General features: G+C 37.0%; 37 protein-coding genes. 28 read left to right on the forward strand and 9 right to left on the reverse strand.

What is annotated here, in order from left to right:
- Positions 1 to 158 precede the first annotated feature (158 nt).
- Positions 159 to 449, reverse strand: coding sequence for a helix-turn-helix domain-containing protein (locus B0E34_RS19225; protein WP_087712096.1), 291 nt, complete (start codon positions 447 to 449; stop codon positions 159 to 161).
- A gap of 336 nt (positions 450 to 785) precedes the next feature.
- On the opposite strand from B0E34_RS19225, the gene B0E34_RS19230 reads away from it, so the two are divergent.
- From B0E34_RS19230 to B0E34_RS19255, 6 genes are all read left to right on the forward strand, one after another.
- The gene (locus tag B0E34_RS19230) at positions 786 to 1,604 is read left to right on the forward strand and encodes a hypothetical protein (protein WP_087712098.1); all 819 of its coding nucleotides are present in this window, start codon (positions 786 to 788) and stop codon (positions 1,602 to 1,604) included.
- Between the two features lie 171 nt (positions 1,605 to 1,775).
- Positions 1,776 to 2,171 carry a hypothetical protein gene (locus B0E34_RS19235; RefSeq protein WP_228423113.1) on the forward strand — a complete coding sequence of 132 codons (396 nt, stop codon included), beginning with the start codon at positions 1,776 to 1,778 and terminating at the stop codon, positions 2,169 to 2,171.
- A gap of 10 nt (positions 2,172 to 2,181) precedes the next feature.
- A complete protein-coding gene (locus B0E34_RS19240; protein ID WP_087712165.1) occupies positions 2,182 to 2,913 on the forward strand; it encodes a CsgE family curli-type amyloid fiber assembly protein in 732 nt (243 codons plus the stop codon).
- 11 nt (positions 2,914 to 2,924) lie between these two features.
- Positions 2,925 to 3,332 (forward strand): curli production assembly/transport component CsgF, encoded by a 408-nt coding sequence (locus tag B0E34_RS19245; RefSeq protein WP_087712102.1) that lies wholly within the window; start codon positions 2,925 to 2,927, stop codon positions 3,330 to 3,332.
- 31 nt (positions 3,333 to 3,363) lie between these two features.
- Positions 3,364 to 4,728: a CsgG/HfaB family protein gene (locus tag B0E34_RS19250; protein WP_087712103.1), complete on the forward strand. Its 1,365-nt coding sequence runs from the start codon at positions 3,364 to 3,366 to the stop codon at positions 4,726 to 4,728.
- A gap of 10 nt (positions 4,729 to 4,738) precedes the next feature.
- Positions 4,739 to 6,250 (forward strand): carboxypeptidase-like regulatory domain-containing protein, encoded by a 1,512-nt coding sequence (locus tag B0E34_RS19255; RefSeq protein WP_087712105.1) that lies wholly within the window; start codon positions 4,739 to 4,741, stop codon positions 6,248 to 6,250.
- Positions 6,251 to 6,463: 213 nt separating this feature from the next.
- On the opposite strand, the gene B0E34_RS19260 is transcribed toward B0E34_RS19255, so the two are convergent.
- The 7 genes from B0E34_RS19260 to B0E34_RS19290 all read right to left on the reverse strand — a co-directional run bounded on the left by B0E34_RS19260 (position 6,464) and on the right by B0E34_RS19290 (position 13,341).
- A complete protein-coding gene (locus B0E34_RS19260; protein WP_087712167.1) occupies positions 6,464 to 7,111 on the reverse strand; it encodes a response regulator transcription factor in 648 nt (215 codons plus the stop codon).
- Positions 7,112 to 7,340: 229 nt separating this feature from the next.
- Positions 7,341 to 7,808: an OsmC family protein gene (locus B0E34_RS19265; RefSeq protein ID WP_087712107.1), complete on the reverse strand. Its 468-nt coding sequence runs from the start codon at positions 7,806 to 7,808 to the stop codon at positions 7,341 to 7,343.
- A 1-nt stretch (position 7,809) separates the two neighbouring features.
- Positions 7,810 to 8,715 (reverse strand): hypothetical protein, encoded by a 906-nt coding sequence (locus B0E34_RS19270; RefSeq protein WP_087712109.1) that lies wholly within the window; start codon positions 8,713 to 8,715, stop codon positions 7,810 to 7,812.
- Between the two features lie 98 nt (positions 8,716 to 8,813).
- Positions 8,814 to 10,232 (reverse strand): T9SS type A sorting domain-containing protein, encoded by a 1,419-nt coding sequence (locus B0E34_RS19275; protein ID WP_087712121.1) that lies wholly within the window; start codon positions 10,230 to 10,232, stop codon positions 8,814 to 8,816.
- An 80-nt stretch (positions 10,233 to 10,312) separates the two neighbouring features.
- Positions 10,313 to 11,872, reverse strand: coding sequence for an Rne/Rng family ribonuclease (locus B0E34_RS19280; RefSeq protein ID WP_087712123.1), 1,560 nt, complete (start codon positions 11,870 to 11,872; stop codon positions 10,313 to 10,315).
- A 366-nt stretch (positions 11,873 to 12,238) separates the two neighbouring features.
- A complete protein-coding gene (locus tag B0E34_RS19285; RefSeq protein ID WP_027388329.1) occupies positions 12,239 to 12,529 on the reverse strand; it encodes an HU family DNA-binding protein in 291 nt (96 codons plus the stop codon).
- A gap of 140 nt (positions 12,530 to 12,669) precedes the next feature.
- The gene (locus B0E34_RS19290; protein WP_076392021.1) at positions 12,670 to 13,341 is read right to left on the reverse strand and encodes a LuxR C-terminal-related transcriptional regulator; all 672 of its coding nucleotides are present in this window, start codon (positions 13,339 to 13,341) and stop codon (positions 12,670 to 12,672) included.
- Between the two features lie 180 nt (positions 13,342 to 13,521).
- Between B0E34_RS19290 and tssO the strand changes: the two genes are divergently transcribed.
- The 22 genes from tssO (at position 13,522) to polA (ending at position 43,378) form a co-directional block, all read left to right on the forward strand.
- Positions 13,522 to 14,058: a type VI secretion system TssO gene (gene tssO / locus B0E34_RS19295; protein ID WP_087712125.1), complete on the forward strand. Its 537-nt coding sequence runs from the start codon at positions 13,522 to 13,524 to the stop codon at positions 14,056 to 14,058.
- 11 nt (positions 14,059 to 14,069) lie between these two features.
- Entirely contained in the window at positions 14,070 to 14,597 is a 528-nt protein-coding gene (locus tag B0E34_RS19300; protein ID WP_087712127.1) for a type VI secretion system transmembrane protein TssO, read from the forward strand.
- A 61-nt stretch (positions 14,598 to 14,658) separates the two neighbouring features.
- Complete coding sequence (locus B0E34_RS19305) at positions 14,659 to 15,567, forward strand: PKD domain-containing protein (protein WP_076392027.1); 909 nt, start codon at positions 14,659 to 14,661, stop codon at positions 15,565 to 15,567.
- A 53-nt stretch (positions 15,568 to 15,620) separates the two neighbouring features.
- Positions 15,621 to 18,020 (forward strand): type VI secretion system protein TssR domain-containing protein, encoded by a 2,400-nt coding sequence (gene tssR, locus B0E34_RS19310; RefSeq protein ID WP_087712129.1) that lies wholly within the window; start codon positions 15,621 to 15,623, stop codon positions 18,018 to 18,020.
- A 94-nt stretch (positions 18,021 to 18,114) separates the two neighbouring features.
- The gene (locus tag B0E34_RS19315; RefSeq protein ID WP_087712131.1) at positions 18,115 to 18,618 is read left to right on the forward strand and encodes a DUF4280 domain-containing protein; all 504 of its coding nucleotides are present in this window, start codon (positions 18,115 to 18,117) and stop codon (positions 18,616 to 18,618) included.
- A 20-nt stretch (positions 18,619 to 18,638) separates the two neighbouring features.
- Positions 18,639 to 20,774 carry a DUF5675 family protein gene (locus B0E34_RS19320; protein WP_087712133.1) on the forward strand — a complete coding sequence of 712 codons (2,136 nt, stop codon included), beginning with the start codon at positions 18,639 to 18,641 and terminating at the stop codon, positions 20,772 to 20,774.
- The gene (locus B0E34_RS19325; RefSeq protein ID WP_165763029.1) at positions 20,767 to 22,026 is read left to right on the forward strand and encodes an SH3 domain-containing protein; all 1,260 of its coding nucleotides are present in this window, start codon (positions 20,767 to 20,769) and stop codon (positions 22,024 to 22,026) included. Before B0E34_RS19320 ends, B0E34_RS19325 begins: the two co-directional genes overlap by 8 nt.
- A gap of 152 nt (positions 22,027 to 22,178) precedes the next feature.
- Positions 22,179 to 22,706, forward strand: coding sequence for a hypothetical protein (locus B0E34_RS19330; protein WP_087712136.1), 528 nt, complete (start codon positions 22,179 to 22,181; stop codon positions 22,704 to 22,706).
- A 249-nt stretch (positions 22,707 to 22,955) separates the two neighbouring features.
- Positions 22,956 to 23,918, forward strand: a complete 963-nt coding sequence (locus tag B0E34_RS19335) for a hypothetical protein (RefSeq protein ID WP_087712138.1) — start codon at positions 22,956 to 22,958, stop codon at positions 23,916 to 23,918.
- A 189-nt stretch (positions 23,919 to 24,107) separates the two neighbouring features.
- Positions 24,108 to 24,512, forward strand: a complete 405-nt coding sequence (gene tssD, locus B0E34_RS19340; protein WP_076392041.1) for a type VI secretion system tube protein TssD — start codon at positions 24,108 to 24,110, stop codon at positions 24,510 to 24,512.
- A gap of 258 nt (positions 24,513 to 24,770) precedes the next feature.
- Complete coding sequence (locus B0E34_RS19345; protein WP_087712142.1) at positions 24,771 to 27,266, forward strand: ATP-dependent Clp protease ATP-binding subunit; 2,496 nt, start codon at positions 24,771 to 24,773, stop codon at positions 27,264 to 27,266.
- A 55-nt stretch (positions 27,267 to 27,321) separates the two neighbouring features.
- Positions 27,322 to 28,194, forward strand: a complete 873-nt coding sequence (locus B0E34_RS19350) for a lytic transglycosylase domain-containing protein (RefSeq protein ID WP_087712143.1) — start codon at positions 27,322 to 27,324, stop codon at positions 28,192 to 28,194.
- Positions 28,195 to 28,236: 42 nt separating this feature from the next.
- Positions 28,237 to 30,174, forward strand: coding sequence for a type VI secretion system Vgr family protein (locus tag B0E34_RS19355; protein WP_087712145.1), 1,938 nt, complete (start codon positions 28,237 to 28,239; stop codon positions 30,172 to 30,174).
- Positions 30,175 to 30,177: 3 nt separating this feature from the next.
- The gene (locus B0E34_RS19360; protein WP_087712147.1) at positions 30,178 to 31,857 is read left to right on the forward strand and encodes a T6SS phospholipase effector Tle1-like catalytic domain-containing protein; all 1,680 of its coding nucleotides are present in this window, start codon (positions 30,178 to 30,180) and stop codon (positions 31,855 to 31,857) included.
- Positions 31,858 to 31,915: 58 nt separating this feature from the next.
- Complete coding sequence (locus tag B0E34_RS19365; protein ID WP_228423114.1) at positions 31,916 to 32,908, forward strand: DUF2931 family protein; 993 nt, start codon at positions 31,916 to 31,918, stop codon at positions 32,906 to 32,908.
- 369 nt (positions 32,909 to 33,277) lie between these two features.
- Positions 33,278 to 33,685: a type VI secretion system tube protein TssD gene (gene tssD / locus B0E34_RS19370; protein ID WP_084196398.1), complete on the forward strand. Its 408-nt coding sequence runs from the start codon at positions 33,278 to 33,280 to the stop codon at positions 33,683 to 33,685.
- 232 nt (positions 33,686 to 33,917) lie between these two features.
- The gene (locus tag B0E34_RS19375; protein WP_087712151.1) at positions 33,918 to 35,957 is read left to right on the forward strand and encodes a type VI secretion system Vgr family protein; all 2,040 of its coding nucleotides are present in this window, start codon (positions 33,918 to 33,920) and stop codon (positions 35,955 to 35,957) included.
- A 6-nt stretch (positions 35,958 to 35,963) separates the two neighbouring features.
- A complete protein-coding gene (locus B0E34_RS19380) occupies positions 35,964 to 36,854 on the forward strand; it encodes a hypothetical protein (protein WP_087712153.1) in 891 nt (296 codons plus the stop codon).
- 233 nt (positions 36,855 to 37,087) lie between these two features.
- The gene (locus B0E34_RS19390; RefSeq protein ID WP_087712157.1) at positions 37,088 to 38,707 is read left to right on the forward strand and encodes a hypothetical protein; all 1,620 of its coding nucleotides are present in this window, start codon (positions 37,088 to 37,090) and stop codon (positions 38,705 to 38,707) included.
- A gap of 6 nt (positions 38,708 to 38,713) precedes the next feature.
- Complete coding sequence (locus tag B0E34_RS19395; protein ID WP_087712159.1) at positions 38,714 to 39,214, forward strand: toxin-antitoxin system YwqK family antitoxin; 501 nt, start codon at positions 38,714 to 38,716, stop codon at positions 39,212 to 39,214.
- 170 nt (positions 39,215 to 39,384) lie between these two features.
- On the forward strand, positions 39,385 to 39,735 hold the full coding sequence (locus B0E34_RS19400) for an immunity 51 family protein (protein ID WP_076392061.1): 351 nt from the start codon (positions 39,385 to 39,387) through the stop codon (positions 39,733 to 39,735).
- Positions 39,736 to 40,540: 805 nt separating this feature from the next.
- Complete coding sequence (gene polA / locus B0E34_RS19410) at positions 40,541 to 43,378, forward strand: DNA polymerase I (protein WP_087712169.1); 2,838 nt, start codon at positions 40,541 to 40,543, stop codon at positions 43,376 to 43,378.
- Between the two features lie 116 nt (positions 43,379 to 43,494).
- Here polA and B0E34_RS19415 read toward each other — a convergent pair whose 3' ends face one another.
- Entirely contained in the window at positions 43,495 to 43,908 is a 414-nt protein-coding gene (locus B0E34_RS19415; protein ID WP_087712163.1) for a hypothetical protein, read from the reverse strand.
- Positions 43,909 to 43,995 lie beyond the last annotated feature (87 nt).

Consider the following 43,995-nt stretch of genomic DNA (forward strand, 5'->3'; position numbering starts at 1 on the left):
ACACCGGATCACAGGATTATACTTCCGCTCTGCATTGTATGATGATCCTTCGTTGGACGGCTCAATAGCGAAACATTTTTACCTGAAGAACCCCGCTCTCGCGGATTTGTAATCCGTGAGCAATAATAAAGAACCCACCGCAATTGCGGTGGGTTTTGTTATTTAGTGAACGCCTGTTTCGTTTTAAAATTTTGGATAATGTTATCCACGAGAAAGAACAGATGTTCTTTAGTTTCAGGATCAAGCTTGTCAATATCTTCAATGCGCTTCATTACTTCTTTATCATAAGAAGAAATCTCGCCTTCCCCAATTAAATAATCTACCGTTACATTAAAGGTTCTTGCCATTTTTATCAGTACTTCAATAGAAGGAGTATTTGCATTCCGTTCGTAGTTCCCGAAGATGGTTCTGGAAACTTCAATCCTTTTGGCAAGATCTTCCTGCGAAATATTAAAAAAGAAATGTCATAAATCTTTACAGAATATTGGTTTTATAGTCTAAGAATACAACATCCAAATTAAGAATTATTTGAATTTAATCGAATTCTAACAAAGTTCTTATAAATTCGTTCCCCCAAAATATTAGAAATAAATAACGATAAAACCTCTATTCTTTAGCCAACCCGTATTTTCCCCTAATCAGAACCCGTGATGCAATAAAAACAGCAAACGGTGATAAAACCGTACTGTAATTGGTGATTTTTAAAATTTACCATTTTATTGTGGTTCGCGGAGTTGCTGTAGAGTCTACCTTTGTCTTACTATTAACCAATTAATTTTTATAATATGAAAAACTTAGTTACAGGCGTATTTACATTAATGGCCATGGGATTCACATTTGCACAGGCAAATATGGATATGAGTACTCAAAACGGAAACATGAACGTTGCTACAGTAGACCAGACAGGTCTGATGAACGTAAATCAATTGAATCAGGATGGTAACAGAAACACTGCGGATATTGATCAGGTGGGAATTTTAAACACCAATGAGGCAGAAAGCTTAGGAAACCGAAATGCTGTAGACGTAGAGCAGACTGGTGTCGGAAATTCAAATCTTACAAGCCAGACCGGAAATCGTAACGAAGCTACAACTTGGCAGATAGGTATGCTGAATTCTACACAGCAGACACAGCTCGGAACAAGAAACGAAACATCTTCTACACAGTGGGGAAATATGAATACCGCTGTTCAGTATCAGGACGGAGAAAGGAATGATGCTTCCTCTTTCCAGTGGGGAAATAGCAATGCTGCTACCCAGATCCAGTTAGGACAGAGAAACGAAGCTTCTTCCACTCAGGTAGGTGATGAGAACACTTTGTTGCAATATCAGCAGGGTAATGATAACAGTGCAACAAATATTCAGACAGGCGATAACAACATTGCTGCAGCCTTTCAGGTGGGAGACGATAATATGGCAATGGGAACCCAGACAGGAGACGACAACCTGTTGGTTCAACTGCAGATCGGAAATGGAAACAGTGCTATGAATACACAGACGGGTGACGGAAATCTGGCGGCGGTAAGCCAAAGCGGAGATGCACACATCCACGTTGGAAATCAAATAGGAAACAATAATTCTTTAATGGTTAATCAATCAAATTAGTACTTCTGTAATCTGAAGTTTGGGAGAGACGACAGTCTCTCCTTTTTATTTTTTAGCCGTAGTTTAAAATCCGTGTTTATACGTAACTGTAAGCAGTGATTTTGACGGATTACCAATTATACGTGTTTTATAGCAAGTTACATTAGACTAACTTTATCAAAATTAATAATCATGTGTACTCTAAGATGGGTTTTCTTTACAATGTTCTTCTTCATATCTGTAAAATCTCAACAGATAGATTGGGACAGGATTAACAGCAATAATGTTTTCAGCCTTATCGCTGTACAGAATCAGGATCTTGTGGCTTCCTCGGATATTATTCAGATGGGTAATGGTAATCATGCAGAGCTTTCCATCAATGCTAAAACAGATATTGCGGTGAGACAGTCGGGAGACTATAATGCGCTTTATTTTGTGAATTCATTTTCGGAAGCAGAAATAAAAACTGCAATTACAACTCAAGGTAATAACAATATTATTGATATCACAGGAAGCAACAGGATATCCGAAAATTTACAGATCCACGTAAAAGGAGATAACAAAACCATCTTCATGAGGAATTATTAAAAATAGGATGATGAAAAACAGGTTTCCCCTTATTTTGTGTACTTTTCTTATCCTTCTGTCACACACCACTTTCGGGCAGGAGGATAAAAAAGTCACTGCAAAGATAGAAAGCAGAATTGTGGAAGATCAGATTCAACTCAAAGCAGTGGTTGCCAATAATACTCCAATCTATGCAGAACTCAATTATCTTCTCATTTCAATAAAAAAAGGAAACGGAGGAAATTTGTCTAACAACAAGCAAAACGGTAAATTTTCTATCAATCCTAATGAAGTAAAGGTTTTGTCTGAAATAAATGTAAACCTTGAGAAAAAAGACGCTTTAAAAGCTTTTCTCTATGTAAAAGATGAAGAAACCCAGAAACTTATTGCGAAAGACAGTCTCGAACTTAATGGAGATTTATTCAGAAAAAAAATAGCCGGAATAGAAGAAGATGTTTTTTTCGAATTAAAAGGTTTAACCATTGATGAAACCAAAAGCAAAGTAGGAAAGGACTTCTATGATATGTTTTATATGAATTACAGCCAGATTAAAGATAAACTGAATGCCGCTGTAAAAATCTCAGAACTTCCTGTTCGCGGAACCAACGGACAGATCAATATTGAAATTGAAGACAAAATTATATACAGTTTTATAACCAATCCGAGCGAAGATTACCTGAAAGAACAATTGGTTGCTGCCTTAAAGTATATAAAAGAATTTAATGCTAAAAAAAATCTGATAAAGAATGAATTCATCTATTAATAACATCAGTCATGAAAACTCTTATTATTCTACTGAGCATTTTTGCGGGAATTTTCTCAGGAAAAGCACAACAGCTCGTTTACAAGCCTATTAATCCCGCTTTTGGAGGAGATACGTTTAATTATCAGTGGCTTTTGAGTTCAGCAAACGCTCAAAATCAGTTTGATGATAAAAAAAGCAACAGCTTACTTGATAATTTTAATTCTCTAGACAGCTTCAGCCAGAGCCTTAACCGTCAGGTTTTGAGTGAACTGTCCAGAAAATTATTTGCAGACCAGTTCGGAGAAGAAACTATTCAGCCGGGAAATTACCTGTTCGGCTCTATGTATTTACAGATTACCGCTACCGCTCAGGGACTGCTGATTAATATTTTGGATACCAAAACAGGCGATCAGTCCGAGATTGTTATTCCAAAATAAAGAAGATTACCAATTACTAATTTTTTTGACCATGAGATCCACAACCTACACCAGAATTTTTTTCTGGGTAATGGTGCTGTGCATTCTGCAGGCATGCAGCTCTTTGCTCGGATTGCCCTCCAGTCCAGAAAAGTCTACGCTTGGCGAAAACACATCGTATACCACAGAACTTAAAAATTTACCCTTGCCCAAGGAAAAAATCGTGATCGGAGTATACAAATTCCGGGATCAGACAGGGCAGTACAAACCTGCAGAAAACGGAAATAACTGGAGTACAGCCGTTCCGCAGGGAACCACCACCATTTTAATTAAAGCATTAGAAGACAGCAAATGGTTTATCCCGATTGAAAGAGAAAATATTGCCAATCTTTTAAACGAGAGACAGATCATCCGTTCCACAAGGCAGGAATACCTTAAAGATGCCGATAAAAATACTCAGGCATTGCCTCCGCTCTTATATGCCGGAATTTTACTCGAAGGAGGCGTTATTTCCTATGACAGCAATATTATGACGGGCGGACTGGGTGCAAGATATTTCGGAATCGGTGCTTCTACACAGTACAGACAGGACAGGATTACCATTTATCTTCGTGCCGTTTCCACATTAAATGGCGAAATTCTTAAAACCGTCTATACTTCAAAAACCATTCTTTCCACGAGCGTTAACGGAAGTTTTTTCAGATATATCGATACCGAAAGATTGCTGGAAGCTGAAGTGGGGCTTACTCAGAACGAACCCGTTCAGCTTGCCGTAACAGAAGCCATTGAAAAAGCCGTAAAAGGATTAATTGTGGAAGGAATTAAAGATAAAATATGGGGGAAATCGGTAGATAATATCGATAATTATCAGGCGATTGTTGATGAATACGATAGAGAAGAACAAAAGAATGTAAACAGAGTAATTGGAAATAAATTTCAGGGCAATTACCGAAAGAATTTTGCTGTTTTCGGAAACGTAGAAGCACAAAAAATTAAAGACGATTACGTAAATCCCAAAATGAATATTGGCGGAAAACTGGGTTTTAAATATTTCATGAATCCGAATTTCAATCTTGAATTCAATTCAAACGTATTTACATTAGAAAATGAAAACATCGTAAAAAGAACTTTCATTGTTCCCGAAATTAATATCGAATATCTGCTTTTCCCGAAATATAAATTCACACCCTACATTTACGGTGGGGCAGGAGTGATGTATTCTGAGATCAAACCTCAGTACAAAGCACAGTTTGGCGGCGGCTTCGAGTATATTTTTGCTAAAAATATAGGCTTAAGAGCATCTTCTCAGTACGATCTGGGTTTTAAAGATCAATGGGAGGGGCTTATCAACGGGCAAAGAAAAGATCAGGCACTGAGATTTTCGCTGGGACTTAATTTTTATATCGGTAACCAATAAACCCTGAACTATGAAAACAATACTTAAAATATTCAGCATCTTTCTTCTTTCTTTACTTCTTTTTTCCTGCAATGAAGAGCTTGTAGATCAGGCACAGACAGGAACGCTGAAAGGGAAAGTAGTAAAAAGGGGAACTAATGCCCCGATTGCCAATGTGAAAATTTTTACTTCTCCCAGTACACAGACTGTATTTTCCGGAGCAGACGGATCTTTTGAAATTGCAGGAATGCCTATCGGAAATTATTCTGTAAAAGCAGAACTTACCGGCTACGTTACCAATTATCAGGCAGTTAATATTCAGACCAATGATCAGGCGGTGAGTGTGGTTTTCGAAATGGATGATGATAAATCTTTAAATTCTCCTCCCACAGCTCCGGTATTACTCAGTCCTGTTGATAATGCGGTAAGCCAGCCTTTAAGTGTAGAACTTACATGGAACGCAAGCGATCCGGATACCAAAGATGAACTTAAATACAGTTTAACAATTAAAAATAATATCAATACAAATGTTGTTCAGGTAAATGATTTAACGGTAAAACATTACACACTTTCCAATCTTAATTACGGAGTAAGCTATTTCTGGCAGGTTTCTGTCTCAGACGGAATCCATCCTCCGGTGATGAGTGCCATCGGAAAATTTACCACCAGTACAGTTCCGACGAACAGATATCATTATGTTAAAAAACTCAACGGGAATCTTGTGATCTTTTCCAGTGATGCCTCAGGAACGAATTTTCAGTTTACCAGTTCTTCTTTCAACAGTTGGCGTCCTAGAAAAAACAATAATTCTGGGTTGGTTGCTTTTTTAAGAACAGAAGGCGGTAGCAATCATATTTACACTGCAAATCCTGACGGTTCCAATCTTTTTAAAGTAACTACGGTTCCGGTTGCAGGTTTCAGGAATGATGAGCTGGATTTTTCCTGGAGTACAAACGGACAGGAGTTTTTATATGCAAATTTTAATAAATTATACAGAATTAATAAAGACGGAAGCGGTCTCAGTCTCGTTTACACCACGCCGGACGGAAGCATGATCTCCGAGTGCGACTGGAGCTATGACGGAACTAAAATTGCTTTAAAAACAAATGATTACAGCGGTTACAATTCAAAAATTTACGTGATTGATATTCTGGGAAATGTTCTTAAGACCGTTCTCACAGGACTTCCCGGAGCCAGTGGCGGACTGAATTTTTCTGTAGATGGGCAAATGCTGCTTTACTCTCGGGATATTTCAGGATATCAGGATACTTCCGGAAATTACAGACAATTGGATTCCCATGTTTTTGTCTATAATCTCACAACAAACACAAACCACGATATTTCGGCAGAAAGCGATAAGATGATGGGAACTAATGACCTTGATCCCAGATTTTCGCCGAACAATGCTCAGGTAATTTTCATGAATACTTCTAATGATAACATCTCCCAACGGAATGTTATGGTTATTGATCTGAACAGCTCGATGACGGATCTCACTAGAGCTGTTCTTTTCAGTAACGCGGAAATGCCGGATTATGAATGATATTGATGAGGTTGCTTTTTTGTGAATAGCCAATGAATTCACAGGTACAGAATGGTTAGCTGTCAGTCCTTAATTACCATTTGTCTGTGTCACAAAATTGGCTGTTCACCTTTTTTAAGAGATAACATTTTTTTGATTTTTTCATGGTTCTTAAAAGGAAATTCCAAACCCGTAAGTTTGGAATTTTTTTTAATGAAAAATTGGAGCTGCTGTTTAATCTATAATATGATTTTCCAATGCATATTTTACAACTCCTACCGAATTTTTTACATTCAGTTTAAGAAGAATTCTTTTTCTGTGTGTTTCTACCGTGTTTATACTTATGAAAAGTTTTTCAGAGATGTCTTTGCTGCTGAGTCCGTCGCAGATAAGCTTCAGGATTTCCATTTCGCGCCTCGTTAACGGATCTTTTATTTGGTTTTTGCCCGTGTCCTGCTCATTGCTGATGAAGTTAATCATTCTGTCTTTTGCATGATTGCAGACATAGATTTCATTGGAAAGAAGTGCTTCTATAGATTTTATAAATTCATCGTAGCTGCTGTTCTTATCCAGATAGCTTTTGATGCCTTTGTTGAATAATTTTCGGATATCGATCACGTCATAATCGTTTCCTATAATAATAATCTTAATCGCTTTATTTTCGGTGGTAATATTTTCCACAGATTTATATAGTTCCGTAAAAATCAGCATATTGGCACTGATCATGAGAAATTCCGGCGGATCGTCCTTCAAAAGTATTTTTAATGCTTCCGGGCAGTTGCAAATATCAATTGTTGTGAAAATTCCACTTTGTTCTAGAAGTTTTGAGAGCCCTTCCGTATACAACAGAGGCTCATCGAAGATGGTTAATCTTGGTCTCATCATGATTAGTTTTAGTTTATATAAAAATAAGAAAAAAACTTAATATTTATATAAATATAATCAAAAAATATCTAATTAAATCGATTAAATTGTTAAAATAATACAGTTATTTATGATTATTTGATAAATAATTCCCTTTGGTTTGATTTTTAAGGGCTATTTTTAGAGTTATTGATTGTAAATGCCTTTATTTATCATATTTCTCAAGGGTCTGTTTTAATTTGAAAAATTATTTAACTAACACTTTTGGGATATGTTTTATCGGAAAATTTACAGAATTGGCGATGAAACAGAATTCATTTGCTTTTTGATGAAGTTCTGTTGCTTTTTCAATCATAGACTCTTCCGAAACCGTAACTTCAGGATGAAGAATTACTTCCGTAAAATGTCCGCTTCCGTTTGCCAGTTCTGTCATTATACCTGTAGGAAAATCGTTATAATCCGTCACTACAACTCCCGCTTCCGAACAAAAGTGAAGATACCAAAGCATATGGCATGAGGAAACAGAAGAGAGAAGCATTTCTTCAGGATTATATTTTGTCTTGTCACCACGAAATGCCGGATCGGATGAAGCCTCGATTAGAACTTTATTTTCCGCAGAAATTTCATGACTTCTTTCGTATTCTCTGTAAGAACTGGTTCCTTTTCCTGTATTTCCCGTCCAGCGAACGGTTATTTTATATTGGTGATTTTTCATTTTAGTTTTTTAAAAGAGTATAGAATTTAGAATCTTTAAGAATATTTTTTACTATTTCTGCCCGATCTTTTTTAGTTGTTGTATCATACAGTTTCCAATACGGCAGTGTTACATTTCTGTCTAAGAATTTAATGCTGTATGCAGTATACTTGTTTGTCCCGCTCATTTTCTTTTCTGAAATCAAGTTTTTAAATGCCTTTTCAAATTTTATTTTTAAATCTTCTTTTGTATTATTTTTTAAAAGAAGATCATAAGCTTGCTTAATGATTTCAGAATTATCAGCCAAACCGTTTTCTATCAATAATGGGATTAAAATATCCAATGCTTTTTCATTTTCCTTTAGTCCGATATAACATTTACTGTATTTTTCTGCCATGAAAATCTCCCCCATTGCAATGGCATTTCCGCAAAAAGACTGAAAAGGATGTTCATTCGCTTTGTCCAGAAATTTTACTGCCTCTGTGAAGTTATTATTTTCAAGTTCAATGTCTGCAAGGCTTTGATAAATATGTTTTAGATATGAATTTTTAGAAGAAGAGAGAAATTGGTTGTCATGCTCTTTACCGTTTTTTTGATCTTCTGTTAATTTTAAACAAAAAAGATAAGTTTTTTTTGCATTATCACGTTGATTTAGACCTTGCTCATTCGATGCTTTGCCTAAAAATGCAGTAAATAAATATTCAGAATTCGGATAAGTTGCAATGAACTGATCATATTTTAAAAGAATTTCGCTTTGAATATGCGAAATATTTTTTGAATTAATAGAAATTGTATCATTTTCAGAAATAATTTTATTCAGTAAAGAATCTTCAATTTTAAATATTTCGCTTATCGCAACAGAATCTTTCTTCTGCCCAAAGGCAAAAAATGAACACAGTAGTAAGAGTAAAGAGAAAATGTTTCTCATTAGGTATTAGTTTTTATAATAAGCGTGTAAAATTATGAAAATCAGATCATAAAAAATCTCCGTAAAAATACGGAGATTTTAAATTTTATGTGTTAAAATTAATTTTTGATAAGTTTTTTTGTTAAGATTTTTCCATTTTCAAAAGTGGTTTTTGCAATATAAACACCCTTTTGAAGCTCGGAAACATTAGAATTGTTTTCTCTAACGGTCTTTAGAAGCTTTCCATCGATAGAATAAATGTCTATTTTGCCTATTTTTTCTTTCGATTTATAAACTAAATTTAGTGTTACAGGATTCTCAAAAGAAATATCATTCTCAGCTTTTGTAATATTTAGAGTTGATAATGTAGTCGTATTAAATAAATATTTTACAATACTTCCGCCGACATTTGAAATAATATTATTGTTGTTAACTATTATTTCTTCAATACTAGCAAAAGAACTGTCCTCATAATAACCAAAATCAGAAGCTATTGAGCCGCCTTGAGTGAGTTTTGTGAAAAAAATAGGAGATTCATCTGATCCGTAAGGAATATATGGATGAGATGATTGGTTTCCTCCAATGTAATAATGTCCATCTTTTTCAGTAATACTTTTTGCCAAAGCAGTGGGATGTATTACAGATAAAGCACAATTAAATGTAGTATCAAGAGTTCCGTCCGGGTTAAGTCTAAAAACTTCATTATTGGTAGAGTTTGATTTTGAAATAACGATCTTATTATTGCTGTCTATAATTGCTGTACTAAAAGGAGCAAAATCTAAATTAGACTGTACAACACCATTATTTCCAAAGTTCATTAGCGGCTGTCCATTCGGATTGAATTTTTCAATGATGCTATTACTGTAGGGTGAGTTGATTTTAGTAAGACAAATAATGTTAGATTGATTATCTAGTAGTACAAACGCGCCATAGTAAAAGTTTCCCTGAATTGCTACGGAACCATTAACTCCGAATGAAGTATCCATACTTCCGTTAGCATTAAGCCTGTAGATAGCAGTAGAATTATAAATGAGTATTTTTCCATTTTGTAAGATTAGTCCTAAAGAACGACCATTTGTATCACTGTTAAAATCATTAGATATAATAGAGACTCCATTAGTTCCGAAAGTGGTATCTAATTGTCCGCTTGGAAGTATTCTGTATACAATTCCTACATTGGCAGAACCGGAAATTCCACCACTCACATTACCGTAACCAAAAATTACAAGCTTTCCATCAGGTTGCATTTTGGATTGACATTGATAGGTGTAATAAGGTAACTGAGTTTTTCCATTGTTTCCAAAATTAGAATCCAGAATTCCATTATTTGTAAGCTTATATACAAAGGTTTCGTTACCATTCGGCACAGAATAAGATGAATAAATACTGCCATTGGAATCTTGAGTCATAGTCCATGAATAGCTGTAATTGGCAACATCAGATAGTCCGTTTGAACCAAAAGAAAGATCTTTGGAAATAATCTGTGCAAAAGTAAGATGTACTACAGTAAGCAGCACAAGAAATAATAGTTTTCTCATTTGTGTTTAAAATTCTTTTGTGTAATCTGATACAAATATATAAAAAAACCTCTGGTTTTCCAGAGGTTTAAAATTTTGTATCAATTAGAATATCCTATCAATTCTTCTTTATTGGAATTGTAAATTCTGTATTCTAAATATTTAAAAGAATCCCTAGGAATAACGGTTACCCACTTTTTGTATTTCATAAACCATTTCATCTGGATGCTCTTAATTCCTTTCGTAAGGTAAGCTTCCACAAACGGATGTACATGCAGGTAAAGTTTTCCTTTTTCCTTCTGCATAATGGTTCTGAGGGTTTCTCCCATTCTTTCCACAATAACGATCGGAGCTACGATTTCTCCGTCTTTGTTCGGGTTTTCTTCTTTGGTGTCGATCTGTTTTTCCGGACGGTTTCTTTGTCTGGTAATCTGTATCAGCCCGAATTTACTCGGCGGAAGAATCTTATGGCGGGCTTTATCGCGCTTCATTTCTTCCTTCAGATGTTCGTACAGATCTCTTCTGTGGTCTGCGTTGGGCATGTCGATAAAATCGATCACAATAATTCCACCCATATCACGGAGACGCAGTTGTCTTGCGATCTCGGTTGCTGCCATTTTATTCACCTTTAAGGCGTGTTCTTTATTTACGGCAGTTCCGGTTGTGATGTTGTTTCCGGAGTTTACGTCGACTACGTGAAGTGCTTCTGTGTGTTCTATCACCAGATAAGCGCCTTTTGAGCTTGGGATATTGACGTGTTTTCCAAAGCTTTGTTTGAGCTGTTTTTCAACATTGTAATATTCCAGAAGAGGAATATGGGAATCGTAAAAATGGACAATGTTTTTCCTTTCCGGAGCGATAACTTCCAGATAGTTTTTCATCTCTTCCACCATCTGTTCGTCGTCGCAGGTAATGCTCACGAAATCCTGGTTGAAGTTGTCTCTTAAAATAGCTGAAGCTTTATCGTCTTCGCTTAAAACTCTGGACGGAACTTTATTCTTCTGTATATTTTTGAAGGTTGTTTCCCACTTCTGAATCAACTGATTCATATCATTGTGCAGGTCTGCAACTTTTTTGCCTTCGGCAACGGTTCTTATAATAACACCGAATCCTTCAGGCTTGATGCTTTCGATTAAAGTTCTCAGTCTCTCTTTTTCTTCAGAACTTTTTACTTTCTTGGAAATTGAAACTTTATTATCGAAAGGAATAAGTACCAAAAAACGCCCTGTTAAAGAAACCTGAGTGGAAATTCTCGGTCCTTTGGTGGAAATGGGTTCTTTGGTAATCTGTAGCAGAACAAGATCGTCTTTGGCGATTACCTTGTCTACTGTTCCGTTTTTGTCTATTTCGGGTTGTATCTCGAAATTTTTTAAGCTCGAAGTATTCTGTTTTTTGGAAATCGTATCTCGCAAAAACTTTCTGTACGTAAGGTACTGTGGTCCCAGATCCTGATAATGCAAAAAGGCATCCTTTTCGTATCCTATGTTTACGAAAGCTGCATTAAGGTTAGGTGCAAGTTTTTTTACTTTCCCAACAAACAAATCTCCAACTATAAAATCGCTTTTGTCCTCTTGCTCATGAAGTTCACATAGTCTTCCGTCTTCCAGCAGTGCAATCTTTGTAAGATCATCCTCATGCGAAACTATTAGTTCTTTCTTCATTTTGTTGTAAGATAAAATTGTTAAGATTGTAGGAAAAGAGTGTTTTTTTCATCAAATAAATTTTAACCTTAAGTTAAGCATAACAATTGAATGAATGATATTTTTTTTTGATAAAATATAAAACGTTCTTTTCCTTAGACATCTTATAGTTGCAAAACAAAATATAGTCGGTGAGGCTTTAAAATTTAAAATCACCAACTATATCTTTATATTGTAAATCCCGAGAAAAAGAGATTATTTCTTCTTATGTCTGTTCGCTCTTCTTCTTTTCTTTCTCTTATGAGTTGCAACCTTGTGTCTTTTTCTTTTCTTTCCGCTTGGCATAATTATAATTTTTTAGTAACTAGTTAATATTCAGTTAATTTCTTATTTTACTGTAACTTTCGTTTTTACTTTCTCCACAAAAGATTTTGATGGCTTGAAAGCAGGAATGTTATGAGCAGGGATTTCAATGGCAGTATTTTTAGAGATGTTTCTTCCTGTTTTTGCTGCTCTTGTTTTAATGATAAAAGATCCAAAACCTCTTAGATAAACGTTATCTCCATTATACATAGAAGTCCTGATTTCTTGCATAAATGCCTCTACAACTTTCTGTGTTTCATTCTTTTCGGTTCCCAACTTATTTGAGATGGTGTTTACCAATTCTGCCTTTGTCATTTCCTTATTTTAATTTTAAATTTTAGGTGTGCAAATTTAGTTAAAAAAATTGAATATTAGCAAATTAGTGGTAAAATATTTTTTGATAAGAGGTTGAGAACTTAGTATTTATTCTGTAAGCATATTATATTAAGTCACCATTACATACTGGAATTGTAGTAACCATTCTCCACACAGAAGCGGATGAGGTGAAGTTTTGTCTTTAATCCGAGCTTTTCTGTAAGACGGTTGATGTACGTATCAATTGTTCTTGTGCTGAGATTCAGTTTTTCTCCTATCTCCTTGTTACTGAAGCCTTCATAGCAGAATTTCATCAGTTGGATTTCTGTAGGAGAAAGTTCTTCCTGGCTTTTTTTCTGGCGGTTCATATAGTCCATTACCGCTAAAGGCTGCTGTTCCCACTGTTTCGTATAGGCTTCATAATCGAAGCTGTCTGATGTTATTTTTCCTTTGATAATTTCTTTAATAATCGTACTTTTTTTCTGGCAGTAAAAAGTATTGGGAATTTTAGAAAGAATCTCCGCCATATCTTCCTGATAAGTTCCGGAATACGTAATAATCGGGGTTTCAGAATCGCTTTTCCGGATGTATTTAATGGCTTCCAGCCCGCTGAGAACAGGCATAAAAAGCTCTACAATAAATACATCTTCCTGCCTTCTGTAATTCCTGCTGATCAGTTCATGCCCGTTGTTGCAGTCGTTCAGCAGCATGTAGAACGGATTTTCTGTCAGCGTTTTGATCATGATTTTCTTAAAATAAAAATCACTGTCGGCAATAGAAAATCGCACAGTATTGGTTAATATTTTGCTCACTTTTAATATCGATTTGGTGGATGATAATTAAAATTCAGATCACTAAATTAGGAAAATATGCTGAAAGTGAAAATTAATCTTAATTTAATTCGAAAAATAGAATTATTTAATGTAAAAACTTAAATTTTGTGCATAAATTATTTTTTTATAATTTCACAGAACCAAACCAAATCACAAAATATGTCTTCGATCAGGGAGAAAAAACTAAACAAAGCAGACGTTAGGGTAGGCATTTGGAAATTTGTTCTATCATTCATTGTCTTATCAGGTGTATCCTTCATCTGTGTCTTTTTCTTTTTTAAAAGCTATGATATCCAGCGGGAAGGAATCAAAAAACAGGCGGATGACTACCGCGAACTGCTCACCAGAAGCGACCTTCTCAGAATTCACGTCGACAGCATCATGTATCGTATGGATCAGCTCGACATCAACAAGGTGGATAACGATATTTTCCTCCGCAACTACATCATGGATAACGTAAGAGATGCCAAAAACATCATGGGAAAAGACAGTGCCGACAATTTTAAGCATTATTCCATCCTCATGAAGCAGATTGAGCCGATGCTTGCACTGAAAAACCAGATCGTGAACGTTTCCTACAAAGAGCAGAATGCTTTACGGGATCTCAGTGAATGCCGCGGTAAAGTAGGCATTGTAAACCACGAACTCAGGGTAGATCCTACAAGAAAATTTTCGGGAAGCCGACGAAGAAGATAAAAACTAAAATTATGCAGGGACAAATCACACTATCGAAAAAAGAAAGGCATTACCAGTTTTTATATTTAATTGTAATGCTTTTTGCAGCACTTATTTTTCTGGGAATTATCTTTTTAAAAGGTTTTGAATCTCCGTTTTCAGACGAAGACATGATCTCGGTACAGAATCTTGAAGAAAAAGCAAAATTCGATCAGAAGCAGAAATTTTCCTACAAAACTTTAGACAGTACCTTTTCTATGATTAATAAGCTGACAGACGAATCGCCGCAGCCTTTCGTGGAAAGCAATATCATGTACGGAATTAACGACGTTGCCAATTACTTCCAGAATGGAGATAATATTTCAGACATCAGAAAAGATGCGTATCCGCAGATTGCGAAATTCTACAAAATGTATTTCAACGATAAAAAATTAATTTCCAGCAAAACGGAAAACATTAAAAGCTTTGAAAAACAATTTGAAGAATGCTCCATAGGCTTTAAAGAAAAGAAAAGTCAGCTTTTTCAGCGGGAAACCGCTTTAAAAGCAAGAACTCAATAAATTTTATCACTTTTCATAACAACACACCAAATAAAACACATCCATCACACAATCATTAACTATGAATTATTTTCAAAAAAACAAAAAAAACATTATCATCGGTGTTATTGCGACGCTGCTCATCGCAGCACTGGTTGCATTGTGGCTGCAGAAAAAGGTAATACACTCCGCAGATGATATTGTAGGAGTTGTTTATCCCTCTTCCCTGAAAGTAGGAGACACCCTTTTGTTTGAAGACAAAACCCAGTTTGCGAAAACCAAAAAATGGATCTTCGGAGACGGAACTTCAAGCGATAAAAACAGCGGCTTCCACTTTTACAACAGACCGGGATATTATCAGGTAACGTTGATTATTGATAACAAATATTCCAAATCTTTTCCCGTAATGGTTTCCGCGAGATCAATTCCAAAGCCGGTAGATTCTGCAAAAACAAGAACTTTAATCGACGCACAGACTCAGGCAATGCAGTTTGAAAACGTACAGTTCCGGGCAATTTCCGATGCCAAACAGTTTACCTGGAAGTTCGGAGAAACCGGAAATATCGATTCTAAAGATAAAATGGCGATCTATTCCTACAAAAAACCGGGAGATTATGTCGTAACACTTTACACAGACGAAAGCGCGGAGCCGATTCTTCATCAGATCAAGATTCTTCCTGCTTATGATGCCTTGGAAGAAGAGGTAAGTGTAGAAGACGCTTATGCTAAAATTGATAACGATTTTAAATATCATCTTCAGCAGATTGCCAACGGAAACAGCTTTAATATGCACTATAATTATTTACTGAGAACCTATCTGTGCAACAATGAAAATACCGTAGTAAAAGTAAGTGACAGCAAAGTCAATAATTTTTATATGTACTGTGCAGGTCTTCAGTTTGATAAAAACATGGTGATCCAGACCGTGAAAGTGAACTTCGATGATGCGCAGAACTGCGTAACCAAAGTTGATATTAACCAAAGTAAATAATTTTCCGTTCAGAATTTTTTTGAACCACCACACCAATCATTAAATAAATCAGGATGAAAAATAAACTTCCTCTAGCAGCATATTATATCGGAGTTTCAGTATTGCTCGTAAGCTGTCAGGTAAAACTGCCATCGAAAAGAACTCCCGAACCCACCCATTACGGACAGGTTGATAATTCACCGGTCGTCAACGGTTTTCCTAAAAAATCAGTTCCGTGGATTGCCATATCCGACAGATCCCGAAATACCGCATACCTTGATAAAAGCGATGAAAAATCCTATAAAGAAGTTAAATTTCTGGAACCTTTAATGGTGTTAAAAAACCGCGACGGAATGGTAAAAGTTGCAGAATATATTCCGGATGCACTCATGAAAAAAGTATCTTCCAAACAGATCAAAACCTATGGCTGGATTCCGGAATCTGATCTTCTTTTATGGAGCAATTCCTTAAAAAGCGAAAAAACAGGCTTTCCGGTAAGAGTTGCCATTGTACCGAGCAACAGTGAGGTCATCAAAAACTCAGAAAGATATTACAAGAACGATTCCATCATGGTTTTCAATTCGCCGAGTCTTATTGAACAGGCAGATGTGAAAATCCCGAACGGACAGATCGTATACGTCTACAAACAGGCAGAAAATAACAAACGATTTCTGGTGGGTAAAAAACCAAACATCGATATCGACAGCATCAGTACAAGTCTGTACGGATGGGTAAGCTCCAATGTGGTTTCTACATGGGGAGAACGTTCTGCTGTAAAAATGAAAAATACCACAGGAATTACAGAAACCACGCTGGGAATTCATGAAGGTTCTCCGGGAGGAAACGAAACCGAAAACAGGACTGCTATTTTATTAACGGATGTGAACAAAAGAACACCGCTTGAAAATATTTTTCCAGTAACATTACCCCTAAACGAACCGCCTACTCCGGATTCTAAAACAAAGTATTTTACCAATATTTTAGATTACAGCAAAAATTACGTTTTCAATGTATTGGGAGAGCCGATTTATTTCGACCGTTACCGGGAAATTACAGAAAAAAATAAAAAAATAAATATCGTATTTGCTTTAGATATCAGTGCTCCGAATGCACCTTATGCTCCGATTGTTAAATCTTTGTTACAGGATTTACAGTTGAGATTCGAGAAACCGTCTTATTTTAATCAGGTAAAATACGGAGTTGTTTTGTACAAAAATAATTCCTGTGGAGACAATGTGGCGGTTTCAAATTTAAGCACAGATTACAGCAAAATCACCACCTTCATCGATCAGAAAAGCAATGAGATGAACTGTGTAAGCAACAGCGGTTATCAGCCGGTAAACGAAGGTTTGATGGCAGCCGGAAACCTTTTGTCTAACGTTCCGGATGAAACCAATATTGTCATAACGGTGGGAACATCGTCCAGTCAGGGCGGAAATATGTACGGAGTCATCAATTCTTTAACGCAGGCTCAGGCGAGACTGATCATGTTCCAGACCAGCGCGAGATCATCCGATACCTATAATGATTTTGTTTTGATGGCAGAAAATGTGGTAACCAATACCGCAAAAAATATTGCTGAACTGAAGAAACAGAAAATTATTAACCAGAATGATGTTTTAACGAAAAATAATTTCAGCCTTATCGAAGGAGATGAAGGCTTTTTCTCACTCGATTATCCGAAGCAGAGTATGGCACAGGGATTTGTAATTTTTCCTAAAAAAGGAGATATCGCGAAGCCGGGTTATCTTAAAAAATCTGTCGACAGCCTGATTGCGCAGGTTACTCTCGATAATATGACTTTGGATAAATCTTTAAACGATTATTTCCATTCATCAGTAGGAGCAGGAAGAACGGATGTAGATGTAAAATACAAATATCTTTATCCGGGACTTACCAATCCTGTTCCGGCAGGAATTGCCGCACAGCTCATCAATTACGGAAATCCGTTTCTGGTGAAAGGCTACATTCCGAAAGAACTGAAAGATTACAAACCGGGATTAGAGAAAGGAATTTTAATTTCCGAGAAAGAATTTGACAATTTAAAACTTTTCTACACCGAAGTTTATCAGAATACAGGAGCGGAAAGATCGTATTTCAGCCAGTCCAGAGCGATTAACGAGTATGTGAAACTGCTTAAAAAATACAACCCTACTCTGAAATTTTTAGACAAAAGTGATCTTTACAAACAGCCGATGTCTTACTCCGTGGGAATCAGCACAGGTTTTGATAATTCTGATGAAGAGCTGATGTCGAAATATATGCTGAAAGGCTGGAAAAAATCTAAAATTGTGACTAATGAAACGGTAAAAACCTATTTTAAACATTACAAAGATTTAGCCGACAGAATGTTGTCTCACAGAAATGATCCTGCGGTGAAAATCGAGCAGAACGGACAGACTTTCTACTGGCTGAACGAATATTTCATGCCGACCATGATGCCTGTTGAAGAACCGGAATATACTCAACATTAATTCTTTATAAACAGAAAAGCGGAAAATAATTTTCTGCTTTTTTTATTTTTTTGATGTAAATTTTTTATCTTTGGATTACCCAAATCACGTAAATATGTCACAGCAATCATCACCTCATGACGGCAAATACTTTGTTGTCCGGAAAGGCAAAGCCCAGTGTAACCAGGGTGATCAGTTCCCGCAGTACAAAGTTACCTCCCATCAGAAACATTTTTGGAACGATTCCGATGGTAATGCAGATTTTCTTGGCGTTACCGAAGACGATCTTCAGTTTAATCCATCCGGTCCCAGTTTCGGAAAATGTAAACTGAAACCTACTTCAGGAGGTTATCTGCCATGTTCTTATGCACCTGCCGGAAAATGGCAGAAAACATACGACAAAGTAACCATTATGGGTAAAAAGATCGTCACCGAATTTTCTGAACTGCAATGTGTAATCGGAGGTAAAATTACCATCAAAGATCACGGACAGCGGGGAGAAATGAGCAAGCAGAATGTGAAAAATGCAGACAACAAAACGGTTCAACACATCAATCCTTTGGTGAAAATACAGGATTTTAAAGAAACCGTTCTTGAAAATGAAATTGATGCCTATTAATTAATTCCAAAAAACATTCTATGTCTAAACAAGGAGTTTCAAAGATCTCAGGAAATCCAAATCCTGTAGTTGGCGAAAAAACAACTTACATGGTTACGGACTGGTATCCCGCCACGCCCGCAGAAGAAAGAAATCCTGCTGTGGTTACCTGGGAGCTTTTTAAAAAACGTCCCGACGGAAGCTTTACCACAACAAACATCAAAAAAGTGGGGGACGGAAGTTTTACCTTTGGAGAAGTTGCAGCCAAAAATACCTATCGTCTCGAAGCGTATCTTCATCAGCCGGAAGGAAAAGGTTCTACAACAATCGATATTACTCCGCAACTGGGAGAAATTCCAAAGATCAATAAAGTGGAACTGCGCTATGCAGACGATTCTCCGGGAACCGTTTTCAGTTATCAGGAAAAGCTTGTAGCCAGCGCGCAGTGCGTAAATCTTGCAGGTAAAAAATTATTGTTTACGCTTTGGGAAGATGATGCAGCCGGAGAAGGACATAGTTCTAAGAATAAATTTGTAGACAGCAAAGAAGCGGTTGTAAGCAGAACCGGAACGGCAACCGCAGAATTTATGCTCACGAAAGCTTTGATGCAGAAAGCTTCGCAGGGTGAAAGAGATCCTAAAGAACTGGAATTCTATGTAACGGTAGAATATTACAAAGACAGAAAACACGCAAGTGAGAACAGAGTGATAAAAAATCCTGAATACAAACCGCCAGTTCAGCAGTCTCCGGCTCCGAAATCCACGCCAAAAGCCACCGGTTCGCCCGCCGCTTCAAAACCAGATTCTAAAAAAGAAACCAGCGGAGTGTTCGATTCCTTCACAGAAACCGTAAGAAATACGTGGAATGAACTTTGGGACTGGGCGGAATCCAAAGGAACGGTAAAACCGGATAAAAAACCTACGGCTCCCAAACCGGAAGGTAAAACAACGAGTGTGGTAGATCATACGGAAAAACAGGCTTCAGATAAAAAAGGAAAGTGCTTTTGCAACAGGGATTTTACCGCTGAAGAATTTGAAAAAATTATTAAAGGACTTAGAGATAGTGAGCCAAGAGTTAAAAAAGACAGCGGCTATGCACTTTTTGGTGCCAGTAATTGTGAATTGCCGGAAGAAGATAAGACGATTGAAAAATTAAGAACTCAGTTGAATAGCCTTTTTACAAAATATCAGATTAATACATGTTTAAGAAAGCTTCATTTTCTGGCGCAGGTTTATCATGAGACAGACCGGTTAAGAACAACTTTAGAGTATGCTACTAAAAAAGATTATAAACCTTATTTTGGAAGAGGCTTAATGCAATTAACCTGGGAGAGTAATTATAAAATCTACAAAGCATACAGCGGAATTGATTGTGTAAAGGACTATGACAAGATTGCAAACAATCTGTCCAATGCCTGTGATTCTGCCGGTTGGTACTGGAAGCAGGGAAAAGTTTTAGGAGTAGGAAAAAGATGGAAAGGACCTGCCGATCCTCCTGCATACGTAAAGATTCAGAATCCGGATTATCCTAAAGAAACAATTACTTACACAGACGGAAAAACAAGCGGAAAATATGGTACCGTAAATTTAGGATTAATTGCAGATGACGATAAAGTAGATTTAATAAGTTATTTAGTAAATGGAGGATCTAACGGACTGCAGGAAAGAAGAAATTATGTATTAACTTTAAAGAATATTTTTAAGTATCCTCAGGATTGTGTAAATAAAGACCAGAAAAAAACGGCTGCATCTTCAGGAAGTACTTCTGTAACGATTAGATTAACCAGAAAATGGCAGACGGACAAATCTACAATCGGAGAATTTACAATTGATAATTCGGAAATTAAAGGTTATATTCTTGAGGAAAAAGGTCCCGATACTACCGTTTCGGGAATCGAACAAAGAGTTCCCGTCGGTATATACAATTTGGAGTGGCATGCCGGAACGAAAATAAAAAAAGGGTTAAAATTATATAACGATGTAGTATCAAAATCTAGAGCAATTTTAATACATTCCGGAAATACAGCGGATGACACCGAAGGGTGCTTATTACCGGGTTCTACCAAATCCAAAGACTTTGTGGGAGGTAGTAAAGTAAAATTAAAGGAAATATTTGACTATGTAGAAGAAATTGGCATAAAAGATGCTAAAATTATTATTTCACAAGCCTATGAATAGATTGTATTTATTGATGTCATTTGCCGTATTATTTTCGTGCAAAAGTCCGTCTCAGGAAAATGCTAATAAAGATATTAGTGAAAAAGTTACCACCCTTACAACGTCACTCGAAAATAAAGAAGAATCAGCTTTTCTGAACAGTTTTCCTAAAGATTTTACAAGTTTTAAAAATACTTTTGGATGGGATGATGAAAAAGATACTGCAGAACCACTTTATAATAATGCCAATAAATATATTGACTATTTGTTTTCGCTTATTAAACAGCCAAAATACAATAAATACGAAAGCCAGATCATTAATATATCAAAAGGAGGTATTTGGCAGGCTGATGCAGTTGCATATTTTCAGAATAGTGCCGTAAAGTATATTAAAGAAAATAAAAGATATCATCTTATCAATTCTCTTTCAGATAATGATGCAAAGTCTGTTTTGTCGTTTTTATTTGATAGCGGATCAGGATTTAAAAAAGATTCGGATTTTATTTCAAATTTAAGTAAAGAAAAACAGCAGCTTGCCAATAGTTTTTTATCTGCCAATATCTCCTCTGAAAAAAAGCGGGGATCGTTTGAAACCTATGAAAATAACAAAAATTATTTCATAAAAACTTTCGACGTAAACAAAGATGGAATTCCGGATAAATTAGTAAGCAGTACAGCTTATCAGGGCGAAGATTTATTTGTTTTTTTAGGAAATAAGGCAGGAAGCTATGATCTGAATTTGGAGACAACGAATTTTTCTGAAGACGGAGGAAATATCATCAGAGATATTACACCGATCGCCAACATTAAAGGTTTTACAGTGAAAACTTACTTTCCCGATCGTGGCTTTTATGAAAAGGAATTTAATATTATTCCCGAAAATAATACATGGATTTTGAGAAATACGATTTATAAAACCATGTCTGATGTGTCAGAAAATGCTGTAAAGTACATTTGTGATGTTTCTCAGAATATTGATATTACAAAATCCGGCTGGTCAGACAGATTAAATTCTATACCGGAAGAAAATGAAAGAAGCAAAAAATGCAGGGTAGAAAAAGTTTCGGAAAACGGGAAGCAGTACCTTATTCAGGATCCGGATGGTTATACGAATCTACGGAAAGAAAAAAATACATCTTCACAGGTTTTACAAAAAATAAATTCAGGTGAAAATGTTGAGGTTCTGGATAATTCCGGAGACTGGTATCTTGTAAAAACCAGCCAGGGCACAAAAGGATATGTGCATAAAAGCAGGCTAACATCTGCTCATTAATAATAAAATTAATTAAAATAAAGGAAGTTATGTAAGCATGACTTCCTTTTTGTTTTAAAAGATCGGATTTTTGAATTAAATTAAAATAAAAATATTTTCGGATTAAAATTTATGGTATTTTTGATCTAATAAATACGTCAAAAGTATACCTTATGATTACAAAAAAAATCATTGGAATTTGTTTACTGGCAGGACTTTTCACCATTTCCTGCTCGAAAAATGAAACAAAGAACAAAACAGCAACAGCAGACTCAATGTCCGTTTCTCAGCCTGTTGAAAAAACAGCAGTTCCTGTTGAGAAAAAAGATTCAGCACAATCTGATGAACAAACAGAAAGTCCGGAAGTAAAAGATACAAAAAAGACCGTCTCCAAAACTTCTGTTGAAGGAAAATTTATCGCAACAACCTGTGAAGGTGCAAGATTTTCAATAGAATTTAAAAATACCGACGGAAATCCAACGTTTAAAATTTTAGATAAAACAAAAGTAATTGCTGCCGGAAATGTCTCTGCAGAAACCGACGAAAAAACAGGAGCGATCACCAACATTATGATGGGCGAAATTGGCGGTGTGTATGAAGGTGACAAAATTGTGATCCAGAATTACGGAAACGCAATGAACGAATTCGAACACTTCACGCAATGCGGCGATAAATATCTGGAATTCACCAGACAGAAATAATCAAAAATTAATGATTGAAATAGAAACAGCATCCATTTTCGGGCGCTGTTTTTTTGTGGTTAAATTTAAAATGGTTTTAAAAAAGGCTGCATTGTTGGTTGAGTAGAACGCTTTTGCAAACTTAAAAAAGTGATTCGCATTAAAAAACTTGTAAACTTACGTTAAATTAACAGGATAATCAAAACGGCAAAACTATTTTGCTGACTAAAATTTTTCCTCTAACTTAGTTTTAGCCAAAAAACAAAATATATGACCGTTCATTTTATCCTTTCCGGTGAAACGCTGGAAAGTATAGCTGAAGAAATTAATCTCGAAAATCCAAAATACCTTAAAGAATTTCACAATACCCATTGTGCAAGAGAAGATTTTATAGATGATGACCTTGTTCCGCGGAAAAAACTTCTTATTCCTGATATTCATAAAATAAAGGAATACAACAGCCGCAACGATGCTCATTTTAAAAGTCCGAAATTAAATCCTCACATTCCTTTCCGTCCCGAAAATCTGGCTAAAATTTATACTGTCGAAAGCCGGGAAACCGAAGAAAATGTGCTTGAAGAAAAAGAAAATGCACTTTCTTACACCGTTTCAGTAAAATGGATTCGAAAAGAAGAAAATAATCACATTTTTCACCTCTTCAAAAATAATTTTTCGGAAAAATCGGGAAGCATGATGGCAGATCTCGCTTCAGAATCCATCCGTTCGCTGAATCCTGTTGAGGTAAAAACCGATGATAAAGGCAGAATTGTACTGATAGCTTTACCAAAAGAAACATTGGATAATCTCACTAAAATAAAAGAACGTTTAGAAGATCTTTTTCCGGATAAATACGCCAAAATATATCTTAATGAATTCGAACGGATTGTTCTCGATCCTTCACTTTTCCACAGCAGAATGAAGGAAGATATTTTCATCAAAAATTATTTTGCCGACCTAAGAAACAGCTTTACAAACGGAAAATCTTACTTGGCTCAGTCAATTGGAGAAGAGTATACAGAAATTCAGCTTTTGCAACAGGTGGAAAATGCGGATTATGACCGGGAAATTATTCTTCAGCAAAGAATAAATCCATTGGAAAATAATAAAGATTTCAAAGGAAAATATGTGCTGTTTACTGAATCGGGATTAGTAAAAGAGATCGAAATCAAATATACTATTTCTCAGTTTGGTGTAAAAAATACGAGTCTTTTTGTGTTAAAAGAATTGTCGTAAACATTTTACAGTAAAGGATTGTTAAGATTTTATTAAATCTACGATCGTAGAATTACGACATCAAATCGTAGAAATACGACAAAATTTAAAATTGCTGTTTAAAAACTTTCAGAAAAAAAATTGCCGTGCTACCTTTGTTACACAATCACCGAATCACAAAATATTATTAACGATTAAAATTTACCTATCATGGCAGCAAATTCAAGAGGAATCTTAAAATTCAATGGCGGAGAAGGGCAAAAATTACTGAAACTGAACTACAGCGTTTCAAGATCTACGGATGTTTCTGGTAGAGTAGCTTCAGATCCTTCCAATGCGCTCATCAAAGTAACCGTAGAAGCAACAGAAAAATCAGACATTCTGGAAAGCTTACTGAACGGAAAATACAAACCGACAACAGGAGAAATCACCTTCAACAAATCCCACGAAGAAGGCACATTAATCACACTTTCATGGAACAACGGATACGTTATTCAGCACGAAGTTGAGTTCGATGCGGTAGACGAAAACAGTATGCTCATCAGTTTCGTGGTAAGTGCAGAAACCATCGACTACGGAAACTCCAAATACGAAGGTCTTTGGCCATCAAGCTAAAATATTCATTTCATCGTATTCATACAAAAGACTGTCGTGCAAGGCGGTCTTTTTTTACCATTTTTAATTAAATTTTGTTAAAATAATCATTCTAAATCACATTATTAAGACATAATTTTCCGTTTTTAAGAAAAAACAGTTAACTTAGTAAACAATAAAAATTCAGAAGGTTATAGATTTATCCCATAAAAAAATAAGGAAAATCCAAACCCGAAGAACACCAATCACCACACACCAAATATTAATCTGAATAGTACAATGGGAGTATTAGTTACCAATGAGACTGTAAAGCAGCTATTTCATATAGCACAATCCATCGCGAAGGAAAATTACAATGCAACCTATGGAGCACCGCACATTTTGCAGGCACTCATGCACAAAGACATCGGGTTGAACGAATTCCTTAAAAGCATCGACAAAGATCCCGGATATTTTTACGAATGGGCAGATGTGCGTATTGAAGATTATCCCAAAACCAGTCATCTTCCCGCCGAAGCAGGAGAAGACGAAACAGTAGATCGTATTGTAGAAGAAGCGGATGATATCCGTCTGAAATTAGGTCTGGACGAAATTACCCCGATCTGCATTCTAACGGCAATTGTAAAACCTCAGGTCGCTTTTACCTTACAGCAGCTCAAATCCCTTCCTCTCAGAGAACACGAAATTTTTAATTTATACAGAAAAGATACGCCTTACGAAAGTTCGGAAAACGGAGAATATTCTTCAATATTTTCAAACGGCTCAGACTATCCAGACCAGTCTTTTCCTTCCATAAAAAGCTATTGCACAGACAGAACAGCTCAAGCGAGAAAAGGAGAGCTTGAAAACATCATCGGAAGAGACAAAGAACTCAGAATGCTGGTCGAAATTCTCTGCCGGAGAAGCAAACCCAACGTTATCATTATCGGAGAACCCGGAGTCGGGAAAACCGCTTTGGTAGAAGGTTTTGCCATTGAAATCACCAAAGGAAACGTTCCTGAGATGCTTAAAAACGGAACCTTACTGGAATTAGACACCGGCGCTTTATTAGCAGGAACCTCTTACAAAGGCGAGATTGAAGACCGTCTGAAAAAAGTCATCAACGAATGTAAAAAGATAGAAAAAGCGATTCTTTTTATTGATGAAATTCATACCCTTTTAGATCCAAAAGGAAGCATCGGAAACGTTGCAAACCTGCTTAAACCTGAACTGGCAAGAGGTGAAATTACCGTCATCGGAGCCACCACTCAGGAAGAATACAGAAAAATTATTGAGCCGGAACAGGCTTTCAACCGACGATTCGAAGTGTTAACGGTAAATGAGCCGGACGAAAAAACCTGTGTTAAAATGATCGACGTTTTACTCGAAGGTTACAAAAAACACCACGGAATTGAAGTAGAGAAAACTGCCCTTCCGGAATGTGTCCGTCTTGCAAAAAGATATGCTAAAGGGAAAAAACTTCCCGATGCAGCAATCGATCTCTTAGACAGAACCATGGCGGCGATTAAAATGCTCGACGAACTTTCAGAGAAAGAACTGGAAAGCTGGAAATTAACCTACGAAAAGCTTCAGAGCGAAGATTATTTCGATGAAAAAGACAAAGCAGACGAACTGATCTGGAATTACAATCTGCTGAAAGACAAAATAAGTCCGATTTTGTGGGGTTCTTTAAGTGAGCAGCCACAAATCGACAATTCCATGCCGGTGGAACAGATTCAGAAAATTATTGAAGACAGCTACGCCGAACTTTTGCAGCACGCCTCAAAGAAAAGAGAAAAAGTAGACCGTCTTGAACTCGCGGCGGTAATGGCGGCAAAAACAAACATTCCGATCGGGAAAATTCAGGCGCAGGAAAAAGAGAAACTGCTGAATATGGAATCTCTTTTAATGAACCGTGTTGTAGGGCAGGATCATGCTTTAAAAATCCTTTCCGATGCAATTGTTGAAAACCGAAGCGGACTCAATAAACCGGGACAGCCGATTGGATCATTCTTCCTTTTGGGACCAACAGGAACAGGAAAGACCGAATTGGCAAAATCAATGGCAGAACTCCTTTTCAACGACGAAAAGGCAATGGTTCGTTTTGATATGTCTGAATTTAAAGAAGAACATTCAGCCGCACTTTTATACGGTGCGCCTCCCGGATACGTAGGTTACGAAGAAGGAGGAATGCTCGTAAACAAAATAAGACAGCAGCCTTACACTGTGGTGTTATTTGATGAAATTGAAAAAGCCCATCATTCGGTTTTTGATGTCTTTTTACAAATCATGGACGAAGGAAAAGTTCATGATAAGCTTGGAAAAGAAGGCGATTTCAGCAATGCGCTGATTTTATTTACTTCAAATATCGGAAGCGAAGAAATCGTAAAGCAGTTTGAAGAAGGAAAAATCCCGGAATCGAATACTTTGATGCAGATTATGTCGAATTCAGGACGTTTCAGACCTGAGTTTTTAGCGAGAATTACAGAAATTATTCCTTTTGCGCCAATTACAGAATCCATCGCCGAGAGAATTTTTAATATTCAGTTAAAATCATTGCACAATTCTTTAGCCAGACTGGGAATGAGCCTGAAAATCTCCGATGAAGCCGTGAAAAATCTTGCATTGGGCGGATTTAGCAGCAAATACGGAGCAAGACAGATCTCAGGAGTAATACGTTCTCAATTGGCAAGACCGATCTCGAAAATGATCGTAAGAGAAGAAGTAAAAGCCGGACAGACCATTCATGTCGACTGGAATTCAGAAGAAGAAAAACTGAGCTGGAACGTAGAATAAGAAAGAATGGAAATCGTGAATCAGTTTAAAAAACTTTTCACAAAAGCATAAAACAATGAACCCAAATCTCAAAAATATTTTTCTAACCGCAATAGTATTGTTGTGTTCGAATTTGGCGAATGCACAGTTTCTTGCTGCTTCCGATACTTCGGAAAGCAGTGTGAAGAGATATAAAAGTATTATTAATGCCAACAGAGAAATTGTAGATTTTATCGAATATTCTCTGGTTCAGAAAGGTTTGCCTAAACATTTGAGAAATTTAGCCTTAATAGAATCCCATTTCAACAGAAATATAGCTTCGGGAGCCGGAGCAGTGGGAGTTTGGCAGTTTATGACCGCTCACGCGAATCAATACGGATTAACCGAACAGAACAGAACGGATCTTTACAAAAGCACAAAAACAGCAACAGTTTCCTTAGCCAATCTATACAAAAAATACAACAACTGGATTACTGTAGTGGCTGCTTACAACTGTGGAGAAGGAAATATTGCCAAAGCTATGACGGCTGCAAACTCTACTCAATACCATCTTTTTTATAAGTTTTTGCCGGAAGAAACCATCAATCATGTTAAAAAATATCTGAATGCATGCTATGCAACCGGAGAATTGCAGAATGTTTTGGCAAACTATAATTCCTCAAGGATGAACACCGTTTTCCTCGTAAAAGGAGGAAGCGGAAAAAACAATGTGCAATTGGCAGAAACCGAGATCAATGCAGGATTCAATCTCAACATCATTGCTGATGAACTGGATGTAGATGTAGATAAATTACTTTCATGGAATCCCAATATCAACGATGAACTTCAGAAAAAAGGTGAAGGCACTTTATATCTTCCTACTGATCTGATGCCCGATTTTTTATTGAGAAAAACTAAAATTCTTTCAAGATCCGTAAAAGAAGGAAATACAAAAAACACCGCACAGTAGAACACTAAGCGATCATGTTTAACCTACCAAATCACAGGAAATATGAAAACAGAATCACAAAATATACTACAGAATCCTTCCTTCCGCCCATCGCAGAATGCAGACGGAATTTCCCAGAATCATCATACAGGAATCAACCGTCTGGTAAAACTTTCTCTCGTGATCGAAGGAAAAGTGATTAAATATTACAAGCATTTTCAACTTACCCAAAGTACAAAACGCCACCACCAATTCAGCGTGACATTGGCTCATGACGCTTTAGGTGACCGACAGACTCATACCCTCGAAGAAGCCAATAAATTTCTCGGAAAACGTTTAACAGCCGTTATTTCCTACAAAGATATTGAAAGCAGCCCCGAAAGAACCTTTGTCGGAGTCATTACAGGAGTAGGTTTCAGTCAGGAAAAAATGAGCCTTGGAAATATTGTGTTAACAGGGTACAGCCCGACCATTTTACTCGACGGAGCGCCGCATATTCAGAGTTTTGGAGGAAGTTCACCAGTTAATATGGGAATCATTGCCAACGAAGTCATCAAACAGGGGATCGATTCCAGCCGTTTTGATGTGAGAGTGGATACCAACGATTATTCGCAGATTATTTACAGCAGTCAGTACGATGAAACGCATTATAATTATCTGGCAAGAATGGCTGAAGCGTATGGCGAACAGTTTTATTATGACGGCGAAGTATTGCATTTCGGAAAACTTCCGCCTCAGAACAAACCGATCAAATTAACCTACGGAAGCAGCGCCAATGATATTAAGGTTGAATTAAAAGCAGTACACACAAAACCCCAGTTTTACGGTTACAACAGCAGTAAACATGAAAAACTGACTTCGGGTGAAACGCCGGTTCAGCATGTGGGAGATTTGGCAAAAACAGCTTATTCTCACAACGAAAAAATATTTAAAACCCCTGCATTACAGGTTGCGCCCATTAAAGCTTCCACTCATCTTGACGTAGAATATTCTCAGAAAAGTGCGGCAGGAAGTGAAGCGGTGAGCGTATTTTCATTTTCAGGAAATACAACCGTTCCTTTTTTGCATCCGGGTTGTGTCGTGGATGTCCAGATGAGAAAATTAGACAGCAACGAATCCGATTATTTTACGAGAATCATGGTGACGGAAGTTACTCATGAAATTGATACCATCGGTCATTACAAAGGAAGCTTCGAAGGAATAGCTTCAGACACCGGATTTTTACCTAAACCCGAATTTAAAATTCCAAAAGCCGAACCGCAGATTGCTACCGTAATTTCCAATACAGATCCGGAAGGACAGGGAAGAGTTCAGGTAAGATTCGACTGGCAAACCAATGATACAACGCATTTTATCAGAATGATGAGTCCCGATGCGGGAGGAACCGATCAGGTGAACCAAAACAGAGGATATGTCGCAATTCCCGAAGTCGGAGATCAGGTGATGGTGAATTTCGTTCACAGTCATCCCGACCGACCTTTTGTGATGGGCGGAATGTTCCATGGCGGAATCGGTCTCGGCGGCGGAGTGGATAACAGAGTAAAATCTATCCAGACGAGAAGCGGTCACAGAATTATTTTTACAGAGGATGAAAGCATCGTCATTACCGATAAATCGGGAAATAAAATTCATTTAGACACCACCGGAAGCAACATCACCATTACAGCTCCTGAAACCATGACGTTCAACTGCCGGAACATGAACATCAACGTCGGCGAAAATATGAGCACCAATGTCGGAATGAATAAATCCGACACCATCATGGCAAATCATACAGAAAGTGTAGGTTCCATGAAATATCTTTCTACAGGAGCCGATTTCATGACGAATGTTGTCGGAAAAATGAGTCATTATGTAAAAGGCGATATGGAAGTCTATGGCGAAAAAGAACATAAATTAACCAGCCTTAAAGGTGTTGAGGTTAACAGTCAGGGAAAAGTGGAACATCACGCAGAAAAAGAAGTTCAGAACAATAGTGGCGAGAAATCTAAAAATCACTAAAAAATGAGCATTGAATATTTTGTAGAAGGTAAAGCGGTCACCCGTTTTGATGGAGATTCCAGAACTTTTGCCAAAGAAGGCATCAGTCATAACAGTGCGGCAACCGTGGAACAGAAGGGAAACGGAACGGGAGTAAGCTATAACAAAGCAGAAACCATTAATCCCGATGATAAACCCGTTAATACCATTGATATAAGCCTGAATCTTTTTTTTGACGGAACCCAGAATAACAAAACCAATACCCGGCTTGGCGGAGATTTTAAAGAAGCAAGCAGCGATAAAGACGACAGTTACAACAACGAGTTCACGAATGTCGCCCGTGGTTATGATACGATTGATCCGAATGCACAGAATCAGGTTTCATGGTATATTGAGGGAATCGGAACAGAGGACAGAAAAAGCGACAGCATTTTAAAAGGCGTTGCACAGGGAACCGGAGATACAGGAGTGGTGGCAAAAGTGGCAAAAGGCTGTAAAAAAGGCGCTGAAGCCATCGTAAATAAACTTAAAAATAACACGAAACCGATCGGGGTTCTTACCGTAAATGTCTTTGGTTTCAGTAGAGGAGCTGCGGCGGCGAGACATTTTATACACGTTGCAAACTCTCCGGGAATAATTTCTTATGCTTTAGGAAATGAAACATTACAGGTTTTTCCTCCCGAATTTATTAATAATGAAACGGTTACAATAAAGGATAAAGATGGCTCCAAGTCGCAGTTCATTATGCGGCACGGGTATTTCGGAGCCTGTCTTCTTGCGCAGGATCTTGAGGTTAAAGAGATAAGATTCCGTTTTGCAGGATTGTATGATACGGTTGCTTCTTACGGACTCAACCACAGAGGAGGTTTCGGGATTGATGATGATACTAAACAGCTTGGTTTAGACACTATTGGAGGCGGAAAAGTAAATTTTGTTCTTCAGCTTGCTTCGGATGATGAATACAGAGATAATTTTGATTTAACGAATATCGACAGCACAGGTTTATACGGACTGGAGTTTACCCTTCCCGGAGTTCATTCCGATATTGGCGGATCTTACGGAGAAGGAGATGAAATTTCTGTTTTATATTGCGATTCTTACGATCCCTACAATAATGTATTTACCCACAAAGAATGCGAAGCATTTAAAAAAATTGTAGTAGAGGAAGGGTGGTATCATGATGAGCAGTTGGAAATTAAATCTTTCAGGCAAAAAGATGTGAACTACGACCGGTGGTGGAATAAAATATCGATGTATTATGGCTTGGTGGGAACCAGAAACTTGTCCAATAAATATGATAAAATCCCCCTAAACCAGATGTTTCATTATTCCAGACAGCATGAAGTGAAATATCTTGAAGATCTCATCAACGAAAATCATAAAATCAACGATCCCTTTTTAACCGGAATTTACAGTCAGCTTTCATCATACACCAATGCGTGTAACCAACTCAGAAATAAGTATGTGGAAGATATTAAAGCCGGAAAGAAGCCTTCAGTTGCCAAATACAAGCAGGATATCAAAGCAATTTCGTATCTGGGACATATCAAAGAAGAAGACCTTAAAGTGTTAAGAAATAAATATCTTCACTGGTCTGTAAAGGCCAACCAGATTGGTCTGGATGCGCGACCTAACGATAATGCCCCGAAAAGAAGAGGTGCATTGGCTGCACAATACCGCAAAAGAAACATACAGAATGGATAAAACGATAAAAATAGTATTTTTTTTAATCCTCCTTTTTCAGAATATAAGTTGCCAGAAAATGAAAGAAGAACAGTTGCCGGAATTTAACGTAGAAATAAGCAGTCCGAATAACAATATGATTGTAACGCCTGTAGAAGATAAAATCACCACTCTGGAAGGTGTTCCCGCGAGTCTGCCTTACGGAAGTTCGTCGGGAACGTGGGGGAATTCAGGGAAAGGCTGGACAGAGCAGAACGGAACTCCCGTCGGAATAGATGTAACTTATTTTTCCAGATATGAAGATACTTTTTATCATCTGAAGGCAGACTTTCCGGTGGAAAAAATCAAAGACTACATGCAGCGTGCGTATGCGCAGCGCGAAGCTTCTCTTTACGATAAACCTTTGGAAGAATATAAAAATCTGGGAAGGAATGAAAAATACAGCAGCGCAGAAAATCCATACAACAGTTTTACAACGCTTGTTTTTGGTTTTGCCCCGAAAGGGATGGTTGTAGTATGGCTGAGATTCCGAGCCGTTCAGATTGAGCTGGGAAAATTTCAGGCTGAAATCGTAAAAGATGATCAACAGCTTGAGCAGAAGTTTTTTTCGAAACTTTCCGTAACGCGTGAGGAAATGAAAAAGAACAGATTTTTGGATGCGGAACCTAAAGAATGGGAAGACTACAGAAAAAAATACAGTTGGAAACCGCAGATTACTTCAGAAAATCCGGCTTTTAAATTATTCGAATCCAATATCAGTTATTACAACGCCGAAGAAGAAGTTATTCTCCGTTCGTGGATCGATAAAATTCCTTCAAGAGAAAGAGCGGTTCCAAAAGAACTGAATTTTATCTGGGAAACAGCAAAAGGCGAACAGTTTATCGGAAGAGCGTATTTCAATTGGGAAAGGCTTAACACTGAGTTCGAAAAAGCAGGAAAAGACTTTCAGTTAGATTTTAAAGTAGCAAAAGACAACAGCAGTTTTGATATTTTCATTAACAATCAGCCCATTAAAGCAGACAGCATAAGAATATTCAGGGCAGAAAGAGAATTTCACGACTCCTATCAATAAAAATAATTCAATTCTCAGTTTAGTTTATAGAATTCCGGTGAAAATTTTTTTTCATCGGAATTCTTGTTTTAATTTCAATTTCTAACCGTTAAGAAATAGTAAAAATATCTTAATTAAATCTTAATATTTCTCTTTTTAGTGTTTAAATTTAGCTAAATTTTCATGTTTTAAAACGATTTAAATATTTGATTATTAATGTTTTAATTTTAAAAATATTTCTTTAATCGTAGAATTACTACACGAAGTCGTAGAACTACTACAAAAACTGAGATTACTGCTTAATTCCTTTCGGATTGAAAAAAGGTGTTATATCTTTGGAATACCAAATCAACCAAATCACAAAATATTAACGATTAAAATTTACGAATCATGGCAGCAAATTCAAGAGGAATCTTAAAATTCAACGGCGGCGAAGGACAAAAATTATTAAAGCTGAACTACAGCGTTTCGAGATCTACGGACGTTTCCGGCAGAGTAGCATCAGATCCTTCCAATGCACTGATTAAGGTTACAGTAGAAGCTACAGAAAAATCCGACATCCTGGAAAGCTTGCTTAACGGGAAATACAAACCTACAACCGGCGAAATTACATTCAACAAATCCCACGAAGAAGGAACCTTAATAACTCTGGGTTGGGAAAACGGATATGTAATCCAGCATGAAGTGGATTTCGATGCAGTGGATGAAAACAGTATGCTCATCAGCTTTGTGATCAGCGCAGAAACCATCGACTATGGAAATTCTAAGTATGAAGGTTTATGGCCCGGAGCTAAGTAATTCAAAACACAACAATCATCTTAGTAAAAATAAAATTGGTTACAGAATAGCATGGCTCAAAAGAGTAGCTATTCTGTTTTTTCTTTTTTACACTGAATTATTTCATCTTTTTCAATGAATTCTTTAAAAATAGAAGTTACATTGAAATTTGATAACAAAAATTTATTTGATGTAAAGTCGGATAAATTTTAGCATTTAAAACAAAACACATCAAATCACAAAATATCAGGCTATGTTTAAGGATGAAAATATACCCAAAACGCCTTCTTCAAAAGGAGAATCTTCAATGCTGATGAATGAGAATTTACAGCCGAATAAACCTGTTATAGTGGATGAAAAGTTCTGGTCTCAGCAGCCGACTTCGAAAATACATAATGCAAAGGCAATTCCCGAAAGTCAGATTCAGGGAATTAACCGTGTGGTAAAGCTGGATATTATTGTTGAAGGAAAAGCAGTAAAACATTTTAAACACTTTCAGTTAAAACAAAGTGCGACAAGACATCATGAATTCAGTCTTTTATTAGCACACGATACTTTAGGACGTGCAGAAAACCATAATCTGGAAGCGGCTCAGAATTTTTTAGGCAAAAGAATTACCGTAGTTTTTAAATATAAAGACCTCGAAGACGGTCCGGAAAGAAGTTTTGTAGGAGTTATCACGGAAGTTGGTTTCAGTCAGGAAAAAGGAAGCCTCGGAAATATAGTTCTTACAGGATGCAGTCCGACGGTTTTGCTGGATGCGGCTCCTCATATTCAGAGTTTTGGCGGCGCACAGGAAATCAGCCTGAACAGCATTGCCAATGAGGTGATTAAAGAAGGTTTCGGGCAGGGGAAATTCGATTTTCGCGTAGATGCACAACACGGAAATGTTTCTTACAGCTCTCAGTATGAAGAAACCCACTACAATTATCTGGCAAGAATTGCGGAAGCTTATGGCGAACAGTTTTTTTATGACGGTGAAGTGCTGCATTTCGGAAAACTTCCTCCACAGGAAAAACCTGTAAAACTCACGTACGGAAGCAGTGTAAATGATGTGAAGATCAAAATGAAAGCCCAGCACGTAAATCCTACATTCTACGGCTACAACAGCAGTAAAAACGAAAAATTAACAACAGGAAGTTCAAAAATAAATCATACCTCAGATATTGCTAAAAGAGCGTATGAAATTTCAGAAAGAACGTTTACGACGCCATCTTTAAGAGTTGCTCCCATTAAAGCAGCCTCTTTTATGGATATTGATGCTTCACAGAAAGGAACCGCCGGAAGTAAAGCTTCCGATGTCTTCATTACTTCGGGTGAAACTACCATTCCTTTTCTTTATCCGGGCTGTATTGCCGATATCGAGATGAGAAAAACCGATACGAACGCGACCGCTTATTTCACCAAATTAATGATTATTGAAGTTAATCATGAAGTAGATGCAAGAGGATATTACACCGGAACTTTTGAAGCGATTGCTTCAGACACAGGATTTATTCCGCGTCCTGAATTTCAGTTGCCGAAGGCGGAACCTCAGTTTGCCAAAGTGATTTCCAACTCAGATCCGATGAATCAGGGAAGAGTAAGGGTACAATTCGACTGGCAAAACGGCGCAACTACTACAGAATACATCCGTGTAATGACTCCCGATGCGGGAAGCAGCGATAAAGTGAATAAAAACCGTGGTTTTATGGCAATTCCGGAAGTCGGGGATCAGGTGATCGTTAATTTTGTTCATCAGCATCCCGATCGACCTTTCGTGATGGGTGGAATGTTTCATGGTGCAATTGGAGCAGGTGGTGGTGCAGGAAATAATATTAAAAGTTTAAGCAGCCGAAGCGGTAACAAACTGGAACTGGATGATGGAGCAGGTTCTGTTTTTCTTACCGATCAGGGTGGCGCGAATATGAAATTTGACGGAGCAGGGAATGCGGTTACCAATGCGAATCTCAACAAAACCGTCAATGTAGGAACTGCCAATACAGTAAATGCGGGAAGTACCAATATTATCAATGTCGGAAGTAAAGAAGGTGGTGGTGCAAATTCCAAAATATCGATGGATAAAGCCGGAAATATCAGTTTGGAATGCGATACCAATGTAACCATTAAAACCGGAGCAAGTTCAATTACATTAAATTCGGACGGAACCATCATCGTAAAGGGAAAAATTATCGGGATCGGAGGTGAAGGAATCGGAATTGCGGCGTCTCAGGGAATTGATGTCTCTTCACCGGCAAACCATATTGGAGGAGGCCCTACGAAAATCGATGGTGGAGATGCATTTATAAATTAATTTTTTATGGATAGCTTATTTAAAATAAAAGATAAATTTTCTGAACAATATACATTAACAATCGAATCAGATATCAAGGCAGTGAATGTTCATATGACTTCAAAATCCCAATTGAGATGGGATTTCAGTGTTTTGAAAATCGAAGAGGATTTTGTTGAGGTTAAAATTATTCAGCTCGATCATATTTTATTGGAATCGAATAATCCTTTGATTAAAGAAATTGCGGCACTAACGAACGCTTTTTCAAGATTATATAACGAATTATATTTAAAAATAAATTCGGAAGGAAAAGTAACAGAAGTGCTGAATATGGAGATCATTAGATCCAAATGGCATCATACAAAAGCCGAAATGGAAGCTATTGCAGAGAATAATCCGGATATAAAAAATGCAATTGTACTGAATGATAATATTTTTCAAAACCCATTAAAATTAATAGAAGGAATTCAGAATAATGAATTTTTTCTGATGTTTTTCAATAAAATTTATGGGAGAAAAATCCCCGGAAGTTACAAGGAAAATGCGTTGAATTTATTCAATTCTGCTAATGTGCATTGGAGCTACAATCTTAAAAATGTAAGCAATCCTTTATTGTCATCTGATGAAATGATTGCTGAACTTTCAGGAGAACCCTCTGTTTTGTTGAATATTGGTTTCTACAACAGAGCTTATGTACAATTTGCCAATCAGATCGATACCAAAAAACTCAATACTTCACTCAACGAAAGAGGAATTTTCAGAGTAGATCAGACTACGGGAAGAATCATCGAAGCTTCTTTAAACAGAGAAGAAATTGCCGATCCCGAAAATCTTTACAACAAATTGAAATATACTTTCTACAGCGATGAAATATTAAAATTTAAAATGTCTAATGAAAACGTTACCGCAGAATCTTAGCATAAAATCTTTTGTTAAAAGGTTTTCATTAAAAAATTACTACATCGAATTTAATTTAAAATTGGATCGTAAAAATTCTGCCCGAGGTTTATTCATTTTAATTGAAAAAAAATACCGCGAAAATCAGGAAGATTATATCAAAAGAATCGGTTATGGTTTAGAACATCAACTGATTAATAAAAGAAATAAAATAACTACCCATACAAGAAAGCAAATACTTAAAAAAACATGATATGGGAAATAAAATTATCACAGAGAAAGATTTCTGGATGTGCTCCAGTGGCGCAATGCCCGCTCAGTTACAGGGAACCAGAAAAAGTAATAAAAAAAGTTCTGGAGATGTCTACATCACCGTTGCAGATACTGCAACAAGCAGTTGGATAGACTTCGGATGCACCAAAAATATGTTGTTGGCGGCTCTGATAACGGCAATTGCTGTTGTAGTTGTTGTGGCTCTTATCGTCGGAACAGGCGGTGTTGCAGCCATCGGATTAATCGGAATGATGGCAATTGGAGCAGCAGCCGGAGTTGCAGGAGGGATTGTTGCTGCCGTTGACGGAGCTTTGAAATGCGGACAGAAAAATGCTACTGCAAGAACTTGGAGTGACAGCAAAGGAAATCTTCTGCTAACGGGAACTCCTGCTATTACTGGCGATAAAACCATGACTTGTTCTATCGGCGGTGTTGTAAAATTTGCCCCTGAAATCAAAAGCTGGACTCATGCTCTGGCTTTGGGAGGATTTAATTATGTTACTCAACTTGCAGGCTGTGCTTTGGGGGGAGCTGCAGTCGGAGCGGGAGGATTTTTGGTTTCTGGTTTAGCGGGAGGTTCACTTGCCGTTGCTGCGCCTACATTTTCGAGTGTGCTATCGAATGTTGCAGGAAGTTTTACAGGAATTTGGGGAGGAAGCAGAGCACTTTTCGGACTTAATTCCTTAGCAAATGAACATGCTTACGGAAATGTTCAGGATGCGGGAGACGCAGGAGCAGCGTTGGTAAATGGAGGTGTTCCGGAAATCGGAATGGGACAACGTATTTTTACCGGACAGGCACATCCTTCTGATTATCTTCTTTTCTTATATTTGTTGAACATTAGAGCTAAAGGTCCGGCAACTCCTCATGTAGAAGAACCGAATACAGCAGGAGATAAAGATGGAAATACGCCGACAGATAAAGACGGAAATACAGCAAATAAAGACGAAGGACAACCAAAAGAAGAAGGAAATCAGACACCTGAAGATGAAGGTGCTAATAGAAGTAAAGGACAAGGTGACGAAGGACAGAATAATTCTAATAAAAATAAAAAAGGAGATGCCTACGAAAGCCCTCCTAAAACTCCTCAGGAAAAACTAGTTGAAGCTACGGAGGCAAAAGCAAAAGAGATTGTAGGAAGTCAAAGTGCCTCAGAAAGAGGACCTTGTTTATCCGGAGTTTATGATCCCGCAACAGGTAAAACATTCTTTGGCCAGAATTTTAAAACCAATGCAACGGGTAGGGCTGCTTATGAAAAATGGCTTACAGATCCTCCGGAACTTGGAGGAGCAGATCCTATTATAAAGCAAAAGGTTGCGGAATACGAAGCTAAAATTAAAAGCGGTGAAATTAAACCACCCGAAACTGCTGATAACAGATTAGCCGCTCACTCAGAAATGAGAGCTTATGATCAGGCTTTAAAAGCAAGAAGAGAAGCCGGATTGCCTGTTGATGAAAATTCAATAAGAGAAATGGATCTCCATAACAGAGATTTACAAAATAATGCAATCAAAAATAATGGAGGAACTCCTCCTCCGAAGGTAAGATGTCCACATTGTGGTTTCTTAACGGATGGAATTAATACTCACGGACATAATTAAAAGTATATGTTGGATTTATTTAATAAAAAATTAAGACTTGAAGATATTGATGATCGTTTTTACACTAAAAATGACATCAATGGAAATGCAGTTTATTTTTTAGACAAAGAATTTAAAGAACCATTCACTGGTGAAATATTTGTAACGTTTAATGGTGTTTTGGAGTCTGAAGCCCAATATAAAAACGGATATAAAAATGGTATCGAAAATATTTATAATTCTAATGGAATTTTAGAACAAACCAATGAAAATAGAGGAAATGTAATTTTTGGAGTCTCCAAAGAATTTAATGAAGAAGGAGATGTTGTAATATCGAGTATTGTTTACAATAATGACTGTATCAGATCTGTGGAAAATTCTGATGGCGAAGTTGTAGAAACCCAATCATATACAGGGAAATATGGCGAAAATTTACCGGAATATCTCCAAAATTTATTAAGGCTTTCCAAAGAAGATTTATTTAATTATGAGTTCAAAAGTGAGAATCCATATTTAAATATTAACTAAAATAGTTATATAGTAATGTTTTAGATTTTAACTAATCTTAGGAAACGTAAGAAACTGTCTTATTTTTTAGCATAAAATAAAAAGGGCAAAAGTTAATAAATGTTATAAAAAATAAATGAGCTCAGAAATTTATTAACTTTAATATCTTATTAATTTTAATAAAAAACATTATGGAAGCCTATAATTTTGAGACTGCTATTAAACCTTTTTTTTGGGTATCCTCAGAAAAAACGTATTCAGTATGTTTAAATGCGGGAACTTACAAACCAGAAATTTTCGAATGGCGAAAAGACGAAGGTTTTGAAGGCAACGGTTACGACTGGACTTCACTGGCAAAAGTTTTTGTAGAAGAGAAAAAACCGAACCTGTCGGACGACATTAAATTCGATCCGGAAGCCGATATGTTCTGTGCCTACTCCAGCAATCCGGAAAGCCTGAAAGAATTTATTTCTGAATTCAAAAAAGCCTGCGAAGACGAAATGCTGATTCAGGATCTCTTTTCAAAAGCCGAAATTGATTAAATATCCCTTAAAATATTCAAAAAGATCTCAATTTGAGGTCTTTTTTATTTGTAACATTCCGACTGTTTAAACAATTTCGATCCAAAATCTGTTCTTTCTTATCCTGTGAATGAAAATATTTTAGGGAGCTGTTTCTCGCTTTCCGCACTCGCTATTTCTTTAGTTTCGGCTGCGGCGGCAAAGCCGCCGCAACCGAAACTAAAGAAATGAGCTCAGACAAATGCTGCAATCGAGGCTAGAACAAAGGAACCGTTGAAATTTTCAGTAAGATTAGTACTCATTTGTCATTCTGATTGGAATTTTGCGAAGCATTATGGAATGAAGAATCTTTACACAAGTAGTTAATTGAGATTCTTCCTTGGTCAGAATGACAGCTCATATTGCCTGAAAATCGACTTCGGAAGCTGAAGCGTTAAGAAAATGAATCAGATGAACGTTAAAAAAATTCTACTGTCTGAGTGCGACAGAATTTTAAACCGAAGAACCAATCTACCATTCGCGCGAGTTTTAGAATTTTTAGAGAATAGGATTCATTTTTAGCATTCAGCTTCCCGGTCTTGAATTTTTGTTTCTTTTGTCTCAGGACAAAAGAAAATGTTATAATAAAAAGGCGTTCAGATTCTTCCTTTGTCAGAATGACACGGGCATTGCTAAAAAAGTATTGAACTTTATTCAAGATAAAAGAAAAATATTTAGAATAGAATTCAACATTTAGATTCTTTCAGAAGACAATTCGCACCGTTATTTTAATTCAACACAAAAGAAAAAGAAAAGTAATTTCTTATCTTTGTTCCTTATGGAAAATATGGACGCAACACAAGATAAAAGGTTATTTCTCATCGATGCTTATGCGATGATTTTCAGGGGGTATTACGCATTGATCAGAAATCCGAGGCTTACAAGCAAAGGTCTGGACACTTCTGCCATCTTCGGATTTACGAATTCTTTAATTGAACTGATCAGAAGAGAAAAACCAACCCATTTGGCAGTGGTTTTTGATGTAGGAGAGGCAAGTATAAGAACCGAAGACTTCTCAGATTATAAAGCGAACCGAAGCGAAACGCCTGAAGCCATTAAAAATGCGATTCCATACATTCACAGGATTTTAGAGGCAATGCACATTCCCATTTTGGGAGTTCCGGGATATGAAGCAGATGATGTAATCGGAACCATTGCCTGCAAAGCAGAAAAAGAAGGCTACGTCACATTCATGGTAACGCCGGATAAAGACTTTGCACAGCTTGTAACCGATAAAATCAAAATTTATAAACCGGGACTTAAAGGTGGTGATATTGAAATTTTAGGCGTTGAAGAAGTCAAAGCCAAATACGAAATCGAAGATCCGAAACAGGTAATCGACTTTCTTGCGATGATGGGAGATGCAGTCGACAATATTCCCGGACTGGAAGGCGTTGGTGAAAAAACAGCCATGAAATTCCTGAAAGAATTCGGAAGTATTGAAAATCTTTTAGCCAATACAGATCAGCTTAAAGGAAAGCTGAAAGAAAAAGTGGAAGCTTCAGCCGAAAGAGGAATTTTATCCAAAAAATTAGCGACCATTATCTGCGATGCTCCTGTAGAATTTCATCAGGAAGAGTACGATCTGGAAACTCCTGATTTCGATAAAGTAAAAGAAGTTTTTGAAGAAATAGAATTCCGTAGATTATACGAAAATCTTTACCGTGCTTTTGCTCCGGCTGCAGCGCCAAATGTAGTTACAGAAGTTGAAGTAACGGTTACAGAAACGACTCCTCAGCAAAAAGTTGCACAGGCAGTCGGACAGTTGGATCTTTTTGCCACTTATGAAGATCTCGATCAGGCAACCTCCACAAAATCGACGATTGAGCAGAATGATCACCTTTATCAGTTTGTAGATAATCCGAAAGCACAGAAAATTTTAGTCAATAATTTATTAAAACAAAAAGTAGTCTGCTTCGATACCGAAACCACCTCTCTTAATGAACTAGAAGCTGAATTGGTCGGAATGAGTTTTTCCTACAAAAAAGGATTGGCTTATTATGTTCCTTTATCCGAAGATCAGGGAGAAGTTCTGCAGACACTGGAAATTTTCAGACCGTTTTTCGAGAAAGAAGATCTGGTAAAAGTAGCGCACAACTTAAAATTCGATTATAAAATCCTTAAAAGATACGATATTACGGTAAAAGGAGCCATGTTTGATACCATGATTGCGCATTACCTTTTAAATCCGGACGGAAGACACGGGATGGATTATCTTTCGGAAGTTTACTTAAATTACAAACCTGTTTCCATCGAAACCATCATTGGTAAAAAAGGAAAAAAACAGGGTAGTTTCCGTGATGCAGATCTCAGAACCCAGACCGATTACGCCGCAGAAGATGCAGACGTAACCTTCCAGTTGTACGAATTGTTTGCGCCACAGCTTAAAAAAGAAAATTTAGAAGATTTATTCTTCAGTATAGAAATGCCTTTGATGGAAGTTTTAGCAAAAATGGAACTGGAAGGAATTTCTCTTGACGAAAAATGGCTGGCTCAGGAAAGTATTGATCTGGAGAATGATTTAAGACAACTCGAATCTAAAATATTTGAGATTTCGGGGGAAGAATTTAACATGAATTCTCCAAAACAGTTGGGTGAAATTTTATTTGAAAAAATGCAGCTCGACCCGAAAGCGAAAAAGACAAAAACCGGACAGTATGCAACTTCGGAAGATGTCCTTCAAAAACTGTCTTCAAAACATGAAATTATCAAGCATATTCTGGAATACAGAACCTATCAGAAATTAAAATCGACTTACGTTGATGCATTGCCGTCACAGATTGAAAAATCCGATAACCGTGTTCACACCAATTTCTCACAGACTACGGCTGCAACAGGTCGTCTGGCGAGTGTAAACCCGAATTTACAGAACATACCGATCCGAACTCTTAGAGGTCAGCAAATTCGTGGAGCGTTTGTTTCAGCAGAAGGAAAGAAAATTATTTCTGCCGATTATTCCCAGATCGAACTGCGTCTGATTGCCGAAATTTCCGGGGAAGACAATATGATTAAAGCATTCCAGAACGGGGAAGATATTCACGCTTCTACGGCGGCAAAACTGTTCAATATTCCATTGGAAGAAGTTTCCAAAACACAGAGAAGTCAGGCAAAAACCGTAAACTTCGGGATCATCTACGGACAGGGCGCTTTTGCATTGGCAGAGCAGACCGGACTTTCCAGAACTGAAGCCAAACAAATGATTGAAGCCTATTTTGAAACCTATCCGAAACTGAAGGAATACATGGCGGAACAGGTAAGAAAAGCCCGTGAAGTCGGTTATGTGGAAACACTTTTAGGCAGAAAACGTCATTTAAAAGACATCAATTCCAATAATTTTGTGGTTCGCGGTCACGCGGAACGAAATGCGGTGAATGCTCCTGTTCAGGGAAGCGCAGCAGATGTGGTAAAAATGGCAATGATTAAAATTCAGAAAGAACTGGAAAAGGAAAAACTGCAGACAAAAATGCTGCTTCAGGTGCATGACGAATTAATTTTTGAAGCCCCGATTGATGAGGTGGAAGTTGCCAAAAACATCATTAAAATGGAAATGGAAAACGCCGTTGAAACGCAGGTTCCGCTATTGGTTGAGGTTGGAGTAGGGAATAACTGGCTGGAAGCGCATTAATATTAAAAAATTCTGAGATGCTTCGGCAAGCTCAGTATGACGTCGCCACGAATGAGCTGCTAAAATAAGGTGGTAAGTATTAGAGATGTCGTGTTGAGTGTGTTGAAGCATTCTCTTTATCTTCTTCTTGAAGGAGAACTTCTTGCATGTGGTCTAACATAAGTTCCATCTTTTCGGGTGTAACCCTTCACATGAACTGTACCGCCGGAAAACGATGTGCTGCTTGATTTGTAAGATGAAGAATTATATGAATTAGAGCTAGTTGTATAATTACTATAAGTGGTATAAATAGGATTATATACCCATCCTGAATAATTGCCCCATTTTATTTTTTTATAATTTTTTTTATTGGCTCTAGATGAAACAAATACTTGTGTGTCTTTCGGAATTACCGTAACTACATTAGAAGAATCTGCGGTTGCATAGATTTTTGAGTCTTCCGTTAGTAAAACAGTATAATAATTTGTTGAACATGATAATGTGGCAAGACAAATGGTTAAGAAGTAGATAATGTTTTTAAAGAATTTCATGCTTATTTATTTAACGTGAATTCGGAGAAAAACATGAGGTGCTTAATGTCTAAAATTAATATTTTAGAATTGCACAAATACTAAAAC

It is taken from the genome of Chryseobacterium mucoviscidosis (assembly GCF_002177115.1).
Classification (GTDB): Bacteria; Bacteroidota; Bacteroidia; order Flavobacteriales; family Weeksellaceae; genus Chryseobacterium; species Chryseobacterium mucoviscidosis.

Bases quoted from the DNA above. Each gene is read 5' to 3' on its own strand.
- B0E34_RS19230 (WP_087712098.1), top strand. From the start codon at position 786: ATGAAAAACTTAGTTACAGGCGTATTTACATTAATGGCCATGGGATTC.
- B0E34_RS19235 (WP_228423113.1), top strand. From the start codon at position 1,776: ATGTGTACTCTAAGATGGGTTTTCTTTACAATGTTCTTCTTCATATCT.
- B0E34_RS19240 (WP_087712165.1), top strand. From the start codon at position 2,182: ATGAAAAACAGGTTTCCCCTTATTTTGTGTACTTTTCTTATCCTTCTG.
- B0E34_RS19245 (WP_087712102.1), top strand. From the start codon at position 2,925: ATGAAAACTCTTATTATTCTACTGAGCATTTTTGCGGGAATTTTCTCA.
- B0E34_RS19250 (WP_087712103.1), top strand. From the start codon at position 3,364: ATGAGATCCACAACCTACACCAGAATTTTTTTCTGGGTAATGGTGCTG.
- B0E34_RS19255 (WP_087712105.1), top strand. From the start codon at position 4,739: ATGAAAACAATACTTAAAATATTCAGCATCTTTCTTCTTTCTTTACTT.
- B0E34_RS19260 (WP_087712167.1), bottom strand. From the start codon at position 7,111: ATGAGACCAAGATTAACCATCTTCGATGAGCCTCTGTTGTATACGGAA.
- B0E34_RS19265 (WP_087712107.1), bottom strand. From the start codon at position 7,808: ATGAAAAATCACCAATATAAAATAACCGTTCGCTGGACGGGAAATACA.
- B0E34_RS19270 (WP_087712109.1), bottom strand. From the start codon at position 8,715: ATGAGAAACATTTTCTCTTTACTCTTACTACTGTGTTCATTTTTTGCC.
- B0E34_RS19275 (WP_087712121.1), bottom strand. From the start codon at position 10,232: ATGAGAAAACTATTATTTCTTGTGCTGCTTACTGTAGTACATCTTACT.
- B0E34_RS19280 (WP_087712123.1), bottom strand. From the start codon at position 11,872: ATGAAGAAAGAACTAATAGTTTCGCATGAGGATGATCTTACAAAGATT.
- B0E34_RS19285 (WP_027388329.1), bottom strand. From the start codon at position 12,529: ATGACAAAGGCAGAATTGGTAAACACCATCTCAAATAAGTTGGGAACC.
- tssO (WP_087712125.1), top strand. From the start codon at position 13,522: ATGTCTTCGATCAGGGAGAAAAAACTAAACAAAGCAGACGTTAGGGTA.
- B0E34_RS19300 (WP_087712127.1), top strand. From the start codon at position 14,070: ATGCAGGGACAAATCACACTATCGAAAAAAGAAAGGCATTACCAGTTT.
- B0E34_RS19305 (WP_076392027.1), top strand. From the start codon at position 14,659: ATGAATTATTTTCAAAAAAACAAAAAAAACATTATCATCGGTGTTATT.
- tssR (WP_087712129.1), top strand. From the start codon at position 15,621: ATGAAAAATAAACTTCCTCTAGCAGCATATTATATCGGAGTTTCAGTA.
- B0E34_RS19315 (WP_087712131.1), top strand. From the start codon at position 18,115: ATGTCACAGCAATCATCACCTCATGACGGCAAATACTTTGTTGTCCGG.
- B0E34_RS19320 (WP_087712133.1), top strand. From the start codon at position 18,639: ATGTCTAAACAAGGAGTTTCAAAGATCTCAGGAAATCCAAATCCTGTA.
- B0E34_RS19325 (WP_165763029.1), top strand. From the start codon at position 20,767: ATGAATAGATTGTATTTATTGATGTCATTTGCCGTATTATTTTCGTGC.
- B0E34_RS19330 (WP_087712136.1), top strand. From the start codon at position 22,179: ATGATTACAAAAAAAATCATTGGAATTTGTTTACTGGCAGGACTTTTC.
- B0E34_RS19335 (WP_087712138.1), top strand. From the start codon at position 22,956: ATGACCGTTCATTTTATCCTTTCCGGTGAAACGCTGGAAAGTATAGCT.
- tssD (WP_076392041.1), top strand. From the start codon at position 24,108: ATGGCAGCAAATTCAAGAGGAATCTTAAAATTCAATGGCGGAGAAGGG.
- B0E34_RS19345 (WP_087712142.1), top strand. From the start codon at position 24,771: ATGGGAGTATTAGTTACCAATGAGACTGTAAAGCAGCTATTTCATATA.
- B0E34_RS19350 (WP_087712143.1), top strand. From the start codon at position 27,322: ATGAACCCAAATCTCAAAAATATTTTTCTAACCGCAATAGTATTGTTG.
- B0E34_RS19355 (WP_087712145.1), top strand. From the start codon at position 28,237: ATGAAAACAGAATCACAAAATATACTACAGAATCCTTCCTTCCGCCCA.
- B0E34_RS19360 (WP_087712147.1), top strand. From the start codon at position 30,178: ATGAGCATTGAATATTTTGTAGAAGGTAAAGCGGTCACCCGTTTTGAT.
- B0E34_RS19365 (WP_228423114.1), top strand. From the start codon at position 31,916: ATGAAAGAAGAACAGTTGCCGGAATTTAACGTAGAAATAAGCAGTCCG.
- tssD (WP_084196398.1), top strand. From the start codon at position 33,278: ATGGCAGCAAATTCAAGAGGAATCTTAAAATTCAACGGCGGCGAAGGA.
- B0E34_RS19375 (WP_087712151.1), top strand. From the start codon at position 33,918: ATGTTTAAGGATGAAAATATACCCAAAACGCCTTCTTCAAAAGGAGAA.
- B0E34_RS19380 (WP_087712153.1), top strand. From the start codon at position 35,964: ATGGATAGCTTATTTAAAATAAAAGATAAATTTTCTGAACAATATACA.
- B0E34_RS19390 (WP_087712157.1), top strand. From the start codon at position 37,088: ATGGGAAATAAAATTATCACAGAGAAAGATTTCTGGATGTGCTCCAGT.
- B0E34_RS19395 (WP_087712159.1), top strand. From the start codon at position 38,714: ATGTTGGATTTATTTAATAAAAAATTAAGACTTGAAGATATTGATGAT.
- B0E34_RS19400 (WP_076392061.1), top strand. From the start codon at position 39,385: ATGGAAGCCTATAATTTTGAGACTGCTATTAAACCTTTTTTTTGGGTA.
- polA (WP_087712169.1), top strand. From the start codon at position 40,541: ATGGACGCAACACAAGATAAAAGGTTATTTCTCATCGATGCTTATGCG.
- B0E34_RS19415 (WP_087712163.1), bottom strand. From the start codon at position 43,908: ATGAAATTCTTTAAAAACATTATCTACTTCTTAACCATTTGTCTTGCC.